Origin of the sequence: Pseudomonas sp. R2-7-07 (assembly GCF_003852355.1) — a bacterium.
Classification (GTDB): domain Bacteria; phylum Pseudomonadota; class Gammaproteobacteria; order Pseudomonadales; family Pseudomonadaceae; genus Aquipseudomonas.
The window spans coordinates 1,727,020-1,783,748 of the sequence record NZ_CP027759.1 but is presented as its reverse complement, the minus strand read 5'-3'; the positions used below and the strand labels follow the sequence as shown (position 1 = coordinate 1,783,748).

At 61.3% G+C, this 56,729-nt stretch carries 53 protein-coding genes and 1 pseudogene (2 of these 54 only partly in view); 24 read left to right on the top strand and 30 right to left on the bottom strand.

Annotated elements, in window-relative coordinates; all coding sequences use genetic code 11:
* The 5 genes from topA to C4J86_RS08110 form a co-directional block, all read right to left on the bottom strand.
* A protein-coding gene (topA, locus tag C4J86_RS08130) for a type I DNA topoisomerase (protein WP_124366269.1) crosses the window boundary here: on the bottom strand, positions 1-1,435 show its 5' portion. It extends 1,187 nt beyond the left edge of the window; only the first 1,435 of its 2,622 coding nucleotides appear in the window; its start codon is at positions 1,433-1,435; its stop codon lies off the left edge, out of view.
* A gap of 114 nt (positions 1,436-1,549) precedes the next feature.
* Positions 1,550-1,786 carry a DUF1653 domain-containing protein gene (locus C4J86_RS08125; protein ID WP_124361794.1) on the bottom strand — a complete coding sequence of 79 codons (237 nt, stop codon included), beginning with the start codon at positions 1,784-1,786 and terminating at the stop codon, positions 1,550-1,552.
* Between the two features lie 95 nt (positions 1,787-1,881).
* Positions 1,882-3,057 carry an acetyl-CoA C-acyltransferase FadA gene (gene fadA / locus C4J86_RS08120; protein WP_124361793.1) on the bottom strand — a complete coding sequence of 392 codons (1,176 nt, stop codon included), beginning with the start codon at positions 3,055-3,057 and terminating at the stop codon, positions 1,882-1,884.
* Between the two features lie 29 nt (positions 3,058-3,086).
* Complete coding sequence (gene fadB, locus C4J86_RS08115) at positions 3,087-5,234, bottom strand: fatty acid oxidation complex subunit alpha FadB (RefSeq protein ID WP_124370032.1); 2,148 nt, start codon at positions 5,232-5,234, stop codon at positions 3,087-3,089.
* 472 nt (positions 5,235-5,706) lie between these two features.
* The gene (locus C4J86_RS08110) at positions 5,707-6,144 is read right to left on the bottom strand and encodes a hypothetical protein (RefSeq protein WP_124370031.1); all 438 of its coding nucleotides are present in this window, start codon (positions 6,142-6,144) and stop codon (positions 5,707-5,709) included.
* Positions 6,145-6,249: 105 nt separating this feature from the next.
* Between C4J86_RS08110 and C4J86_RS08105 the strand changes: the two genes are divergently transcribed.
* A complete protein-coding gene (locus tag C4J86_RS08105) occupies positions 6,250-6,690 on the top strand; it encodes a universal stress protein (protein ID WP_104502144.1) in 441 nt (146 codons plus the stop codon).
* 179 nt (positions 6,691-6,869) lie between these two features.
* On the opposite strand, the gene C4J86_RS08100 is transcribed toward C4J86_RS08105, so the two are convergent.
* Positions 6,870-8,789, bottom strand: a complete 1,920-nt coding sequence (locus tag C4J86_RS08100; RefSeq protein WP_124366265.1) for an ATP-binding cassette domain-containing protein — start codon at positions 8,787-8,789, stop codon at positions 6,870-6,872.
* Positions 8,790-9,002: 213 nt separating this feature from the next.
* Between C4J86_RS08100 and C4J86_RS08095 the strand changes: the two genes are divergently transcribed.
* Positions 9,003-10,931, top strand: coding sequence for a transglycosylase SLT domain-containing protein (locus C4J86_RS08095; protein ID WP_124370030.1), 1,929 nt, complete (start codon positions 9,003-9,005; stop codon positions 10,929-10,931).
* Between the two features lie 78 nt (positions 10,932-11,009).
* Here the strand turns inward: C4J86_RS08095 and C4J86_RS08090 are convergent.
* Positions 11,010-11,765: pseudogene (locus C4J86_RS08090) on the bottom strand (Fic family protein); the annotation flags it as partial.
* A gap of 63 nt (positions 11,766-11,828) precedes the next feature.
* Entirely contained in the window at positions 11,829-13,595 is a 1,767-nt protein-coding gene (locus C4J86_RS08085; RefSeq protein ID WP_124370028.1) for an ABC transporter transmembrane domain-containing protein, read from the bottom strand.
* A 245-nt stretch (positions 13,596-13,840) separates the two neighbouring features.
* Between C4J86_RS08085 and C4J86_RS26825 the strand changes: the two genes are divergently transcribed.
* Positions 13,841-14,014, top strand: coding sequence for a PA1571 family protein (locus C4J86_RS26825; protein ID WP_164485237.1), 174 nt, complete (start codon positions 13,841-13,843; stop codon positions 14,012-14,014).
* A gap of 54 nt (positions 14,015-14,068) precedes the next feature.
* Here C4J86_RS26825 and pdxB read toward each other — a convergent pair whose 3' ends face one another.
* Positions 14,069-15,211 carry a 4-phosphoerythronate dehydrogenase PdxB gene (gene pdxB / locus C4J86_RS08080; RefSeq protein WP_124370027.1) on the bottom strand — a complete coding sequence of 381 codons (1,143 nt, stop codon included), beginning with the start codon at positions 15,209-15,211 and terminating at the stop codon, positions 14,069-14,071.
* Between the two features lie 258 nt (positions 15,212-15,469).
* Between pdxB and C4J86_RS08075 the strand changes: the two genes are divergently transcribed.
* Entirely contained in the window at positions 15,470-16,873 is a 1,404-nt protein-coding gene (locus tag C4J86_RS08075; protein WP_124370026.1) for an MATE family efflux transporter, read from the top strand.
* A gap of 107 nt (positions 16,874-16,980) precedes the next feature.
* Here C4J86_RS08075 and tusA read toward each other — a convergent pair whose 3' ends face one another.
* A complete protein-coding gene (gene tusA / locus C4J86_RS08070) occupies positions 16,981-17,226 on the bottom strand; it encodes a sulfurtransferase TusA (RefSeq protein ID WP_124370025.1) in 246 nt (81 codons plus the stop codon).
* Between the two features lie 21 nt (positions 17,227-17,247).
* A complete protein-coding gene (gene rlmM, locus C4J86_RS08065) occupies positions 17,248-18,324 on the bottom strand; it encodes a 23S rRNA (cytidine(2498)-2'-O)-methyltransferase RlmM (RefSeq protein ID WP_124366258.1) in 1,077 nt (358 codons plus the stop codon).
* A 191-nt stretch (positions 18,325-18,515) separates the two neighbouring features.
* On the opposite strand from rlmM, the gene acnA reads away from it, so the two are divergent.
* Entirely contained in the window at positions 18,516-21,257 is a 2,742-nt protein-coding gene (gene acnA / locus C4J86_RS08060) for an aconitate hydratase AcnA (protein WP_124370024.1), read from the top strand.
* Between the two features lie 125 nt (positions 21,258-21,382).
* Here the strand turns inward: acnA and C4J86_RS08055 are convergent, their stop codons facing one another.
* Both C4J86_RS08055 and cysK read right to left on the bottom strand, forming a co-directional pair.
* Entirely contained in the window at positions 21,383-22,318 is a 936-nt protein-coding gene (locus tag C4J86_RS08055) for an aspartyl/asparaginyl beta-hydroxylase domain-containing protein (RefSeq protein WP_124370023.1), read from the bottom strand.
* A 248-nt stretch (positions 22,319-22,566) separates the two neighbouring features.
* Entirely contained in the window at positions 22,567-23,541 is a 975-nt protein-coding gene (cysK, locus tag C4J86_RS08050) for a cysteine synthase A (RefSeq protein ID WP_124361781.1), read from the bottom strand.
* 126 nt (positions 23,542-23,667) lie between these two features.
* Here cysK and C4J86_RS08045 point away from each other — a divergent pair, with 126 nt between their 5' ends.
* From C4J86_RS08045 to C4J86_RS08035, 3 genes are all read left to right on the top strand, one after another.
* Positions 23,668-24,744 (top strand): DUF748 domain-containing protein, encoded by a 1,077-nt coding sequence (locus C4J86_RS08045; RefSeq protein ID WP_124366254.1) that lies wholly within the window; start codon positions 23,668-23,670, stop codon positions 24,742-24,744.
* Between the two features lie 98 nt (positions 24,745-24,842).
* Entirely contained in the window at positions 24,843-25,688 is an 846-nt protein-coding gene (locus tag C4J86_RS08040; RefSeq protein WP_003189627.1) for a MoxR family ATPase, read from the top strand.
* Entirely contained in the window at positions 25,688-26,866 is a 1,179-nt protein-coding gene (locus C4J86_RS08035; RefSeq protein ID WP_032892863.1) for a VWA domain-containing protein, read from the top strand. Before C4J86_RS08040 ends, C4J86_RS08035 begins: the two co-directional genes overlap by 1 nt.
* A gap of 126 nt (positions 26,867-26,992) precedes the next feature.
* Here C4J86_RS08035 and C4J86_RS08030 read toward each other — a convergent pair whose 3' ends face one another.
* From C4J86_RS08030 to C4J86_RS08020, 3 genes are read right to left on the bottom strand one after another with little or no spacing between them, the layout of a single operon-like run.
* Positions 26,993-27,901 carry a biotin-dependent carboxyltransferase family protein gene (locus C4J86_RS08030; RefSeq protein ID WP_124370022.1) on the bottom strand — a complete coding sequence of 303 codons (909 nt, stop codon included), beginning with the start codon at positions 27,899-27,901 and terminating at the stop codon, positions 26,993-26,995.
* Positions 27,898-28,602, bottom strand: coding sequence for a 5-oxoprolinase subunit PxpB (pxpB, locus tag C4J86_RS08025; RefSeq protein WP_124370021.1), 705 nt, complete (start codon positions 28,600-28,602; stop codon positions 27,898-27,900). The genes C4J86_RS08030 and pxpB overlap by 4 nt, the downstream gene beginning before the upstream one ends.
* Positions 28,599-29,339 carry a 5-oxoprolinase subunit PxpA gene (locus C4J86_RS08020; RefSeq protein ID WP_124370020.1) on the bottom strand — a complete coding sequence of 247 codons (741 nt, stop codon included), beginning with the start codon at positions 29,337-29,339 and terminating at the stop codon, positions 28,599-28,601. Before C4J86_RS08020 ends, pxpB begins: the two co-directional genes overlap by 4 nt.
* Positions 29,340-29,516: 177 nt before the next feature.
* On the opposite strand from C4J86_RS08020, the gene C4J86_RS08015 reads away from it, so the two are divergent.
* Positions 29,517-30,431: a LysR family transcriptional regulator gene (locus C4J86_RS08015; protein WP_124370019.1), complete on the top strand. Its 915-nt coding sequence runs from the start codon at positions 29,517-29,519 to the stop codon at positions 30,429-30,431.
* A 107-nt stretch (positions 30,432-30,538) separates the two neighbouring features.
* Here the strand turns inward: C4J86_RS08015 and C4J86_RS08010 are convergent, their stop codons facing one another.
* From C4J86_RS08010 to C4J86_RS08000, 3 genes are read right to left on the bottom strand one after another with little or no spacing between them, the layout of a single operon-like run.
* Entirely contained in the window at positions 30,539-31,081 is a 543-nt protein-coding gene (locus C4J86_RS08010) for a DUF2937 family protein (protein WP_005786113.1), read from the bottom strand.
* 10 nt (positions 31,082-31,091) lie between these two features.
* Entirely contained in the window at positions 31,092-31,868 is a 777-nt protein-coding gene (locus tag C4J86_RS08005; RefSeq protein ID WP_124361774.1) for a class II glutamine amidotransferase, read from the bottom strand.
* A 30-nt stretch (positions 31,869-31,898) separates the two neighbouring features.
* Entirely contained in the window at positions 31,899-32,426 is a 528-nt protein-coding gene (locus tag C4J86_RS08000; RefSeq protein WP_124366250.1) for an MFS transporter, read from the bottom strand.
* Positions 32,427-32,450: 24 nt separating this feature from the next.
* On the opposite strand from C4J86_RS08000, the gene C4J86_RS07995 reads away from it, so the two are divergent.
* A complete protein-coding gene (locus C4J86_RS07995) occupies positions 32,451-34,493 on the top strand; it encodes a S9 family peptidase (RefSeq protein WP_124370018.1) in 2,043 nt (680 codons plus the stop codon).
* 68 nt (positions 34,494-34,561) lie between these two features.
* The gene (locus C4J86_RS07990; protein WP_124361771.1) at positions 34,562-35,035 is read left to right on the top strand and encodes a cyclic nucleotide-binding domain-containing protein; all 474 of its coding nucleotides are present in this window, start codon (positions 34,562-34,564) and stop codon (positions 35,033-35,035) included.
* Here the strand turns inward: C4J86_RS07990 and C4J86_RS07985 are convergent.
* Positions 35,032-35,310, bottom strand: a complete 279-nt coding sequence (locus tag C4J86_RS07985; protein ID WP_124370017.1) for a hypothetical protein — start codon at positions 35,308-35,310, stop codon at positions 35,032-35,034. The two genes, C4J86_RS07990 and C4J86_RS07985, sit on opposite strands and share 4 nt — an antisense overlap.
* Positions 35,311-35,388: 78 nt before the next feature.
* Between C4J86_RS07985 and C4J86_RS07980 the strand changes: the two genes are divergently transcribed.
* The 4 genes from C4J86_RS07980 (at position 35,389) to C4J86_RS07965 (ending at position 37,562) form a co-directional block, all read left to right on the top strand.
* Positions 35,389-36,075, top strand: a complete 687-nt coding sequence (locus C4J86_RS07980; RefSeq protein WP_124370016.1) for a spermidine synthase — start codon at positions 35,389-35,391, stop codon at positions 36,073-36,075.
* Positions 36,076-36,134: 59 nt separating this feature from the next.
* Positions 36,135-36,509 carry a YajD family HNH nuclease gene (locus C4J86_RS07975; RefSeq protein ID WP_003210675.1) on the top strand — a complete coding sequence of 125 codons (375 nt, stop codon included), beginning with the start codon at positions 36,135-36,137 and terminating at the stop codon, positions 36,507-36,509.
* A 167-nt stretch (positions 36,510-36,676) separates the two neighbouring features.
* Positions 36,677-37,144 carry an RNA methyltransferase gene (locus C4J86_RS07970; RefSeq protein ID WP_053136646.1) on the top strand — a complete coding sequence of 156 codons (468 nt, stop codon included), beginning with the start codon at positions 36,677-36,679 and terminating at the stop codon, positions 37,142-37,144.
* A gap of 67 nt (positions 37,145-37,211) precedes the next feature.
* Positions 37,212-37,562, top strand: coding sequence for a DUF2892 domain-containing protein (locus C4J86_RS07965; protein WP_124366245.1), 351 nt, complete (start codon positions 37,212-37,214; stop codon positions 37,560-37,562).
* Between the two features lie 144 nt (positions 37,563-37,706).
* On the opposite strand, the gene C4J86_RS07960 is transcribed toward C4J86_RS07965, so the two are convergent.
* Positions 37,707-38,927, bottom strand: coding sequence for a hypothetical protein (locus C4J86_RS07960; protein WP_124370015.1), 1,221 nt, complete (start codon positions 38,925-38,927; stop codon positions 37,707-37,709).
* Positions 38,928-38,940: 13 nt separating this feature from the next.
* Positions 38,941-39,390 carry a YcgN family cysteine cluster protein gene (locus C4J86_RS07955; RefSeq protein ID WP_003172524.1) on the bottom strand — a complete coding sequence of 150 codons (450 nt, stop codon included), beginning with the start codon at positions 39,388-39,390 and terminating at the stop codon, positions 38,941-38,943.
* Positions 39,391-39,543: 153 nt separating this feature from the next.
* On the opposite strand from C4J86_RS07955, the gene C4J86_RS07950 reads away from it, so the two are divergent.
* Complete coding sequence (locus C4J86_RS07950) at positions 39,544-40,128, top strand: nitroreductase family protein (RefSeq protein WP_124370014.1); 585 nt, start codon at positions 39,544-39,546, stop codon at positions 40,126-40,128.
* A gap of 108 nt (positions 40,129-40,236) precedes the next feature.
* Here the strand turns inward: C4J86_RS07950 and C4J86_RS07945 are convergent, their stop codons facing one another.
* From C4J86_RS07945 to C4J86_RS07930, 4 genes are all read right to left on the bottom strand, one after another.
* Positions 40,237-41,169, bottom strand: coding sequence for a D-2-hydroxyacid dehydrogenase (locus tag C4J86_RS07945; RefSeq protein WP_124370013.1), 933 nt, complete (start codon positions 41,167-41,169; stop codon positions 40,237-40,239).
* 108 nt (positions 41,170-41,277) lie between these two features.
* Complete coding sequence (locus C4J86_RS07940; protein ID WP_124361763.1) at positions 41,278-41,571, bottom strand: YcgL domain-containing protein; 294 nt, start codon at positions 41,569-41,571, stop codon at positions 41,278-41,280.
* A complete protein-coding gene (rnd, locus tag C4J86_RS07935) occupies positions 41,568-42,701 on the bottom strand; it encodes a ribonuclease D (RefSeq protein ID WP_124370012.1) in 1,134 nt (377 codons plus the stop codon). Before rnd ends, C4J86_RS07940 begins: the two co-directional genes overlap by 4 nt.
* A 122-nt stretch (positions 42,702-42,823) precedes the next feature.
* A complete protein-coding gene (locus C4J86_RS07930) occupies positions 42,824-43,423 on the bottom strand; it encodes a class I SAM-dependent methyltransferase (RefSeq protein ID WP_124370011.1) in 600 nt (199 codons plus the stop codon).
* A gap of 207 nt (positions 43,424-43,630) precedes the next feature.
* On the opposite strand from C4J86_RS07930, the gene C4J86_RS07925 reads away from it, so the two are divergent.
* The 3 genes from C4J86_RS07925 (at position 43,631) to ltrA (ending at position 47,143) form a co-directional block, all read left to right on the top strand.
* Entirely contained in the window at positions 43,631-44,404 is a 774-nt protein-coding gene (locus C4J86_RS07925; RefSeq protein ID WP_124370010.1) for a transporter substrate-binding domain-containing protein, read from the top strand.
* 72 nt (positions 44,405-44,476) lie between these two features.
* A complete protein-coding gene (locus C4J86_RS07920; RefSeq protein WP_124370009.1) occupies positions 44,477-45,316 on the top strand; it encodes a cache domain-containing protein in 840 nt (279 codons plus the stop codon).
* 459 nt (positions 45,317-45,775) lie between these two features.
* Complete coding sequence (gene ltrA / locus C4J86_RS07910; RefSeq protein ID WP_124370008.1) at positions 45,776-47,143, top strand: group II intron reverse transcriptase/maturase; 1,368 nt, start codon at positions 45,776-45,778, stop codon at positions 47,141-47,143.
* Positions 47,144-47,907: 764 nt separating this feature from the next.
* Here the strand turns inward: ltrA and C4J86_RS07895 are convergent.
* Positions 47,908-49,422: an MDR family MFS transporter gene (locus tag C4J86_RS07895; RefSeq protein WP_124370007.1), complete on the bottom strand. Its 1,515-nt coding sequence runs from the start codon at positions 49,420-49,422 to the stop codon at positions 47,908-47,910.
* A 66-nt stretch (positions 49,423-49,488) separates the two neighbouring features.
* Positions 49,489-50,673 (bottom strand): 4-hydroxybenzoate 3-monooxygenase, encoded by a 1,185-nt coding sequence (gene pobA / locus C4J86_RS07890; RefSeq protein WP_177412774.1) that lies wholly within the window; start codon positions 50,671-50,673, stop codon positions 49,489-49,491.
* A 187-nt stretch (positions 50,674-50,860) separates the two neighbouring features.
* Between pobA and C4J86_RS07885 the strand changes: the two genes are divergently transcribed.
* Complete coding sequence (locus C4J86_RS07885; RefSeq protein WP_124361755.1) at positions 50,861-51,739, top strand: helix-turn-helix domain-containing protein; 879 nt, start codon at positions 50,861-50,863, stop codon at positions 51,737-51,739.
* A 28-nt stretch (positions 51,740-51,767) separates the two neighbouring features.
* Here the strand turns inward: C4J86_RS07885 and C4J86_RS26820 are convergent, their stop codons facing one another.
* Positions 51,768-51,944 (bottom strand): hypothetical protein, encoded by a 177-nt coding sequence (locus C4J86_RS26820; RefSeq protein ID WP_164484515.1) that lies wholly within the window; start codon positions 51,942-51,944, stop codon positions 51,768-51,770.
* A gap of 98 nt (positions 51,945-52,042) precedes the next feature.
* Positions 52,043-52,948: a LysR family transcriptional regulator gene (locus C4J86_RS07880; RefSeq protein ID WP_124370005.1), complete on the bottom strand. Its 906-nt coding sequence runs from the start codon at positions 52,946-52,948 to the stop codon at positions 52,043-52,045.
* Between the two features lie 105 nt (positions 52,949-53,053).
* Here C4J86_RS07880 and C4J86_RS07875 point away from each other — a divergent pair, with 105 nt between their 5' ends.
* The 4 genes from C4J86_RS07875 to C4J86_RS07860 all read left to right on the top strand — a co-directional run.
* Positions 53,054-53,920, top strand: a complete 867-nt coding sequence (locus tag C4J86_RS07875; protein WP_124370004.1) for an MBL fold metallo-hydrolase — start codon at positions 53,054-53,056, stop codon at positions 53,918-53,920.
* Positions 53,921-53,954: 34 nt separating this feature from the next.
* Positions 53,955-54,569, top strand: coding sequence for an NAD(P)-dependent oxidoreductase (locus C4J86_RS07870; RefSeq protein WP_124370003.1), 615 nt, complete (start codon positions 53,955-53,957; stop codon positions 54,567-54,569).
* 241 nt (positions 54,570-54,810) lie between these two features.
* Entirely contained in the window at positions 54,811-56,217 is a 1,407-nt protein-coding gene (locus C4J86_RS07865; RefSeq protein WP_124370002.1) for a saccharopine dehydrogenase C-terminal domain-containing protein, read from the top strand.
* A 91-nt stretch (positions 56,218-56,308) separates the two neighbouring features.
* Positions 56,309-56,729, top strand: partial view of a cyanate transporter gene (locus C4J86_RS07860; RefSeq protein WP_124370001.1) — the start only. It continues 767 nt past the right edge of the window; 421 of the gene's 1,188 nt are visible here — the first part of the coding sequence; its start codon is at positions 56,309-56,311; its stop codon lies off the right edge, out of view.

The following is a 56,729-nucleotide window of genomic DNA, read 5'->3' as shown; positions in this document are numbered from 1 at the left end:
TGGTGAAGTGCTGGGACGGGTCGAGCTTGATCAGCTTCAACGTATCGCCCTGGGCCATGTCCGGCAGCACATCGTCGTCGCCAGGCTTGGCGATTTGCGGCATTACACGGGTATAACCGTCGAACTTGAGGATCCGGCCCTTGGCGCGCAGCTCAAAGTCGCCCGCCCCCACGCTGACGGTGGTGGACAGGTATTGCGCCGGCAGCATCTGGCAGGCCAGGAACTGGCGCCAGATCAATTCGTAGAGGCGCTCGGCGTCGCGTTCCATGCCGCTCAGCTTGCTCGGCTCGGTGTTGGCGTCGGAAGGACGAATCGCTTCGTGAGCCTCCTGGGCGCCTTCCTTGCTGCTATAGACGTTTGGCTTCTCCGGCAGGTACTTCTTGCCGAATTCGCTTTCGATATAAGTGCGCGCCATCGCCACCGCGTCTTGCGACAGGTTGGTGGAGTCAGTACGCATGTAAGTGATGTAGCCGGCTTCGTACAGACGCTGGGCCATCATCATGGTTTTCTTCACACCGAAGCCCAGGCGGTTGCTCGCGGCCTGCTGCAGGGTGGAGGTGATGAACGGCGCCGACGGCTTGCTGCTGGTCGGCTTGTCTTCGCGCTTGACGATGCTGTAGCTGGAGGCCTTGAGCTTCTCCAGCGCGGCCATGGCCTGGGCTTCGTTCAGCGGTTTGAAGGCCTCGCCTTTCTCGCGGGCCACTTCAAAGCGCACGTTGTTGCCTTTGGCAGTGCCGAGGTCAGCGTGAACTTCCCAATATTCTTCGGGGTTGAACGCACGAATTTCGCGCTCACGCTCCACCACCAGCTTCACCGCCACCGACTGCACACGGCCGGCGGACAGGCCACGGGCGATTTTTGCCCACAGCAGCGGCGAGACCATGTAGCCCACGACGCGGTCGAGGAAGCGCCGCGCCTGCTGGGCGTTGACGCGGTCGATGTCCAGCTCGCCCGGCTTGGAGAAGGCTTCCTGGATGGCTTTCTTGGTGATTTCGTTGAACACCACGCGCTTGTAGCGGCTGTCATCACCGCCGATGGCTTCGCGCAGGTGCCAGGCAATGGCTTCCCCTTCGCGGTCCAAGTCCGTCGCGAGATAGATGGTGTCGGCATCTTTGGCCAGCCGGCGCAGCTCTTCGATGACCTTTTCCTTGCCCGGAAGGATTTCGTACTTGGCCTTCCAGCCATGATCCGGGTCCACACCCATGCGCGAGACCAGCTGCTTGCGCGCTTTCTCTTTAGGCGTGAGCACCGGGCCTTCGCCCGCGGCCGCCTTGCCGCGCTTGGCGGCAGGCTCCTTGCTGGCGCTAGCCGAACCGCTGGTGGGCAGGTCTCGGATATGGCCGATACTCGACTTCACCACGTACTCGTTGCCCAAGTACTTGTTGATGGTCTTGGCCTTAGCCGGGGATTCCACAATGACCAGCGATTTGCCCATGGATCGGAAAATTCCTGAATTCGAGAAGTGAAAGGCAGTTGGCGCCTGTCGCGGCAACGCTATATATAGTGGCAACAAGGTGAGGTCAAGCGCAGCATTTTGCGCGACCCGCCGTTATTGCCCTTTAAAAAGACTGGGTTCGGCCTGGACCAAAGCAAAGCGCGGGACCTGCTCGCCGTCAACCTCGACGGTCTCCAGGAACATGCTCAATGGGCGCACCCAAAAGCCGTAATCGCCATACAGTGCTTGGTAGAACACCATTTCTTCTTCGGTCTCGGAGTGCTGCGCCACGCTGAAAACGCGGTACTGCGGCCCCTTGTAATGCTGGTAGAGCCCGGGTTCGACTTTCATGCTCTGGCCCTCTTACAAAATTTATTGAAAAAAAATTAAAAATTCCAAAAAACAAAAGCCGGGGCACTGGGCCCCGGCTTCCGTCAACCCAACGCTTAGACGCGTTCGAAGACGGTGGTAATGCCTTGGCCGAGACCAATGCACATGGTTGCAACCCCAAGGTTACCGCCATTTTGCTTCATCACGTTCAGCAATGTGCCGGAGATGCGGGCACCGGAGCAACCGAATGGGTGGCCCAGGGCAATCGCGCCGCCGTGCAGGTTAACCTTCTCATTCATCTTGTCGAGTACTTTCAAATCTTTCAGCACTGGCAGGGCCTGTGCGGCGAAAGCTTCGTTGAGCTCGAAGAAGTCGATATCGGAGATGGTCAGGCCCGCGCGCTTCAAGGCTTTTTGTGTGGCCGGTACTGGACCATAGCCCATGATCGCAGGGTCCACACCCGCCACGGCCATCGAGCGGATCACCGCCAGCGGCTGGATTCCCAGGTCCTGGGCACGTTGCGCCGACATCACGATCATGCACGAAGCACCGTCGGTGATTTGCGACGACGTGCCGGCAGTCACGGTGCCACCCTTGGGATTGAACGCCGGCTTGAGCGCCGCCAGGCTTTCCAGGGTGGTGTCCGGACGAATGGTTTCGTCGTAGTCGAACAGTTTCAGGAAACCGTTCTCGTCGTAGCCGTTCATCGGGATGATTTCATCCTTGAACTTGCCTTCCACGGTCGCCTTGTGGGCGAGCTGGTGGGAGCGCAGGCCGAACGCGTCCTGGGCTTCGCGGGTAATGCCGTGCATCTTGCCGAGCATTTCTGCGGTCAGGCCCATCATGCCCGAGGCTTTCGCCGCATACAGCGACATGTGCGGGTTAGGGTCGACGCCGTGCATCATGCTGACGTGGCCCATGTGCTCCACGCCGCCGACCACGAACACATCACCGTTACCGGTCATGATCGCCTGGGCGGCAGTGTGCAGCGCGCTCATCGACGAACCGCACAGGCGGCTCACGGTCTGGCCGGCCGCGGTGTGGGGGATCTGGGTCATCAAGGAGGCCATGCGCGCGATGTTCCAGCCCTGCTCCAGGGTCTGGTTGACGCAGCCCCAGATCACATCTTCGACTTCGTTAGGGTCAACCTTGACGTTGCGTTCCAGCAGCTTGCTGATCAGGTGCGCCGACATGTCTTCGGCACGGGTGTTGCGGTGCATGCCGCCCTTGGAGCGGCCCATCGGCGTACGACCGAAGTCGACGATCACGACGTCTCTTGGATTCAAGCTCATAAATATTCTCGCTCTAGTCGATTGGGCGCTTAACCGAAGAAGCTCTGGCCATTCTTGGCCATTTCACGCAGCTTCGCGGTCGGGTGGTACAGCGGGCCCAGATCAGCGTATTTGTCAGCCAGGGCAACGAACTCGGCCACACCGATCGAGTCGATGTAACGCAGCGCACCACCACGGAACGGAGGGAAACCAATCCCGTACACCAGGCCCATATCGGCTTCGGCGGCGGTCTCGACGATGCCGTCTTCCAGGCAACGTACGGTTTCCAGGCACAGGGCGATCATCATCCAGTTGATGATGTCCTCATCGGACACCTCACGCTGCTCGTAGATGACAGGTGCGAGTACTTCGTGCACCGACGGGTCGGCCACTTTCTTCTGCTTGCCCTTCTTGTCGGCCTCGTAGGCGTAGAAGCCCTTGCCGTTCTTCTGGCCCAGGCGCTTGGCTTCGTAGAGTGCGTCGATCGCCGAGCGGCGGTCGTCTTTCATACGGTCCGGGAAGCCTTCAGCCATGACGTCGCGACCGTGGTGGCCGGTGTCGATGCCGACCACGTCCATCAGGTACGCAGGGCCCATTGGCCAGCCGAATTTTTCCATGACCTTGTCGATGCGCACGAAGTCCACACCGGCGCTGACCAGTTTGGCGAAACCGCCAAAGTACGGGAACAGCACGCGGTTGACCAAAAAGCCCGGGCAGTCATTGACCACGATCGGGTTCTTGCCCATTTTCTTGGCGTAGGCAACGGTGGTGGCAATGGCCAGCTCGCTGGACTTCTCGCCACGGATCACTTCCACCAGCGGCATCATGTGCACCGGGTTGAAGAAGTGCATGCCGACGAAGTTTTCCGGACGCTTGAGGGCCTTGGCCAGCAAGCTGATGGAAATGGTCGAAGTGTTGGAAGCCAGGATGGTATCGTCTTTGACCTGGGCTTCGACTTCAGCCAATACCGCCTGCTTGACCTTCGGGTTCTCGACAACGGCTTCGACGACCAGGTCGACGTGGCCGAAATCGCCGTAGGACAGCGTAGGACGAATGCCGTTAAGCACTTCAGCCATTTTCGCAGCGGTCATACGACCTTTATCGACGCGGCCCACCAGCAGTTTGGCGGCTTCCGCCAGGCCCTGCTCGATGCCGTGCTCGTTGATGTCTTTCATCAGGATCGGCGTGCCTTTGGACGCCGACTGGTAAGCGATACCGCCGCCCATGATACCGGCGCCCAGTACGGCGGCCTGTTTCACGTCCTTGGCGATTTCGTCGTAGGCCTTGGCCTTTTTCTTCAGTTCCTGATCGTTCAGGAACAAGCCGATCAGGCTCTGTGCAGCCGAGGTTTTCGCCAGTTTGACGAAGCCTGCCGCTTCCACTTCCAGGGCTTTGTCGCGACCGAAGTTCGCGGCCTTCTGGATGGTCTTGATCGCTTCGACCGGTGCCGGGTAATTCGGGCCGGCTTGGCCTGCCACGAAACCTTTGGCGGTTTCGAACGACATCATTTGTTCGATGGCGTTGAGCTTGAGCTTTTCCAGCTTCGGCTGACGCTTGGCCTTGTAGTCGAATTCGCCGCTGATGGCGCCTTTGATCAGGTTCAGCGCGGCTTCGGCCAGTTTGTCCGGGGCAACCACGGCATCGACGGCACCGACTTTCAGCGCGTCTTCAGCACGGTTTTCCTTGCCGGCGGCAATCCATTCGATGGCGTTGTCGGCACCGATCAGGCGCGGCAGGCGCACGGTGCCGCCAAAGCCCGGGTAGATGCCCAGCTTGACTTCAGGCAGACCGATCTTGGCGGTAGCGGACATGACACGAAAGTCTGCCGCGAGGCACATTTCCAGGCCGCCGCCCAGGGCGATACCGTTGATCGCAGCAACGGTGGGTACGTTGAGGTCTTCGAAATCGCTGAAAATCTTGTTGGCTTCGAGGTTGCCAGCCACCAGCTCGGCATCGGGCAGCTTGAAGTTGTCGACGAATTCGGTGATGTCAGCGCCGACGATGAACACGTCCTTGCCGCTGGAGACGATCACGCCCTTGACCGAAGCATCTGCTTTGATGGTGTCTACGGCCTGACGCAGTTCGTTCAGGGTTAGACGGTTGAACTTGTTGACGGACTCACCCTTGAGGTCGAATTTCAATTCGACGATGCCACTTTCAAGAGCCTTAACCGTGATGGCTTTACCTTCGTAAATCATCAACTGATCTCCACGATATGGAAGCTGAACAGTACACACCGGACGCTGGCCTCTGGTTGGACATTGACAGCTGCATCAATGCTCACGCCAATCCGCCAGGCACACCCGCCAGTGCGATAGTCGGGGTTATGTCAGAGTCGCCTGTAGGACAAACGCTCAATTCATACGCCCGTTTGATTTGGGTACGCCACCTTCATCCAATTCCGAGCAATTGTCAATCGCTCCAAAGGCTAGGAAAAATGCGACTTTCCAGTCATTTCAGAACCTCGGCCACCCGCTCGCTACCCGTCAATATTGGAATATTCACAGGATCAATAATAGAAAGTTGTCGGAAAAGGCTGTACGCACTGGGATATGCGGCTAGGCTAGCTGCAACCCAAATGCCTCAAATGAAGTTACCGGCCTGCCTGGCCAACTCCAGCCCGATGATATGTCGGGCTTTTTATTGCCTGTTTTGTAGGAGCGCGCGGCGTCAGGCCAATGCCTTGAGCAGCGCATCAATATCCTTCAACACGCTCGCCTCGCCCTTCTCGCCCCAATACAAGGCGATCATTTGCTTGTCGGCCTCGATCTTGTACACGTTGGCCGGCAGCGTCGAAAAATACGGCAACAACCTTTCATCCACGCAGACCTCGCGCCATTGATTGACCCACACCCCCGGCTCCAACTGCCAGTAACTCCAGAGGGCCGGCGTGCTGCCGCGTCGTGGCCGGCAATACTGCGCGCAGGGACTCGGCGGCTCTTGCTTGAGCCAGTGCGGCCACTCCTGGGGCGCCAGTTGCATGGCCAGCCCGATGCGACGCGCCTCCATGCGCAGGGCCATGCGCCCGCTCTGATGGCGCGACGGGCGCAGCCATGCCAGAGGGCTCAGGACCACCACAAGGATTGACACCACTATCCAGACCGTCATATGTGTACTCCCGAATTTCTAGATGAGCGGATTTGACCTGACGCAACCGCATCCGCTTGAAAGCAGCCATACTGAACTTATTGCAGTCCCCTGGAGGAACGCCCCATGCCCTACACACATATTCTGGTCGCCGTCGACCTGACCGAAGAGTGCGATCCAGTGATCAAGCGCGCGCAGGAATCTGCATTGGCCAATGGCGCCATACTGTCGTTGGTGCATATCGTCGAGCCCATGGCCATGGCCTTTGGCGGTGACGTGCCGATGGACCTTTCCCAGTTGCAGCAACAACAATTTGACCAGGCCAAGGAGCGCCTGGATCGTTTGATTCTCAAATACCCGCACCTGAAAAAGGAAGACTGCCACCTGACATACGGCCAACCGCGCCAGGAAATCCACCACTTGGCAAAGGAAAAGGCTTGCGACTTGATCGTGGTGGGTAGCCATGGTCGTCACGGTTTGGCGTTGTTGCTGGGTTCTACTGCCAATGATGTACTGCACGGTGCACCGTGCGATGTATTGGCGGTGAAGCTGGTAAAAAATACTTAAGTACGCTGGAACCCAATGTGGGAGGGGGCTTGCTCCCGATAGCAGTCTGTCAGTTGATACATCTGGTGACTGATACACCGCTATCGGGAGCAAGCCCCCTCCCACATGTTGATCGCATTTCATATAAAAAAGCCCGGCGCTCATAAGAGCGCCGGGCTTTTTGATTGTGCGACGGTCACTCAGCCATCCAGTTCGGCCCAACGCTCAACCAGCACTTCCAGCTCCTGATTCAGTTTCTCCAGGGAAGCAATAACCTCGGCAGTCTCTGCCGCCGGACGCTGGTAGAAACCCGCGTCAGCCATTTGTGCTTCCACCGCGGCGATCTGTTGTTCCTTGGCGTCGATATCGCCCGGCAACGCTTCCAGCTCGCGCTGCAGCTTGTAGCTGAGTTTTTTCTTCGCAGAGGGTGCAGCTTCCGGTGCCGGAGCAGCAGCGGTCACGGGCGCGACGACTGCGGAGGTCAAGTCGGCCTTGCCGGACTTGCTCTCGGTTACGCCCAGCAGGCGCGGCGAGCCGCCCTGACGCAGCCAGTCCTGATAACCACCGACGTACTCGCGCACCTTGCCTTCGCCTTCGAAGACCAGGGTACTGGTGACCACGTTGTCGAGGAATGCCCGGTCGTGGCTGACCATCAGTACGGTGCCGTTGAAGGTCAGCAAGACCTCTTCCAGCAGTTCGAGGGTTTCCACGTCGAGGTCGTTGGTCGGTTCGTCGAGCACCAGCAGGTTCGCCGGTTTGCTGAACAGCTTGGCCAGCAGCAGGCGCGCACGCTCGCCACCGGACAGGGCTTTCACCGGTGTACGTGCACGTTGCGGGCTGAACAGGAAGTCGCCCAGATAGCTGAGCACGTGGCGGCTCTGGCCGTCGATGTCGATAAAGTCGCGGCCTTCGGCAACGTTGTCGATCACGGTTTTTTCCAGGTCCAACTGGTGGCGCAGCTGATCGAAGTAGGCCACGTCGATGCGCGTGCCCTCTTCCACCGTGCCGTTGGTCGGCTGCAGACCGCCGAGCATCAGCTTGAGCAAGGTGGTCTTGCCGGTACCGTTGGCGCCCAGCAGGCCGATACGGTCACCGCGCGCCAGGACCATGGAGAAGTCCTTGATCAGGAACGGGCCGTCCGGATGATGGAAGCTGACGTTCTCCAGCACCATCACCTGCTTGCCCGACTTGTCGGCGGTATCGAGCTGGATATTGGCCTTGCCGGTGCGTTCACGACGTTCGCTGCGCTCAACCCGCAGCGCTTTCAACGCGCGCACGCGGCCTTCGTTACGGGTGCGGCGCGCCTTGATACCCTGGCGGATCCAGACTTCTTCCTGGGCCAGTTTCTTGTCGAACAGGGCGTTGGCGGTCTCTTCAGCCGAGAGTGCAGCTTCCTTGTGCACCAGGAAGCTGGCGTAGTCGCCGTTCCAGTCGATCAGGCCACCGCGGTCCAGTTCCAGGATGCGCGTAGCCAGGTTCTGCAGGAAGGACCGGTCGTGCGTGATGAACAGCACGGCGCCCTGGAAATCCTTGAGGGCTTCTTCGAGCCAGGCGATAGCGCCGATGTCCAGGTGGTTGGTCGGTTCGTCGAGCAGCAGCAGATCCGGCTCGGACACCAACGCCTGGGCCAGCAGCACGCGACGACGCCAGCCACCGGACAATTGGGCGAGGGTCTTGTCGGCGGGCAATTGCAGGCGGCTCAGGGTGCTGTCCACCAGTTGCTGCAGGCGCCAGCCGTCACGGGCTTCGAGGTCTTGCTGGACGTGCATCAGCTTGTCCAGGTCGGCTTCGGTGACGCAGTTCTGCGCCAGGTGATGGTATTGCGCAAGCAATTCGCCGACGCCGTCCAGGCCTTCGGCAACCACGTCGAACACTGTCCGCTCGTCGGCTACCGGCAATTCCTGCGGCAATTCGCCGATCTTGAGGCCTGGGGCACGCCAGACAGAGCCTTCATCGGGCTTCTGGTCGCCTTTTACCAGCTTCATCATGCTGGACTTGCCGGTGCCGTTGCGGCCGATGATGCACACCCGCTCACCACGGGCGATCTGCCAGGACACCTTGTCCAACAACGGCATAGCGCCGAAAGCAAGGGACACATCGCTGAATTTGAGCAGGGTCATACACTTCTCCAAAAACTGGGCGCGCATTCTACCTGAGTTGAGGGTGGGATGCGGCCAGCATTTTCGCTGCCGACACGTTCTGCAGGACATTTGCCGCGAACTTGAACCAACCGGCCGGCAAAGCTTTCGCCGGCCGCTGGCAAAAGGCTAAGCTAGGGGCAATCAGTGTCGGCGGTGCCGGTGCTAGTCGTGATTTCTCTGCACGGACGTCTCATGCGCAGTCGCCTTTTCAACTTTTTATCCTGCCTGCTTCTCTCCGCCACCGCCGTTCAATCTGCCCAGGCCGTGGACCTCACCACCCAACGTCAATATTACGATGAAGCCAAACGCGCCCTGGCCAAGGGTGACAGCGGCCCGTACATGCAATACAGCCAGGCCCTGGCCGACTACCCGCTGACGCCGTACCTGGCCTATGACGAACTGACCGCGCGTCTTAAAACCGCGAGCAACCAGGAAATCGAACAGTTCCTCGCCAAAAATGGCGACCTGCCCCAGGCCAACTGGATGAAGCTGCGCTGGTTACGCTGGCTGGCCGAACGGGGTGACTGGCAGACCTTTGAAAAGTACTACGATGCCAAGCTCAATTTCGTCGAGCTGGACTGCCTGCATGGCCAGTTCCAACTGACCCACAACCTCAAGGCCGAAGGCTACAAGACCACCGAAAAGTTGTGGATGACCGGTAAAACCCAACCGGCGGCCTGTGATGCGACCTTTGGCCAGTGGGCAGCAGACGGACAGTTGACCGAACAAAAAATCTGGGACCGCGGCAAGCTCGCCGCCGAAGCGCGCAACTACGCGCTGGCCAACAGCCTGGTGAAAACCCTGCCAACGCTCGGCGCACAAGGCCGCCTGATGATCGACGTGGCGCAAAAGCCCGATATGCTCAGCGACCCGTCGCGCTTTCTGCCGGCCACCGAGGCCATGTCTGACGCCGTAGGCCTGGGCCTGCGTCGCCTCGCACGCCAGGACCCGGACAAGGCCATGGCCCTGCTGGACGGCTACGCCAGCAGCATGCACTTCTCCCGTGACGAAAAAGTCTCGATTGCCCGGGAAATCGGCCTGACCCTGGCACGCCGGTACGATCCTCGCGCATTGGATGTGATGACCAAGTACGACCCGGAGCTGCGCGACAACACTGTCTCCGAATGGCGCCTGCGCCTGCTGTTGCGCCTGGCGCGCTGGGAAGATGCGTACCAGTTGACCCGCAAGCTGCCGCAGGATCTGGCCACCACCAACCGCTGGCGCTACTGGCAGGCACGCAGCCTGGAATTGGCCGAACCGAAAAACCCGCAGGCGTTGGTGCTGTATAAAAACGTGGCCAAGGAACGCGACTTCTACGGTTTCCTCGCCGCGGACCGTTCCAAGACCCCTTACCAGTTGAACAACAAGCCGCTGGTGATGAGCCAGGCGCTGGTCAATAAAGTGCGCAATACCCCAGGCGTGCGCCGGGCCCTGGAGTTCTACGCCCGTGGCCAGATCGTCGATGGCCGCCGCGAGTGGTACCACGTCAGCCGTCACTTCAACCGTGACGAGATGGTCGCGCAGGCGAAGCTGGCCTACGACATGAAGTGGTACTTCCCGGCGATCCGCACGATCAGCCAGGCGCAGTATTGGGACGACCTGGACATCCGCTTCCCGATGGCCCACCGCGACACCCTGGTGCGCGAAGCCAAGGTGCGCGGCCTGCATTCAAGCTGGGTGTTCGCGATTACCCGCCAGGAAAGCGCCTTCATGGACGACGCCCGCTCCGGCGTCGGCGCCAGCGGCTTGATGCAGCTGATGCCCGGTACGGCCAAGGAAACCGCGCGCAAGTTCAGCATTCCCCTGGCCTCCCCGGCCCAGGTACTGGACCCGGACAAAAACATCCAGCTCGGCGCCGCCTACCTGAGCCAGGTGCACAGCCAATTCAACGGCAATCGCGTGCTCGCCTCCGCCGCCTACAACGCCGGCCCCGGCCGCGTGCGTCAATGGCTACGCGGTGCGGATCACCTGAGTTTCGACGTGTGGGTGGAAAGCATCCCGTTCGACGAGACCCGTCAGTATGTGCAGAACGTGCTGTCTTATTCGGTGATCTACGGGCAGAAGCTCAACTCACCGCAGCCGTTGGTGGATTGGCATGAGCGGTATTTTGATGATCAGTAAGGGAGGGAGCTTCAAGCGCTAAGTTTGAAGCGACAAGAAAATGCCCGCGCTATGCGGGCATTTTTTATGAAGTTGTTACACCGCCTCGGCCAACGCCAGATTCAGGGCTTGCAACATGAACTCTACAAAAGGTGTCGCTTCTGCCTGCTGATCCGCCGCCGAAAGCGCCGCATAGTAGGCATCCTGCTGATCCCGGATGACTGCTTCCACTGGCAGGTAAGCCAGCACCGGGCGCCACTGGCTGAGTATCAACGTTTGCCAGAGCCGCCCCATGCGGCCATTACCGTCTGCAAATGGGTGGATGAACTCGAACTCATAATGGAATACGCAACTGGCGATCAAAGGGTGCCAATCTGAAACTGACTGCCATTGCAGCAAGTCATCAATGAGGTGCGCCACGCGGCTCGCAGGCGGCGCCATATGCACCAGTTGTTCGCCACGATAAATGCCGACGCCTGATTGGCGAAGCCGTCCGGCATCGTCTATCAGTCCGAACATCAGCAGTTCGTGGGCTTTCAGCAGATCGGCACGATCGCTCGGCGTCCATTGCGGCATCGCCTCATAGGCTGCAAACGCGTTGCGCACTTCCTGGATTTCCCGTGGCAGCCCCAATACCCGCTTCCCCTCCAGGACAGCGGTGACCTGCTCGATGCTGAGCGTATTGTTCTCGATGGCGAGCGAAGCCTGAATGGTGCGAATCCTGTTATCGCGCCTCAACTGAGGCGTCTGGCGGCTATCGTCACCGACTGAGAGCTGGCCGATTTGCTCACTGATATCGGCCACCAGGGCCAGCATCTTTGTCGTCAGCGTCAACGGAGGTTGATAACGGCTCATATCCTCATCCAGATCATTATCGAAAAACCACATGATGCCCTAAGGCGTAGCCATACCGCAGCTTCATTGCACTTCCATACCCTCACTGAACTGCAACGCCGCCAACCGCGCATACAGCGGATTGCTCGCAATCAACTGCTGATGCGTGCCCACGGCTACCAGCTTGCCCTGGTCCATCACCGCGATCCGGTCGGCGTTTTTCACCGTGGCCAGGCGGTGCGCAATCACCAGGGTGGTGCGGCCCTGCATCAATTGCGGCAGGGCTTGTTGGATCAGGTGTTCGCTCTGGGCATCGAGGGCGCTGGTGGCTTCGTCCAGCAGCAGGATGGGTGCGTCTACCAGCAACGCGCGGGCGATGGCCAGGCGTTGCCGCTGCCCCCCGGAGAGGCCCAGGCCACCGTCGCCGAGGTGGGTCTGGTAGCCATCGGGCATTTGCAGGATGAAGTCATGGGCATGGGCGATGCGGGCTGCGGCTTCGACCTGCTCGCGGGTGGCCGTCGGGTTACCGTAGCGGATGTTGTCTTCGATGCTGCCAAAAAACAGCGCCGGGCTTTGGGATACCAGCGCGAAGTGGCGGCGCAGGTCCAGCGGGTCGAGTGCGGTCAGCGGCTGCCCTTCGAGCAGGATGCGGCCCTGCTGGGGGTCGTAGAAGCGCAGCAGCAAGTCGAAGAGCGTCGATTTGCCTGCGCCGGAAGGCCCCACCAAGGCGAGGGTTTCGCCAGGGTTGACGCTCAGGTTCAGGCCGTCGATGGCGTAGCTGTCTGGCCGTGACGGGTAGGAAAAGCGCAGATCTTGCAGCTCCATGCGCCCGCTGACCCGTTCCGGCAGCCGTACGCCACCGCTGGCCGGCGCCTGGATGTCGTTGCTCGACTGCAACAGTTCGCCAATCCGCTCCGCCGCACCGGCGGCCCGCTGCAGCTCGCCAAGCACTTCACTCAAGGTGCCGACAGCGCTGCCGACGATCAGGCTGTAAAACACGAACGCCGCCAGCTCACCGCCGGAAATGCGCCCGCTGATCACGTCCATCCCGCCGACCCACAACATCACGCCCACGGCACCGAGCACCAGCATGATCACCAGGGTAATCAGCCAGGAACGTTGCAGGATGCGTTTGCGGGCGGTGGTGAACGCCTCTTCAACGGTCAGGGCGAAACGCTGCTCGTCCTGGGCCTGATGGTTATAGGCCTGCACGGTCTTGATCTGGCCCAGGGTCTCGGACACATAGCTGCCGACATCGGCGATGCGGTCCTGGCTCTGCCGCGACAGGCTGCGCACACGCCGGCCAAAGATCAGGATCGGCGCCAGCACCAGTGGCAACGCCACCACGACAATGCTGGTGAGCTTGGGGTTGGTGATGAACAACAACACGATACCGCCGATGACCATCAGGGCATTGCGCAGGAACAGCGACAGCGATGAGCCGATCACCGATTGCAGCAGCGTGGTGTCGGTGGTCAGGCGTGACTGGATTTCCGAGCTGCGGTTGTTCTCGTAAAAGCCCGGATGCAGATAGATCAGGTGGTTGAACACCTGCCGGCGAATATCCGCCACCACCCGCTCGCCGATCCACGACACCAGGTAAAAGCGCGTGAACGTGCCCACCGCCAGGCCCACTACCAGCACCATGAACAGCGCGATGGACTGGTTGAGCAGGTGCGGTGACTGGGTCATGAAACCCTGGTCGACCAGCAGGCGGATACCCTGCCCCATGGACAAGGTGATGCCAGCGGTAACGATCAGCGCCAGCAGGGCACCCAGCGCCTGCCAGCGGTAGGGCGCAATGAAGCGGCTGGCCAGGCGAATCGCGCGGCGTTGTCGGACTGAGAACATTTAGGGCTTCACCAATGAGGAGACTATTGATCAACATTGGGGGAACTTGGGCAAATAGCAATGAGTCAGGTTAATTATGCCCGCCGATGGAAGCCGCTAGAGGCTATCGGTCTAAGACTGATCTGGAAATATGTGCCGGTTTCTGGTGGACTGGGTGTTCGAACCGATGGTCGTGTATGGAGTTGTAATAGCTCGGTCACGCGGGGGAATTAAAGTAGGTACACAACCTGATGAGGAGACAGGCCATGACCTTGCAAAACAGCAGCGATGCCAAAATCGAAGTGATCCGCCAACCGCAGGAGCTGCCTTGCTCGTACATCGATGCCAAGGGCCGCGAAGTGCAGATTACCGAAGAAATGATCCAGCAAGCCTGCAGCGAACTGGAACAGCGCCTGGTCAAGCCTGCACAGCAAGGCTGAAGCGCCGACGCTCTTGCAAACCCGGCCCAGGTGGCCGGGTTTTTTATTGGGTGTTTAAACGCAGACCGCGCCCAGTGCGGTCACGATGTTCGACAACACGGCCGACTCACCGTTGATGCGCACCTTCAAGCCGTCAATCTCACGACGCTCCGGGTAATGCTTGCGCAACAGGTCGAATGCCTTGCGCTGCTCTTCTACCGTTCCTACCAGGCTGCGACGCAAATCCGCATCGTCCCGGCGTGGGTCGTACACACTGCGGCACAAGGTCGCCAGCGCCCAGGCCGGGTCGGTCGACGCGTTCAAGTGCACCTCGGCCAGCCACGGTTGCGGCAGCAGGTCGCGCAAATGAATGCTCGGTTCCTGGCCCAGGTGCGCACAGAACGCCTGGTAGATCTGCGCCGTGCCGCGCTGCTTGCCGTCGAGGCTGTAGCCGGCGATATGCGGCGTAGCCAGCACGCACAGGTCAGCCAGGTCGGCATCCACTTGCGGCTCGCCTTCCCACACGTCCAGCACGGCTTGCAGGTCTTCGCGCTCCAGCAACACATCGCGCAGCGCGGCGTTGTCCACCACCGCGCCCCGGCTGGCGTTGATCAGCCAGGTGCCGGGCTTGAGCTGCGCAAGGCGCTGGCGATCGAACAGATGCCAGGTGGAACCATTGCCGGACTTGGTCAGCGGCGTGTGCAGGCTGATGACATCGCACTGCTCGATGATCTGCTGCAGGCTCACGTAATCGCCGTCTTCGGCGATCTGCCGTGGCGGATCACACACCAGCACGTTCCAGCCCAGGCCCTTGAGCACCTGGACCAGCCGCCCGCCGACCTCGCCGGCGCCAACGATGCCGTAGGTGCGCCGGCTGAGGTCGGCGCCTTCGATTTCAGCCAGGGTCTGCAAGCTGCCCAGCACATAATCCACCACGCCCCGGGCATTACAGCCGGGTGCGCTGGACCACTGGATACCGGCCTGCCTGAAGTAATCGAGGTCCAGATGATCGGTGCCGATGGTGCAGGTGCCGACAAACCCCACCTTCGTGCCCTCGAGCAAGGTCCGGTTGACGTTGGTCACCGAACGTACCAGCAGCACATCGGCCTGCTCGACCGTGGCGCGGTCAATGGAACGGCCGGGCACGCGGCGAATCTCGCCAAACCCCTGGAAGAATGCATCGAGCAGCGGAATATTTTCGTCGGCAACAATCAGCATGGCAGGCTCCTTTGGCGGATCAGCAGTGTACAGCCTTGTGAGGATCCCATGTGGGAGGGGGCTTGCTCCCGATGGCGGTGGGTCAGTTGATGCATCTGTGATGAACCACCGCTATCGGGAGCAAGCCCCCTCCCACAGGGGTTACAAGGTGCCTGCGAGACCGCATTACAAATCAGCAACACAGGTTTTTTCCTGACCGTTGCGTCAAAGCGTAGAATCCGCCGTCCTTGCGACTGCCTTTTTATTGGACACCTGTACGTGAACACTGCCACCGCTACCCTCACCCGCCCCGCCCGTATCAGCCGGGAAGTGCGCGACCTGCTGACGCTGGCGCTGCCGATCATCATCGGCCAACTGGCAACCACCGCGATGAGCTTTGTCGATGCGGTGATGGCCGGACGTGTCAGCCCCCAGGATCTGGCGGCGGTTGGCCTGGGTAACTCGATCTGGATCCCGGTCTACCTGTTGATGACCGGCACCCTGCTGGCCACCACGCCGAAAGTCGCGCAGCGCTACGGCGCAGGCAAGTACAACGAAATCGGGCCATTGGTGCGCCAGTCACTGTGGCTGGCCGTGGTGGTCGGCATCGCGGGTGCGCTGCTGCTGCTGTGCGCCGAGCCGGTGTTGCATGCGATGAAGGTCGAGCCGGCCCTGATCGAGCCGTCCATGGGCTACCTGCATGGCATCGCCGCCGGCATGCCGGCCATTGCGCTGTATTACGTGTTTCGCTGCTTCAGCGACGGCATGGGCCGTACGCGGCCGAGCATGGTCATGGGCTTGTGCGGGTTGGCACTGAACATTCCGCTGAACTACATCTTCATCTACGGCCATCTCGGCCTGCCGGCCATGGGCGGCGTAGGCTGCGGCTGGGCCACGGCGATTGCGATGTGGGTGATGATGCTCGGCCTGGCCGGGTGGACCCGCTGGGGCCCGGCCTATCAAAGCAGCGAATTGTTCAAGCGCTTCGACTGGCCACAATGGGCGGTGATCAAGCGTGTATTAGGGATCGGCCTGCCGATTGGCGTGGCGATCTTTGCCGAGTCGAGCATCTTCGCGGTGATCGCCCTGCTGCTGGGCAGCCTGGGGGCTACCGTGGTGTCCGGCCATCAGATCGCGCTGAATGTCAGTTCCCTGGTGTTCATGATCCCCTACTCCCTGAGCATGGCCGTCACCGTGCGCGTCGGCCAGGCCCTGGGCCGTGGCGAACCGCGTGAAGCCCGCTTCGCCGCCGGCGTTGGCATGGGCACCGCATTGGCCTATGCCTGCCTGTCCTGCAGCCTGATGCTGGTATTTCGCGAGCAGATTGCGGCGATCTACACCCCCGACCCGGTGGTCATCCATCTGGCATCGATGCTGATCGTGTTCTCGGCGTTGTTCCAGTTCTCCGACTCGATCCAGGTGACCGCTGCCGGCGCGCTGCGCGGCTATCAGGACACCCGGGTCACCATGCTGCTGACCCTGTTCGCCTACTGGGGCGTGGGCTTGCCGGTCGGTTACGCCCTGGGGCTGACCGACTGGTTGGGCGAACCCAGCGGCCCAAGCGGCTTGTGGCAAGGCCTGATCGTCGGCCTGAGCTGCGCGGCAGGCATGTTGCTGGTGCGCCTGGCGCGCAGTGCACGCCGACGCATCCACGCCGACAAGGCGCTCACGCGCGCCCTGTAGGAGCGAGCTTGCTCGCGAAAAACGCTAACGATAACGCAGCGCTTCTGGTTTAACGCGGCGCTCTCAGGTTTTTCGCGAGCAAGCTCGCTCCTACAAGGGTTCGGCGGTCAATCGGCTTTCTTGCGGATCCAGTAAAGGTACGTGCCGGCGTCTTCCTGTTGACTGACAAGTTCATGGTCGAGGAACACGCAAAATTTGGGAATATCGCGGCGGGTCGACGGGTCGGTCGCGATCACCTTGAGCAGGCCGCCCGCAGGCAGGTCGCGGATGTGCTGGTGCAGCATCATCACCGGCTCCGGGCAATTGAGGCCGGTGGCGTCGAGGGTGCCATCGACGGGTAAATCAACGCTCATAGTTCACTCCTGACAGTGAGATCAGTGCTTTCTCGATTTCTTGACGTCCACCAGCCGGCGCAGATGGCAGGTGACTTCTTCGCGGTCGTGGTACAGCTGCTTGCAGCCGATCTCCACCCGAATGCCGCGTGCCTTGAAGCCGTCTTCGATGCGCTCCAGCAAACGCTTCACTTCGGCATACCGCTGCTTCATCGGCAGCTTGAGGTTGACCACCGCCTCGCGGCAATACCCCTCGCCGATCCAGGTTTCCAGCAATGCCGCGTTGCGCGCCGGCTTCTCGACAATATCGCAGACCATCCAGTCCACCGGCTGCTTGGGCACGAAGGTAAAGCCATCGGCCATCAAATGCTGCACCAGGCCGGTGTCCATCAGGCTTTCAGCCATGGGGCCGTTGTCGATGGCGGTCACCAGCATGCCCCGGTTGACCAACTGCCACGTCCAGCCACCGGGGGCCGCGCCGAGGTCGACACCGGTCATGTCGCCATGCAGGCGCTCGTCCCACTGCTCGCGAGGAATAAAGTGGTGCCACGCCTCTTCCAGCTTCAAGGTCGAGCGGCTTGGGGCTTCACGCGGGAACTTCAAACGCGGGATACCCATCGGCCACATCGCTGAATTGTTCGATTCGGCCAGGCCCATGAACACTTCGCGGCCGCTCTTGAACGTCAGCAGCAGGCGCGGCTTGCTCGGGTCGTCCACCAGCCTGCCGGCGTTGAGCAAGGCTTTGCGCAGGTGAACCTCGAATTTCTTGCAGAAGTTCGACAGTTCCTTACCGTCGTTGGTATCGACCATCTCCAGCCACAGGCTGCCGCACACCGGGAATTCACGCAGGTGGGCGAGGATCACGCTGATGCGATCGGTTTCCGGCAGGTCGATGAATACCCCGCGCGCCCATTGCCTGGGGAAGATCAGCTCGGCGAAGCGCTGGCCGTGCATCAGGCGTTGCGCGCCGTCTTCTTCAGTGCAGACAAATTCGGCGCAAGCGCTGCCGGTCTTGGCCTTGGCATAGCCGGAAACGTTCAGGCGCGCGGCATGTTCCGCGATCTCGGAACAGACCTCGCCTTCAAAACCCGGGCGGCAGTGCATAAAAAGGGTGTTCAATTGAATCTCCTGGCAACGGGATTGCTCTATCGCAATACCTGTCATGAAAACGCGCGCATGATAGCCGAGTTCGGAACCTTGGACTTAAGCATAGAGTCCAGTTATTAGCCTGCTAATGAAAATCGCGCTAAGTTGAACGCTCTGTTCGTCCCGTCAGGTCCGTGGCCGTGCGGATCAAAAGGAGTCATGTAATGTCATCCCTTGATAGCCTGAGAACCCTTAAAACCCTGCAAATAGACAGCAAGACCTACCACTACTTCAGCCTGCCCGAAGCCGCCAAGAGCCTGGGTGACCTGGACAAGCTGCCGATGTCGCTCAAAGTGCTGCTGGAAAACCTGCTGCGCTGGGAAGACGCCAAGACCGTCACCGGCACCGACCTCAAGGCCATCGCCGCCTGGCTCAAGGAACGCCGGTCCGACCGTGAGATCCAGTACCGCCCCGCCCGCGTGCTGATGCAGGACTTCACCGGCGTGCCCGCCGTGGTCGACCTGGCCGCCATGCGCGCCGCTGTGGCCAAGGCCGGGGGCGACCCGCAGCGCATCAACCCGCTGTCGCCGGTCGACCTGGTGATCGACCACTCGGTGATGGTCGACAAATTCGGCAACGCCGACGCCTTTGAGCAAAACGTCGACATCGAAATGCAGCGCAACGGCGAACGTTACGCCTTCCTGCGCTGGGGCCAGAGCGCCTTTGACAACTTCAGCGTGGTGCCGCCGGGCACCGGCATCTGCCACCAGGTCAACCTGGAATACCTCGGCCGCACCGTGTGGACCAAAGATGAAGACGGCCGCACCTACGCTTTCCCCGATACCCTGGTGGGCACCGATTCCCACACCACCATGATCAACGGCCTCGGCGTGCTCGGCTGGGGCGTGGGCGGGATCGAAGCGGAAGCGGCGATGCTCGGCCAGCCGGTGTCGATGCTGATCCCGGAAGTGATCGGCTTCAAGCTCACCGGCAAATTGAAAGAAGGCATCACCGCCACCGACCTGGTGCTGACGGTGACCCAGATGCTGCGCAAAAAAGGCGTGGTCGGTAAGTTCGTCGAATTCTATGGCGACGGCCTGGCCGATCTGCCCCTGGCCGACCGCGCCACCATTGCCAACATGGCGCCTGAATACGGCGCTACCTGCGGCTTTTTCCCGGTCGATGAGGTGACGCTGGACTACCTGCGCCTGTCCGGTCGCCCGGTGGAAACGGTCAAGCTGGTCGAGGCCTACACCAAGGCCCAGGGCCTGTGGCGCAACGCCGGCCAGGAGCCGATCTTCACCGACACCCTGGCCCTGGACATGGGCAGCGTCGAAGCCAGCCTCGCCGGGCCGAAACGCCCGCAGGACCGTGTCGCCCTGCCCAATGTCGGCCAGGCGTTCAGTGATTTCCTCGACCTGCAATTCAAACCCACCAGCAAGGAAGAAGGCCGTCTGGAAAGCGAAGGCGGTGGCGGCGTCGCCGTGGGCAATGCAGACCTGGTGGGCGAAGCCGATTACGAATACGAAGGCAACACCTATCGCCTGAAAAACGGTGCCGTGGTCATCGCGGCCATCACCTCCTGCACCAACACCTCCAACCCCAGCGTGATGATGGCGGCCGGGCTGGTGGCGAAGAAGGCCGTGGAAAAAGGCCTGACGCGCAAGCCATGGGTCAAGACCTCCCTGGCGCCGGGTTCGAAAGTGGTTACCGACTATTACAAGGCGGCCGGCCTCACCCACTACCTGGACACGCTCGGTTTCGACCTGGTGGGCTACGGCTGCACAACCTGCATCGGCAATTCCGGGCCGCTGCCCGAGCCGATCGAAAAAGCCATCCAGCAAGCCGACCTCACCGTCGCCTCGGTGTTGTCCGGCAACCGCAACTTCGAAGGCCGCGTGCACCCACTGGTGAAAACCAACTGGCTGGCCTCGCCGCCCTTGGTGGTGGCTTACGCGTTGGCGGGTACGGTGCGTATCGACATCAGCAGCGAGCCCCTGGGTAACGACCAGCAGGGCAATCCGGTGTACCTCAAGGACATCTGGCCCAGCAGCCAGGAAATCGCCGACGCGGTGGCTCAGGTCAGCACGGGCATGTTCCACAAGGAATACGCCGAGGTATTTGCCGGCGACGCACAATGGCAAGCGATTGAGGTGCCGCAGGCGGCGACTTATGTGTGGCAGAAGGATTCCACCTATATCCAGCATCCGCCGTTCTTCGACGATATCGCCGGGCCGCTGCCGGTGATCGAAGACATCAAGGGCGCCAACGTGCTGGCCCTGCTCGGCGACTCGGTGACCACCGACCACATCTCCCCTGCCGGCAACATCAAGACCGACAGCCCGGCCGGCCACTACCTGCGTGAGCAAGGCGTGGAACCACGGGACTTCAACTCCTACGGCTCACGCCGAGGCAACCATGAAGTGATGATGCGCGGCACCTTTGCCAATATCCGGATCCGCAATGAAATGCTCGGCGGTGAAGAAGGTGGCAATACGCTATATATCCCGACCGGCGAGAGAATGGCGATCTACGATGCTGCGATGAAATACCAGGCATCGGGCACACCGTTAGTGGTGATCGCCGGCCAGGAGTACGGCACCGGCTCGAGCCGCGATTGGGCGGCCAAGGGCACCAACCTGCTGGGCGTCAAGGCGGTGATCGCGGAAAGCTTCGAGCGAATCCACCGCTCCAACCTGGTGGGCATGGGCGTGCTGCCGTTGCAGTTCAAGCTGGACCAGAACCGCAAGTCGCTCAAGCTCACCGGCAAGGAGAAGATCGATATCCTCGGGCTGACGAATGCCGAGATCGAACCCCGGATGAACCTGACGTTGGTGATTACCCGGGAAGATGGCCGCAGCGAGAAGATCGAGGTGCTGTGCCGGATCGATACGCTTAACGAAGTGGAATACTTCAAGTCGGGTGGGATCTTGCACTATGTGCTGCGCCAGTTGATCGCTTCCTGAGCAACACTGCAAAACCAATGTGGGAGGGGGCTTGCTCCCGATGGCAGTGGGTCAGCTAAAGATAAGCTGACTGATACACCGCCATCGGGAGCAAGCCCCCTCCCACATTTTTGACCGCGCTCCGATCAGAACAACCACTTCCACAGCAATACCAGCACAACCACCGCCAACACCGGCCGCGCAATGCGGTAGGCCTTGGGATGCTTGCGCTTCCACTGCTTGACCTGGCCGCTGAACTTGTCGCTGAAGGTCTTGCTCCAGGCATACGCCTGGTTGATCCCACCCACGCGCTCGTCGTCGAGGTTCTGCGGCGCGGTGGCACGCCCCAGCTGCTTGCTGACCCAGCGGTTGACGCGGGTCATCAGGCGGTTGCTCAGCGGGCGTTCGATGTCGCAGAACAGGATCACACGGGTTTGATCGGTTTCGTTCTTGACCCAGTGCACATAGGTTTCGTCGAACATCACGTCTTCACCGTCGCGCCAGGCATAGACCTGGCCGTCGACGAAGATGCGGCAGTCGTCGGAATTCGGCGTGGACAGCCCCAGGTGATAGCGCAGGGAGCCGGCGAACGGGTCGCGGTGCGGGTTCAGGTGGCTGCCGCCCGGTAACAGCGCAAACATCGCGCCCTTGACGTTGGGGATACTGCTGACCAGCGCCACGGTTTTCGGGCACAGGGCCTCGGCCGATGGCAAGGGTTTGTCGTACCACTTGAGGTAGAAGCGCTTCCAGCCTTTCTTGAAGAACGAGCCGAAACCGGCATCGTTGTTCTTTTCGGCGGCGCGGATGTAGCCCTCGTCGAACAGGTGCATGGCCTCTTCGCGGATCACTTCCCAGTTGTCCTTGAGCACGTCCAGTTCCGGGAACTTGCTGCGGTCCAGGTAGGGCTTGGACGGTACTGCGGAAAACAGGTACATCAAGGCGTTATATGGGGCGAACAGCGCCGAATGGTTGACGAACTGGCGCAGCATCGGCAAACGGGCCTTGCCGCGCAGGTGCACATACAGCGTGCTGCCGATAAACAGCAGCAACACCGACAGTTTGGCGGCCAAAGAAAAGGTCATGCAGCAACTCCTGGAAATAAGCGCCTGGCCAACAGCAGACGTAACAGCCGGCCATGATAAACATTTGGGCCATTATGCAGAAGGCCTTGGCCAATCGGCTGACCTGAATCAACACCACGTCGCCCTCTAGTGTAGGAGCGAGCTTGCTCGCGAAAAACCTGAGAGCGCCGCGCTAAACCAGCAAACCCGCGTTATCGTTGGCGATTTCGCGAGCAAGAACTAGGCGTCCCCCTCGCTCCTACAAAGACTTAAGCCTGGTTTTCCTGCTCGGTAAACAGATCGCTGAACAACATGCTCGACAGGTAGCGCTCACCGGAGTCCGGCAGGATCACCACGATGGTCTTGCCCTGCATTTCCGGTTTTTCGGCCAAGCGCACCGCTGCCGCCATGGCCGCGCCACAGGAGATGCCGCACAAAATGCCTTCTTCCTGCATCAAGCGCAGGGCCATGGCCTTGGATTCTTCGTCGGTGACCAACTCCACGCGGTCGACCATCGACAGGTCGAGGTTTTTCGGCACAAAACCGGCGCCGATGCCCTGGATCTTATGCGGGCTGGGCTTGATCTCTTCGCCGGCCAACGCCTGGGTGATCACTGGCGACACGAGCGGCTCCACCGCCACTGACAGAATCGGCTTGCCCGCCGTGTGCTTGATATAGCGCGACACACCGGTGAGGGTGCCGCCCGTGCCCACGCCCGCCACCAGCACATCGACGGCGCCATCGGTGTCGTTCCAGATTTCCGGGCCGGTGGTTTTCTCGTGGATGGCAGGGTTTGCCGGGTTTTCAAACTGGCCGGGCATAAAGTAGGTGCCTGGGTCGGCGGCGACAATTTCTGCGGCTTTTTCAATCGCGCCTTTCATGCCCTTGGCCGGTTCGGTCAGCACCAGCTCGGCGCCGAGGGCCTTGAGCACTTTACGGCGCTCGATGCTCATGGACGCGGGCATGGTCAGCAGCAGTTTGTAGCCGCGTGCCGCCGCCACGAACGCCAGGCCGATCCCGGTATTGCCGGAGGTGGGCTCGACAATGGTCATGCCCGGCTTGAGTTTGCCGCTGCTTTCCGCGTCCCAGATCATGTTGGCGCCAATGCGGCACTTCACCGAGTAGCCTGGGTTGCGCCCCTCGATCTTGGCCAGGATGGTGACCCCGCGCGGTGCGATGCGGTTGATCTGCACCAGGGGCGTATTACCGATGGAGTGCGCGTTGTCTGCAAAGATGCGGCTCATGACGGATCCTATTTGGCAATGTCCAGAAAGGTCCCAAGGGTATGCCTCGTGCCACTAGGCGTCCAGTCGGAGGAACGTTGCGCCCCTTGCAACAGTCCATCACCTACGAGCAAGGAGGACTGCCCCATGAAACGTCGTTACAGCTGGCCGCTCTGGACCCTCGCCGGGCTGGTGCTGGTACTGGTTGCCGTGCACATCGCGCTGCCTTATCTGGTGCGCAACTACTTGAATGAAAGGCTCGCCAATATGGGCGACTACCGTGGCGAAATTGCCGATGTGGACCTGGCTTTATGGCGCGGCGCCTACCGGATCAATGGTCTGCAGATCGTCAAGGTCGACGGCAAGGTGCCAGTGCCGTTCATCAAGGCGCCGCTGATCGAGTTCGCAGTGAGCTGGCATTCGCTGTGGTACGACCATGCGGTGGTGGCCGAAGGGCATTTCGTACGGCCGGAGGTCAATTTCGTCGACGGTGGCGCCAACAAGCAGGCCTCCCAGACCGGTAAAGGCACCGACTGGCAGGAACAACTGCGCAAGCTGCTGCCGATCACCCTCAATGAAGTGCGCATCGAAGACGGCAAGATCTCGTTTCACAACTTCAGCTCCACGCCCAAGGTCAACCTCAATGCCACCGGGGTCAACGCCAGTTTCTACAACCTGACCAACGTGGTGGACGTCAAAGGCAAGCGCGATGCGCGTTTCGAGGGCAAGGCGCTGTTGCAAGGCCAGGCGCCCCTGGAGGCCAACGCCACCTTTGACCCGCTGAGCGATTTCGAAGAGTTCGAATTTCGCTTGCGCGCCCGCGACCTGCAGCTCAAGCGCATGAATGACTTTGCCTCGGCCTATGGCAAGTTCGACTTCAAGGCCGGCACCGGCGACGTGGTGATCGAAGCCCAGGCCGAAAAAGGCCAACTGAGCGGTTATATCAAGCCGCTGCTGCGCGATGTCGAGGTATTTGACTGGCAGCAGGACGTGGAAAACAAAGACAAGAACATCTTCCGCTCGATCTGGGAGGCTGTGGTCGGCGCCAGCGAGACGGTGTTGAAGAACCAGCGCAAAAACCAGTTCGCCACCCGCGTGGAGCTGAGCGGCAGCGTGCATCAACAAAACGTCAGTGCGTTTTCCGCGGTGATCGCGATTCTGCGCAACGGCTTCATCCAGGCGTTCAACGCGCGCTATGAACAACCCAAGCCAACGGCGGAGTGAGCCTGACCGGCCATTCAGAGACTGAATAGCCCGTCTGCGTTCACAGTCGCCGGGGCTGCGCGGTATAGTCGGGCATTGATGAATTCGAGGAATGACCGATGAAGTTCGAAGGCACCCAGGCCTATGTGGCTACCGATGACCTGAAACTGGCCGTCAACGCCGCCATCACCCTGGAGCGTCCGCTGCTGGTCAAGGGCGAACCGGGCACCGGCAAGACCATGCTTGCCGAGCAACTGGCCGAGTCCTTCGGCGCCAGATTGATCACCTGGCACATCAAGTCCACCACCAAGGCCCACCAGGGCCTCTACGAGTACGACGCGGTCAGCCGCCTGCGCGACTCGCAACTGGGTGTGGACAAGGTGCACGACGTGCGCAACTACCTGAAAAAGGGCAAGCTCTGGGAAGCCTTCGAATCCGAGGAGCGGGTGATCCTGCTGATCGACGAAATCGACAAGGCCGACATCGAGTTCCCCAACGACCTGTTGCAAGAGCTCGACAAGATGGAGTTCTACGTCTACGAAATCGACGAGACCATCAAGGCCAAGAAACGCCCGATCATCATCATTACCTCCAACAACGAAAAAGAGCTGCCGGACGCGTTCCTGCGCCGCTGCTTCTTCCATTACATCGCCTTCCCCGACCGCACTACCCTGCAAAAAATCGTCGACGTGCACTACCCGGACATCAAGAAAGACCTGGTCAGCGAAGCGCTGGACGTGTTCTTCGACGTGCGCAAGGTGCCCGGTTTGAAGAAAAAACCTTCCACCTCCGAGCTGGTGGACTGGCTCAAGCTGCTGATGGCCGACAATATCGGCGAAGCCGTGCTGCGCGAGCGCGACCCGACCAAGGCCATCCCGCCGCTGGCAGGCGCCTTGGTGAAGAACGAGCAGGACGTACAATTGCTGGAGCGTCTGGCGTTCATGAGCCGTCGCGGTAATCGCTGATGCTGCTCAACCTGTTCAATGAAATGCGGGCCGCCAAGGTGCCGGTGTCGGTGCGTGAGCTGCTCGACCTGATCAACGCGCTGAAACAACGCGTGACCTTCGCCGACATGGACGAGTTCTACTACCTGGCGCGGGCGATCCTGGTCAAGGATGAACGGCATTTCGACAAGTTCGACCGGGCTTTCGGCGCCTACTTCAATGGCCTGGAAAAGCTCGACGATCACTTGCAGGCGCTGATCCCCGAAGAATGGCTGCGCAAGGAGTTCGAGCGCTCGCTGAGCGATGAAGAGCGCGCGCAGATCCAGTCCCTCGGCGGCCTGGACAAGCTGATCGAAGAATTCAAGAAACGCCTGGAAGAACAGAAAGAACGCCACGCCGGCGGCAACAAGTGGATCGGCACCGGCGGCACCAGCCCCTTTGGTTCCGGCGGCTACAACCCGGAAGGCATTCGCGTCGGCGATGCGGGCAAGCGCCAGGGCAAGGCGGTGAAGGTGTGGGACCAGCGCGAGTACAAAAACCTCGACGATCAGGTGGAACTCGGCACGCGCAACATCAAGATCGCCCTGCGCCGCCTGCGCAAGTTTGCCCGCCAGGGCGCGGCGGAGGAGCTGGACATCGACGGCACCATCGACCACACCGCACGCGACGCCGGGCTGTTGAATATCCAGATGCGCCCCGAACGGCGCAACACCATCAAGCTGTTGCTGCTGTTCGATATCGGCGGCTCGATGGACGCCCATGTGAAGATCTGCGAAGAGCTGTTCTCTGCCTGCAAGACCGAGTTCAAGCACCTGGAGTACTTCTACTTTCATAACTTCGTGTACGAGTCGGTCTGGAAGAATAACCAGCGCCGCACCTCGGAGCGCACCTCCACCCAGGACCTGCTGCACAAGTACGGCGCGGACTACAAAGTGATCTTTATCGGCGATGCGTCCATGGCGCCCTATGAAATCACCCAGGCCGGCGGCAGCGTCGAACACTGGAACGAGGAGCCTGGGTATGTATGGATGCAGCGCTTTATGGCCAAGTACAAGAAGCTGATCTGGATAAACCCGTATCCCAAGGATACCTGGGGCTATACGGCGTCGACGGGGATCGTGCGCGAGTTGGTGGAGGACCAGATGTACCCGCTGACGTTGCGCGGGTTGGAAGAAGGTATGCGTTTTTTGTCCAAATAACCCACATTCAACACACATCCAATGTGGGAGGGGGCTTGCCCCCGATTGCAGTGTGTCAGTCTATACATCTGTGACTGAGCCACCGCTATCGGGAGCAAGCCCCCTCCCACATTTTGGACTGCAGTGTTACTGAAATCGGCGCAAGTATTCGAGGTGCTGGCGATGCGCCACTTCCTGCACCACCGGTGCCAAGCGCACCTTCTCCCCCGGCAGGCACTGCGCCAGCCTTGCCAGCGCCAATGGCGTGAGCGCCCCCAATCTTGGGTATCCACCAATGGTCTGCCGATCATTGAGCAACACAATCGGCTGCCCATCCGGCGGCACCTGGATCGCGCCCAAGGGAATGCCTTCAGAAATCAACGACGGCCCCTGATAGTGCAGCGGCGTGCCGAGCAAGCGCATGCCCATGCGGTCCGCGCGGCTGTCCAGCGCCCATTCGGTGTTGAACGCGTCGAATAAACTCTGCCCGCTGAACCGGCCTATTTGGGCGCCGACGATTACGTCCAGTGAGGCACCGGATTGCAAATCCGGGTTGGCCAGCACCTTCATCGCCCCGCCCGTGCCGGAATAAGCCAAGCGCCCGCCTTCGACCAATGCCTTGCCCAAACCGTCGACGCCGCCCAGTTCCTCACGCACCACCGTTGCACAGCTGCCCAGCACCTGCGGCGCATCGAACCCGCACGGCGCCGCCAGGTAAGCCCGCGCGCCCTTGAACGGCTGGGTAAAGCGCAAGCGCTGGCCTTTTTGCAGGATAAAACTGCGCCCCGGGCTGATGGCGCGCTCGTCGATAAAAGCGCCAAGGTCTGCACCGGCCAAGGCCAGCAGGCAGTAGTCCTCGGCCTGCACGGTAAAGCCGCCCAGGGTGATTTCCACCACGGGCGCATCCAGCGCGTTGCCCAGCAGCCAATTGGCCCACGACATCGACACCCAATCCAGCGCGCCGCCCTGGGTCACGCCCAGGTGGCGCACGCCGAAACGTCCGGCATCCTGCAACAGGCACAGCGGCGTGCTGGCTTCGATCAACAAGCGGCTCATGCCTGTGCCTCCAAGGGCGTGTCATCGCCGCCCAGGTTGACGAACTCCGCGTGGCTGACCGCCTCGAAGCGCACCGTGTCGCCCGGCTGCATCAGGCTGTAGCCGTCGCGCTCGCGGTCAAACAGCTTGGCCGGGGTGCGCCCGATCAGGTTCCAGCCACCGGGGGACACCACCGGATAGGCGGCGGTTTGCCGCTCGGCGATACCCACGCTGCCGGCCGTCACGCGTTTGCGCGGGGTGCTGAGGCGCGGTGTGGCGAGGACTTCATCCACCAGCCCCATAAAGGCAAAACCGGGGGCGAAACCGAGGGCGAACACTTGATAAAGGTGAGTGCTGTGGCGACGAATCACTTCAGCCACCGCAAGCCCGCTGCGCTGGGCTATCAGCGTCAGTTCCGGGCCGACGCTCAGGTCGTACCACACCGGCAGCACATGGCAGCGGCCGCCGCCCTGGGCTTGAGGCTGCAGGTCGGTCAGCGCCTGGTCGATCAACGCCCGCGCCTCGGCCGGGGCCAGCGTGGCGAGGTCGTAATGCACCATCAAGGTGGTGTAGGACGGCACCAGGTCGACCAAGGCACCGCCGAACCCGCTGCGCAACCGCTGGGTGGCGGCGAGCATCCACGGCATGTTGGCTTCGGCAATCACATCGAACAGCCGCACCATCAGGCAGTCAATGGCCACCACTTCAATCCGTGGCTTCATGCTGGTTTCAACGCCTCGCGGATACGCTGCACCGCGGCCACCGAGCTGGCGTTATCACCGTGGACGCACAACGTGTGGGCCTGCAAGACCAAGGCGCTGCCATCGCTGGCGCTCAGGGCCTCACCTCGGGAAATAGTCACCGCCTGATTGACGATGGTCTCGGTGTCGTGGTGCACCGCGCCCGGCAACTGGCGGGAAACCAAGTGGCCCCTGCTGTCATAGGCGCGGTCGGCGAAGGCTTCGAACCACAGGGTCACGCCGTATTCATCGCCCACGGCCTGGGCGGCGCTGTTGTCACGCGTGGCCAGCAACATCAGCGGCAGGTCGCCGTAAGCGGCCACGGCCTGGATTACCGCGCGCAACTGTGCGGGGTTGGCCATCATGTCGTTGTACATCGCGCCATGGGGTTTCACGTAACTGACGCGCCCCCCTTGCGCCCGGCAGATCCCATCCAGCGCACCGATCTGGTAGTGCAGCAGGTCCTGGATTTCCTGGGGCGTGTAGTTCATGGAGCGCCGGCCGAAGCCTTGCAGGTCCTGATAGGCCGGGTGTGCGCCCACTTGCACGGCGTGCTTGAGCGCCAGGCTGACGGTCTTGCGCATGATGCTCGGGTCGCCGGCATGGAAGCCGCAGGCCACGTTGGCGCAGTCGATGAACGGCATGACTTCAGCGTCCAGACCCATCGTCCAGTTGCCAAAGCTTTCGCCGATGTCGCAATTCAATAGCAGGCGGCTCACGGGGTCGCTCCTGTAGGCTTTGTTTTTTTGTAGTGTGGGATCTTTTACCAACATCTCGCAACGATGTTGTCCTGAACCCCAACGACGCTTATCGTGGAACGACTCGATTTTTGGCGCTGGCCCGGTGCGGCGTCCAACTAATAAAAACCGATCCAAGCATAAGAAAAAGTTGATCCCATGAATTTGAAGTTCCTCGAAACCTTCGTCTGGGTGGCCAAGCTCAAGAGTTTCCGCCTGACCGCCGAAAAGCTGTTCACCACCCAGGCGTCGATTTCCAGCCGCATTGCCGTGCTCGAAAGCGAGTTGGGGGTGAAGCTGTTCCTGCGCGATTCGCGTGGCGTGAGCCTGACCCCGGAAGGTTTGAAGGTGCTCGATTATGCCGAGCAGATGATGGTGACCATGCAGGGCTTGAAGCAGTCCCTGGAAACCACCAGCAGCAAGGTCGGACGGATTCGGATCGGCGCGATGGACACCGTCATCCACACCTGGCTCAGCCCGTTGGTCGCTGAGTTGATGAGCCTGTTCCCGCGGGTAGAAATCGAATTGGTCGCCGATACCGCATTGAACTTAAGCGATCAGCTGCAAAAAGGCTTCCTGGACCTGATCCTGCAAACTGACCTGCTGCGCCTGGAAAGCGTGCGCAGCCTGGAACTGGGCAGCCACCCCATGGCGTGGATCGTCGCCAGCCAGTCGATCTATAACCGCGACTACGCTTCCCTCGCCGAATTGGCCCAGGAACGTATCATCACCTACTCGAAAAACTCCTGCCCCCATCAGGATGTGTTGAGCTTGATGCAGGCCAACGGCGTGGCCGCGCCACGGATGAATTGCGTCAACTCGGTATCGGCCATCACCCGTTTACTGCGCGATGGCTTTGGCATTGGCGCACTGCCGCCGGTGCTGGTCAGCGAAGAGCTGGCACGGGGGGAATTGGTGATGCTGCCGATGGCGCAGAAGTTGCCAAACCTGCAGGTGGTGGTGTCGTGGCGGGTCGGGGTGGAATTGGTGGAGGAGATTGTGGGGTTGTGCCAGAAGGTCGTCGCCCGCTATGCCGAGGAAGTCGGCGAAGAGCGGATGGTGCTTAGCCCCTGAATGAACCGGATCAAAATGTGGGAGGGGGCTTGCTCCCGATAGCGATGTGTCAGTCAGCATATGTTTGGCTGACCCACCGCTATCGGGAGCAAGCCCCCTCCCACATTTCAGAGGCCCTTCAGGTCCCGCTCTTCAATCGGCCGGCTCTGGCGCAGGCGTCGGCCGCCCAGCACCACCCAATCGATCAGTCGATACAGGCATTCGATACCGAACGACAACAGCATCGCCCCGCCCAGGCCCCAGCCCATGGCTTCGGGCGTGAGCAATATCTGGTAGCTGTAGCCATTCCAGGTTTCCAGGCGAATATCCGGATCGGCGGCCACCGCCACTTGCAGGGCGCGGATGTACCAGGGGCCTTGCATGGCCTGGAATTGCTTGTCCAACTCGAGCTGCCGGTCGAGCATCGCGCCCAGGCTGCTCGCGTCGCTCTGGAACACCGGATCGTCACTGGCACGGTAATGCGCCACCAAAGCTTGCATGTCACCGTTGAAGAACTGCTGCGCAGTGGACTCGAACCCGCGCAGGCCTGTCTGGGCCTCGATCAGGTGGGCTTCGACGCGCTTGGCGTAATCGTTGATGAAGCCCGGCACTTGCACACCGACCAACAAGCCAATGGCAAACAGCACCAACCGCAGATAACTGAGCAACATGGTCGATTCCTTATTCGGTAACGCCCTGGCTGACGCATTCACCGCGTCGCCATAGGCTCCATTGGCCCGGTTCGTAGCGGGTCCAGTTTTCGTTGTCGGTCAGAGGTTCGGTGGCGATCACCGTTACCACGTCATTGGGGGTGGTTTCGGCCTGAAAATCGACAATCACGTCGACATCTTTCAAGCGGGCCGGGCCAAACGGGGCGCGCCGGGTGATCTGCGCCAGCTTGGTCGAACAGTAGCAAAACAGCCAGTCGCCATCGCTGAGCAGGCAGTTGAACACGCCCTTGCTGCGGTATTCGGCACAGGCGGCGATCAGGTCCGGCAGCATGTGCTCGATGTCCACCGGCTCCGGGAAGGCTTCGCGCACGCGGTTGAGCAGGTCGCAGAACGCCGCTTCGCTGTCGGTGTCGCCGACCGGTCGGTAAAAGGTGGCGCGGGGGGTGAAGTCGGCCAGTTGGCCATTGTGCGCAAAACACCAGTTGCGGCCCCACAGTTCGCGCACGAACGGGTGGGTATTGGCCAGGCTCACCTTGCCCACATTGGCCTGGCGGATATGGCCGATCACCACTTCGCTCTTGATCGGATAACGCTGCACCAGCAACGCGACTTCCGACTCGCTGCTCGCGGCCGGGTCCTGGAACAGGCGCAGGCCACGGCCTTCGTAGAAGGCGATGCCCCAACCGTCGCGGTGCGGGCCGGTACGCCCGCCCCGCTGCATCAACCCGGTGAAACTGAACACGATATCGGTGGGGACGTTGGCACTCATGCCCAATAATTCACACATGCCAGGGCTCTCGCTGCAGGGCGGACAACGTTAAAGGCGCGGTTCGACCCGCATGCCACCGACGGGCGCCGGGCGATGGAACGGTTCGTCTTCTTCCGGCTCGGCGGCCAACGCGGCATCCGTGGCGGCCTTGCGCTCGCGGCGGGCGTTGGCGGCGCGCTCGAGGGGCCAGCGGATCAGCACGAACACGATGTACAGCCCGAACACGATCATGGTGTACATGAACAGGTCGGAGATGGCGCGCCAGGCGTTATTGCCGACCTTGAGCACCAGGTCCAGGGCGGTGATCGCCACGGCCGGCGCGAACTGGGTCTTGATCGGGTCGACGATGGTGGGGCTGAGCAACAGCACCGCCATCAGTAACTGCAACGGCTCACGCAGCCAGCGCCACATCCAGCGGGTCATGCGCCACCACACTAACAGGCAGCCCAAAGCGGCGAAGGCGTAAAGGCCCCAAGCGGTCAGATAGTCGTTCTCGGTCATGGTGTCCATGGCAAGGCTGGCAAAGAGGCGGCTATGATAACGGCTTTTGCGTGTCGCGGCTGCAATGCCGGCCACCGTCCGCCCGATAGAGAATTATCCATGCCTATTTCGACCGCACCGATTGCCCGCAAGGCCCCAGGCCCAGACCCGTACGCCTGGCTGCAGGAGCGTGACAGCCGCGACGTCCTCGATTACCTCAAGGCCGAAAACGCCTGGCAAGAGGCGCAGCTCGCCGACCAGCAGGCGTTGCGCGTGAGCCTGTTCGAAGAGATCAAGGGCCGTATCCTGGAAACCGACTTGTCCCTGCCCTCCCCCTGGGGCCCGTATCTGTACTACACCCGCACCACCGCCGGTGACGAATACGCGCGCCACTACCGCTGCCGCCGCCCGGCCGCTGACAGCAACCAGGTGGATGAGCGCAGCGAAGAGCTGCTGCTGGACCCGAACGTGCTGGCCAATGGCGGGTTTTTCTCCCTCGGCGCGTTCAGCATCAGCCCAGACCATCAGCGCCTGGCCTACAGCCTCGACACCAGCGGTGAAGAGATCTACACCCTGTTCGTGAAGGAATTGGCCACCGACAAGGTCAGCGAACTGGCGTTCGACAACTGCGACGGCAGCATGACCTGGGCCAACGACAGCCTCACGCTGTTCTTTGGCGAACTGGACGACACCCATCGCCCGCACAAACTCTACCGCTACCGCCTGGACGGCACGGCAGCGCAGGAAGTGTTCCACGAACCCGACGGACGTTTCTTCCTGCATTGCTACCGCTCCAGCTCCGAGCGCCAGTTGCTGCTGGCCCTGGGCAGCAAGACCACCAGCGAAATCTGGGCACTGGACGCAGACCAGCCGCACCTGGGTTTCACCTGCCTGGCGCCACGGGTGGAAGACCATGAATACGATGTCGACCACGGCCAGCTGAACGGCCAGTGGACCTGGTTTATCCGCAGCAACCGCGACGGCATCAATTACGCGCTGTTCGTCGCCGCCGACACCGGCACGGTGCCCACCGAAGCCGACTGGCAGAACCTGATCCCCCACAGCGACGAGGTGATGCTGGACGGCATCAGCCTGAATGCCAGCGCCATGACCTTGAGCCTGCGCATCGGTGGCCTGCCGGTGATCGAAGTGCACCCCGAGGGCGTGCCGGCCTATCGCGTGGAACTGCCTGACGCGGCTTACAGCCTCTACGTACAGGACAGCCTGGAATTTATCAGCGACAAGGTCCGCCTGCGCTATGAAGCCCTGAACCGCCCGGCCCAGGTGCGCCAGTTGGAACTGGCCAGCGGCGCTCAACAGGTGCTCAAGCAAACCCCGGTACTCGGCGTATTCAATGCCGACGACTACGTCAGCCAGCGCCTGTGGGCCACGTCCGCCGACGGCACCCAGGTGCCGATCAGCCTGGTGGTCAAGCGTGACCAGCTCGGCAAGCCGACGCCGTTGTACCTGTATGGCTACGGCGCGTACGGCCAAAGCCTCGACCCGTGGTTCTCCCATGCACGCCTGAGCCTGCTCGACCGTGGCGTGGCGTTTGCCATCGCGCATGTGCGCGGCGGCGGCGAACTGGGTGAAGCCTGGTATCGCAACGGCAAGCAGGAACACAAGCAGAACACGTTCAGCGATTTCATCGCCTGCGCCGAACACCTCATCGCCCAGGGCCTGACTACCGCCAGGCAACTGGCGATCAGCGGCGGCAGCGCCGGCGGCCTGTTGATCGGTGCCGTGCTCAACCAGCGCCCGGAACTGTTCCAGGCGGCGATCGCCGAAGTGCCGTTTGTCGATGTGCTCAACACCATGCTCGACCCGGACCTGCCGCTGACCGTCACCGAATACGACGAATGGGGCAACCCGCAGGAGCCCGAGGTGTATGCGCGCATCAAGGCGTATGCGCCTTACGAAAACGTGCGGGCCCAGGCCTACCCGCACCTGCTGGTGATCGCCGGTTACAACGACAGCCGCGTGCAGTACTGGGAAGCGGCCAAGTGGGTGGCCAAATTGCGCGACACCAAGACCGACGACAACCTGCTGCTGCTCAAGACCGAGCTGGGTGCCGGTCACGGTGGCATGAGCGGCCGTTACCAGGGATTACGTGACGTAGCGCTCGAATACGCGTTTGTCTTCAAGGCGCTGGAACTGATTTAGGAACTTAGCCAGGCGGTCCTGTCTGAACACAGGACCGCCTACCGAATTGATGGACCAAGATCGCAGTTATGTCAGAACCCACCCTGCTCAACCAAGAAATCCGCGACATGTTGATGGACTGCGGCCTGTTCGACCCGCTGCTACCGGAAGATTTTCATATCGCCGCGGGCTACTTCAATATCAGCAGCATTGCCCAGGATGAGGTGATTTTCCTCGAGGGCGATGCCGGCACCTTCATGTGCATCCTCCACAGCGGCCAGGTGGCGGTGCAGAAAACCAACCACGCGGGCCAACGCCTGACCATCGCCACCCTGCGCAGCGGCCGGGCCTTTGGCGAAATGGCGGTGCTCGACGGCGAACGGCGCTCGGCCAGCTGCATGGCGGCCACCGACTGTGTGCTGCTGAACCTGGGCAAGGACGCCCTGGAGAAAATGCTCAACGAAGCGCCCAGGGTGGCGGCCAAGATCATCCGCGCGATTGCCATCGCCCTGTCCAAGCGTTTGCGCATGGCTGACGGGCAATTACTGGCGCAACAGTTTTAACCGCCAGGCGTCTTCGGCTTGCTGTCGTTCTGCTGCAGGCCCGGCACGGTCTGGTCCTTGGGCGGCGCCGGCAGCACGATGGGTGCCAGGGGCGGCGAGCCGTTGGTCTTGGGCGCGACGGGCGGCGTGACCTGCGGGTACAACGTGGGCGTTGGCGTGCCCGGCGCGCCGGGGGTGGGTGCGGGGGCGACCGGTACGGTTTGCGACTCCTGCGCCTGCACCGCACCCAATGTGAGCGCGCCAAGCACAATGACCGTTAGAATGCTGCACTTCATCGATGGCTCCATGGCCTGACCGGAATGTCGTAAGGCTACTCCCAACCGCGCAAGAATGCCCTTCCCAATGAGATTTCCATGAAACGTTTCGTTCTGCTGGACACCACTCCGATCCCCGACAACGGCGGTGCCTTGTGCCTGTTCGAATACGGCGAGGATTTTGTCATCAAGATTCAGGGCGGTGACGGTGGCCAGTTGATGAACACGCGCATGCACGGTTCCGAAGACGCCCTGGCGGAAATTCCCTGCCGCAAGGTCGCGGGGCGCCCAGGCTCTCGGGTGCTGATCGGCGGCCTGGGCATGGGGTTCACCCTCGCCTCGGCGCTCAAGCACTTGGGCAAGAGCGCCGAAGTGGTGGTGGCGGAATTGGTCCCGGGGGTGATGGAGTGGAACCGTGGGCCGCTGGGCGAAAAGTCCGGCCGCCCCTTGCTTGACCCGCGCACGGTAATCCGCCTGGAAGACGTGGCCAAGGTGTTGCAGGCCGAGCCCCAGGGCTTTGATGCGATCATGCTCGACGTCGATAATGGCCCTGAAGGCCTCACGCAGAAGGCCAACAGTTGGCTGTATTCCGCCGGCGGCCTGGCCGCCTGCGCCAAAGCGCTGCGCCCCAAGGGCGTGCTGGCGGTGTGGTCGGCCAGCGCCGACAAACTGTTCAGCGACAAACTGCGCAAGGCCGGTTTCAAGGCCGAGGAAGTGCAGGTGTTTGCCCACGGCAACAAGGGCACGCGGCATACCATCTGGATTGCGGAAAAGCTCAAGGGCTAATTGCGCTGTGATTAGCTAGAATCAACCTGTCCGTGACCACCCAATAGCCAGGAGCCATGATGAGCTCGACCAATCCGCCCTCCCACACCGCCAAGCTGGACCGCATCCTCGCCGACGCCCAGCGCGACCGGGAAATGGGCTACCGCGACAAAGCCCTGAAAATGTACCCCCACGTGTGCGGCCGCTGCGCTCGTGAGTTCGCCGGCAAGCGCCTGAGCGAACTGACCGTGCACCACCGCAACCACAACCATGACGACAACCCCCAGGACGGCTCCAACTGGGAACTGCTCTGCCTGTACTGCCACGACAACGAGCATTCGCGCTATACCGACCAGCAGTATTTCGGCGAAGGCTCCACCAGCAGCCCGACGATTGCCAAGGCCACGCACAACCCGTTTGCGGCGTTGGCGGGGTTGATGAAGAAGGACGACTGAGGATTTTGTTGGTTGTTCCGGCCTCATCGGGAGCAAGCCCCCTCCCACATTATGATTTGTGAATACAGTCAAATGTGGGAGGGGGCTTGCTCCCGATAGCGATCGCCCCAGCACCACGATGCCCCAAAGCCGTATAATCGCGGTTTTTCTCCAAGGCACCCTTCCCCGTGGGCAATAAACGCTACAGCTGCATCGGTCTGTACAACCCCAAATCCCCTGAAAACGTCGGTTCGGTGATGCGCGCCGCCGGCTGCTACGGCGTGGCTTCGGTGTTCTATACCGGCGTGCGTTACGAGCGCGCGCGGGACTTCATCACCGACACCAAGAAGGTTCACCACGACATTCCGCTGATCGGCATCGATGACCTGAAGAAGATCCTGCCCCTGGGCTGCATCCCCGTCGCCGTGGAACTGGTGGAAGGCGCCCGCCCGCTGCCCGAATACACCCACCCCGACCGCGCGCTGTATATCTTCGGCCCGGAAGACGGCTCGCTGGATAAAGACATTCGCGACTGGTGCGAGGACGTCGTCTACATTCCGACCACCGGCTGCATGAACCTTGCCGCCACCGTCAACGTGGTGCTCTACGACCGCCTGGCCAAGGGCAACAACACCCGCTCGGGCCCCAAGTACTGAAATATCGGGAACATCCGGCCCTCGAGAACAGTCAGCTACTTACACTTGCCTTTGTAGGAGACAGACCATGAGCGACAGCAAAACCCTGCGACCTTTCATCGAACACCAGCAACCTGAAGCCCCGCGTACACAGAACGTGCACGGCTGGGAGCGCATCGGCTCGGTGGCCGGTGGCGTGATGATGGTAGGCAAAGGCCTGCGCCGTGGCGGGCTCTTCGGGCTGATCCAGGTGGCGATTGGTGGCGTGGCGCTGGCTCGGGGTTTCACCGGGCACAGTTCGCTCAAGGACAAGCTGGAGCAAGGCCGCCAGGAAATGAACAGCGTACGCACGAAGATCGAGCGCGCTGGCGCGGAGCTGCAGAACTTGAAGACCAAGGCTGAAGTGGCAGCTGAGAAAGCCACGAAAACCGTGGGGTGACCCAGGTCTTCGGCCTATAGAGATTCAAATGTGGGAGGGGGCTTGCTCCCGATAGCAGGGTGTCAGTCACCGCATACAGTGACTGAACCACAGCAATCGGGAGCAAGCCCCCTCCCACATTTTGCTTTGTGCATGGCTTGAAGATCAGCGCAGCAGCTTGCTGTCGAGCACGGCGGATGAACCATCGATGATGCGCTCAGCCAGTTGCACAAACTCTTTTGTGGTAACGCTACCGGCCCGCATTACCGCCTGCGCCAGGTCATCGAGCGACCGTTTGTTATGGGTTTTCACGCGGATCTCTCGGTCCAGCTCCTGCAACACCACCACGGCCCGTGACACCGTCGCGCCGCTGACGTGCTCGCCACGCAGGCGCGCCACGTCCTTGCCCTCGTTCGCCAGGCGCACCTGTATCGCCTGATACCGTTCATCGGTGATGCCCCCGGCGCGGCGCACCAGCTCAATGGCGTAATAGCCGGCCAGGCCTTCGCTGATCCAGTCACTGCTGTCGTGGTCATTGAAGCGGGCGATGGCCTGCACCACTTCGCGGATCAACGGGCTGCTGCCGTCTTCGCTGACCAGCGGCGTGCGGCTGTTGAGGTAGATCGAGTCACGCGCCGAAACTGCGCCACGGCGCATCGGATCGCTGGCGCCCACCACCAGCAATTTGGCCGGGTGGCGCGGGAACGCGGCTTCCACCTGCGGCCACACGAAGGTCAGCAGCGTCAGCACATCCATACGCCGCATGCCCTGGCCCTTGGGCGAGGTCACGGTGACCTCGGTTTCCCCCAGGCGCATGCGGCGGCTGCCCAGGTTACCGGCGAGCATCCAGCCGGTGGGGCGGTCGAACAGGCGGGATACGTTGTCGATGCGAAACCGGTTCTTGCCGATACGCGGCCAGGCGGTCTCGACGCTTTTCCAACCCGCCGGCAGTTCGAACATCAGCCGCGCGACCAGCTCCACCCCGTCCTGCTGGTCCAGCCGTGCGGCGGGCACCAGGTCATCGCCACGAAACAGCGCCCAGCCTGGCGTCATCCGCGTTTCATAGCTGCCCGGCTTGCGCGCGTGGGTGAGGCGTACGCGGTAGGTCAGGCTGGCCTTGTCGGCGCCGGGTTGCCAATGACCGCGATGACCAGTGACTTTCCATTGCCCATCGGCCTTGAAGTCGCTGTAGTCACCGTCCTGGCCCAGGTCAAAATCCAGGCTGCGCACGGCGGAACCCTGGGACAGGCTCACGCGCACCTCGGCCTGATCGCTCTGGGGCAGGAGTTTGACGTGGTAATCCAGGTCGACTTTCTTCGCGCACCACGCCGGCATGCTCAGTGCCAGCAACAGCGCAGAGGTCGCCAGCTTGAATCCCACCCTCATACACATTCCTCGTTCAACCTGCGCGGAAGATCAGGTAATCCTCCCAGTCGTCCTCTGGCACGCTGCCTTCGCTGAGCATGCGCCCGGACTGGGAAATGCGTTCGTGGTGCACGGCGTCGCGGTCGCCACAGACCAGGTGGTGCCACAGTGGCAAATCCTTGCGCTCGCTGACCAGGCGGTAGCCGCAGGTGGGCGGCAGCCATTTGAACTGGTCGGCCTGGCCGGGTGTGAGCTGGATGCAGTCGGGCACCGACGCGCGACGGTTGGGATAGTCGGTGCACTGGCAGGTTTTCAGGTCGAGCAGTTTGCAGGCGATGCGCGTGTAATAGACGCTGTTGTCGTCTTCATCCTCAAGCTTTTGCAGGCAGCACAGGCCACAGCCGTCGCACAACGACTCCCATTCCTCCTGGTCGAGGTGTTCGAGGGTTTTGCGTATCCAGAAAGGTTCGACTTTGGCGGCCATGGCTCTGCGTCAGTATCGGTAGGTGAAAAGGCCGCCAGTCTAGTGCCCAAGCCCCCTGGGGCCAAGCGCTGTCGACTGGCGGTGTAACAACACTTGTCAGTCTAGTAGCGGCGCAGTAGTTTTGAGCGCCGAATTGACGATCAGGAACTGCTCATGACCCGTGTCGCCGACTACCCGATCCATCCCCAATTCATCGACCGCTGGTCGCCGCGCGCCTTTACCGCCGAAAGCATTCCCCAGGAAACCCTGCTTAGCTTCTTCGAAGCGGCGCGCTGGGCCCCTTCGGCGTACAACTCGCAGCCATGGCGTTTTCTTTATGCCCGTCGTGACACGCCGGATTGGCCGCGTTTCCTGGGCCTGCTGAATGAATTCAACCAGGGCTGGGCGCAGCATGCGTCGGCGCTGGTGATCATCGCCTCGAAAACCGACTTCATCGCCCCCGGTGCCAAGGAAGAAACCCCGGCCTTGTGGCACACCTTCGACACGGGCGCCGCCTGGGGTCACCTGGCCCTGCAAGCCAGCCTGAGCGGCTGGCACACCCACGGCATGGCGGGCTTCGATCAGGAGCTGACCCGCAAAGAGCTGAAGATTCCAGAAGGGTATGCACTGCATGCCGCCGTGGCCATCGGCAAGCTGGGGGATAAGTCGACCCTGCCGGAGTACCTGCAAGGGCGTGAGGCGCCGAGCCCGCGCAAGCCGCTGAGCGAGCTGGTCTCGGAAGGCGACTTCAGTCTCTGAAATGTGGGAGGGGACTTGCCCTCGATGGCGGAGTGTCAGCCGGCTAATGTACTGACTGGCCCACCGCTATCGGGGGCAAGCCCCCTCCCACATTTGTACTGCTGTGGTTCAGTAACCGCGCTCGAAACTCACCTCGCCGCGCAGCTCTTGCTTGGCTTGATAGGCACGCACGTTCTGCACGAACAGCTCCACCATCATCGACGGCGAAGTCGGCGCCGAGCTGTGCCCGGTCAACAATAAGCCCCACGCCGTCCAGAACGGGTGGCGCTGCGGCAGCGGTTCCTGGCGGCACACGTCGATCACGGCACCGGCCAGGTGCCCTTCTTTCAGGGCTTCGACCAGATCGGCATCGACCACCGCCACGCCGCGCCCGACGTTGATAAACAGCCCGGTCGGCTTGAATTGCTTGAACAGGGCCGCGTCGTACAGGTCATGGGTTTCGGGGGTGTTGGGCAGCAGGTTGATCACATAATCCACCTCGCCCACCAGCCGGCCCAATTGTTCGAGCCCGGCGACTTCAATAAATGGCGCCTGCTCGCGGGCCTGGCTGGCGATGCCATACAGCTTGACGCCGAACGGCAGCAGGAACTGCGCCACGCTCTGGCCAATATCGCCGGTTCCGACGACCAGCACCTTGCGCCCCGCCAGGCTCTGGCCCAAGCGGTTGTCCCACTTGCGCTCGACCTGGCTGACCAGCCGCGCCAGCACTTCACGTTCGTGACCGAGCATATAGGTCAGGACGAATTCGGCCATGACCTGGCCAAAGATACCGACCGCACGGGTCAGGCGATAATCACGCGGCAGGCCTTCAGCCAGCAGCGGCGTGATGCCGGCCCAGGTCGATTGCAGCCATTGCGGGTGATGCCCCTGGCGCAACAGCGTTGCCAGCAGGTCCGGCTGGCCCAGCCACACCGGGCAATCGGCAGCCAGGCGCGAGAGTTCGGCCGAGTCGCCGCTGGTCAGCACCTCGAGGTCGGGCGCGGCTTCGCGAAGCAATTGGGCGTAGAGCGGGTGATCCTGTTCAGCAATCAGAACACGCATTGTTCAAACCTTTCAAAAACAGTACAGACGGCCGCCCGCATCCTTACGGCCAGCGCCAACTCAATACGATTGCGTTGAAGAATGTGCCCGGCACCGGGCACCCACCGATCACATCGGGTCGTTGCGTCGCAGCAACTCTTCGGGCAAGTGTTCGATGTACTCGTCCTCGGCCGGCGGCATTTGCAGGTGGTAGCCCTGCTTGTCGAGGTTCTCCAGGACCACGACGATGTCTTCGCGCGACAGCTTGCGCTGCGGTGTCAACACCATGTCGAACGCGTGATGCGGCTTGCCGAAGGCCACCATCAACGGCTCCGGCACCCGCTCCAGGGCGTCACTTTTGAGGACGTAAAGGTACATGCCGTCTTTTTTCAAGCTGCGATAAATGGAGCAGATACGTTTCAAGGCTGTTCTCCGGCAGTGGCCAGGCTGTCGAGCAGCGCCTGGCCCATCAACTCGCGGCGCCAGCCACGCAGCGAGTCTGGCAATTGGTAAGGCCCATCGGGGTAGCCACTTTTAACCAGGGCTTCGAGGGTTTTCTTGCGCAGCATCAGCTCCGGGGCCATGTCCAGGCGTTCAGCTTCAGCCTGGCCCAGGGCGCGCAGTTGCTTGATCAGCGCAGCGGCGTCGACCGGCAGCGGTTCAGGCACGGCAGGCGGCCATTGGTCCATGGGCACGCTGCCCGCACGCTTGATCAGGTCGAGCAGGAACTGGCCGTCCTGACGCACGGTGCGCGGGTGCATGTCTTCGATCTTGCCCAGGGCGGCGAGGTTATCCGGCTGGGATTTGGCCAGGGGCCATAACGAGTGTTCACGGATGATGCGGTTGCGCGGCAGGTCACGGGCACGGGCCTGCTGTTCGCGCCAGGCGCACAGTTCACGCAGTACGGCGAGTTGGGCGCGCGACAGCTTCCACGCCAGCTTGGCGTCGCGGTACACCTCGTACGGGTCGACTTCGCGACGCAGGTTGGCCACCAGTTCGGCACCGTCTTCCAGCACCCAGGCGTACTTGTCATCCGACAGACGCGGGCGCAGGCGGATATACACCTCGGCCAGGTGCACGGCGTCTTCGGCGGCGTAGCTCACCTGGGTGTCGGACAATGGCCGCTGCAGCCAGTCCGAGCGCGTCTCGCCCTTGGGCAGGTCGATATCGAGCACCGCTTGCACCAGGCGCGAGTAACCCATGGAGAAACCCAGGTTCAGGTAAGCCGCAGCCAATTGGGTGTCGAACAACGGCGCCGGCAGGCTGCCGGTCAGGCGCAACAGCACTTCCAGGTCTTCGCTGCAGGCGTGTACCACCTTGATCACGCCTGGGTTTTCCAGCAAGGCGGCCAAGGGTTGCCAGTTGTCGATGGTCAGCGGATCGATCAGGTAAGCGCGCACGCCATCGCCGATCTGGATCAGCCCGGCAATGGGATAGAAGGTGTCGACCCGCATGAATTCGGTGTCGAGGGCGACGAATGGCAACTGCTGCCATTCGGCGCAATGCTGGCCGAGGCTATCGTTGTCGCAGATCCAGTGAATATCGATGGCCACACGGCTCTCCCTTGAAGAATGGCGCGCAGTATATATCGCGAAAGGGGCTTGCGAGCATCCGCAGTGCACAGGCAACCATGAAAACTCAGACAGGAGATGACGAATAATCCGACAGGCGGGAGTTATCCCCTCTTACGCAGGACGTAGACACACCAGAGCTTGGAGCCCGGCAGGAACTCCCGGTGATTCAAAACCTTGAAGCCCGCCTGGCGGAACTCCTCCTCAACCGGCGTACGCGCGTCCACGGACACAATCACGGTATCGCGACTGACCCGGTGAAATTCGCGCAGCAACACCAGGCGCACCTCGGTGCTGGGCACATGGCGAAACAACTCCAGGCAGAAGATGCAATCCACCGCATTCGCTGAGAGGCCGATGGAAAACGCCGAGCCGGGGAATGTCTTGACGCGTTTGAGCAGCGCCGCCGGATGGTGGGTGCGGGCATGGTCGAGCATTTGCTCGGAATTGTCCGACGCCAGGATCACCCGATTGACGTGCTCGCCCAGCACCGGCCAGAACCGCCCGGAGCCGCAGGCCAGGTCCAGGATCAACCCCGGCTCCCCGGCGACCTTCAACGCATGGCGCACCAACCGCGCATCGCGCCATGCGGCCAGGCGCTGCAACAGCCCAGGCGGACGAGTATCACCGCAGACCCTGGCATGCTCACGGTCATGGCGCTCGGTGAATTCGGTCTCGATGGAGGATGGAGGCTGTGACGACATCGCGGGCTCATGTGGCTATAACGGAAGTAGAACGACCTTGGTCCGCAGCTTAACCACTGCAACGTGAAAAAAAGGTCGAAAGCCCTCCGGGTCTTCCGTTGATGATTCGGGACGCCATTGCCATTGGGCTAAACCGCCGACACACCTTGTCCCCCTGCCCCGCGCTGTCAATAATGACCACCCGACCTGCCCCAAGGATTCGACCGCATGAAAGCACCTCTAGCCCTGTGTGTACTGGCGAGCATGGCAACCACCGCCCTGGCCGATGCCAGCCCGTCGCGCCTGGACGAGGTCATCGAGCGTGGCACGCTGACGGTGTGCACCACCGGCGACTACATGCCCTACACCTCGCTGCGTGCCGATGGCCGCTACCAAGGCATTGATATCGCCATGGCTGAATCCCTGGCCAAGAGCCTCAACGCGACGATCACCTGGGTGCCCACCACCTGGAAAACCCTGATGCCGGATTTTCTGGCGCAACGCTGCGACATTGCCGTGGGCGGTATTTCGGTGTCGTTGGAGCGCCAGAAAAAAGCCTTCTTCAGCCAGCCGCTGGGCGTCGACGGCAAGATCCCGCTGGTGCGCTGCGCCGACGTACAGCGTTACCAAAGCGTCGAACAGATCAACCAGCCCCAAGTGCGGGTGATCGAGCCGGCGGGCGGCACCAACGAAGTGTTTGCCCGCACCCACCTGGCCCAGGCGCAGATACGCCTGCACGACAACGTGACGATTTTTGACGAACTGCTGGCGGGCAAGGCCGACGTGATGATCACCGACGCCAGCGAAGCGCGATACCAGCAGAAACAAAAACCGGGGCTGTGCGCGGTCAACCCCGAGCGGCAGATGCAGTACAGCCAGAAAGCCTTCCTGCTGCCGCGCGATGATGTGGCCTGGAAAAGCTACGTCGACCAATGGTTGCACCTGAGCGTGGCGACCGGGGTGTATGACGGCATTGTCAGTCAGTGGCTGGCGGCGCCTTGATCAGCTTGCGCCACGATTCCCTCGCCGACCGTCTACGCTCTTGTCATTCCAACAAAATCGAGGGATGGATAAATGAACACACTGTTGCGATTCACCTGGCTGTTGCTGTTGTGCTGTAGCCAGGTGCACGCCGCCACGGCCCAGGATGCGGAGGCCCAGGCGGCCAAGGCGCTGCTGGAAAAAGCCCTGGCGTACTACCAGAGCAACGGTGACCAGGCATTGGCCGCTTTCAGCCGCCAAGGTGAGTTCATCGACCAGGACCGCTACGTATTCGTGGTCGATACCAAAGGCGTGCTGCTGGCTAGTGGCGGCCCCTCTTCGGCCCTGATCGGTCGAGACGTGTCCGAGGTACTTGGGCCTGATCTGCAGGCTTCGTTCAAGCAAGCTATCAGCGCACCCGAAGGCCAGGGTATCCAGCAGGCCGATTACCGCTGGCAGAACTGGAATGACGGCAAGGTCGAGCACAAGCATGTGTTTTACCAGCGCGTGGGCGAGCGCATCCTGGCGGTCGGCTATTACCTGCCACGGGCTACGCCGGAACAGGCACGGGCGCTGCGCAACAAGGCGGTGAACGCGCTGGTGAAGGATGAAGCGGGGACGCTCAAGGCGATCAACTCATTGCAGGGTGGTTTTCTGCAGGACGATCTCTACGTGTTCGTGGTGGACCTGGATACGCGGCGCTATGTGGCGCATGGCACCAACCTGCGCTTGATCAATACGGATTTTGCCAAGGTCAAGGACCCGGATGGGAAGCCTGTGGGTGAGCCGATTCTTCAACTTATGACTGAGCAGGATCAGGGGGAGTACAAATATCGGTGGAAGAATCCGGTGACGGGGAAGGTTGAGAATAAGCATGCTTATTTGCGTAAGGCGGGGCGGTTTATGGTGGCGGTGGGGTATTACAGTCCCTGATCGGGAGGGTGGGGTTGACTGAGTACATATCCGTTATTTAGGTAACGGCGGCTTAGGGTTCCGCCCTTACGGCGGGTCACTTGTGCGCCCGGCATGGGCGCCATCTTGGAGGTGAAAGTCCTCTCGTAAGCTGGCCACAGCGAACGAAGCGAAGCGCAACTGCAGAAGGGTGACCGACTGTGGGGAGGAAGCGTGGAGCATAAACCTCGAGCCGAGGTACACGAATCGCATCTGAGGCGGATTCGGTCAGGGCGAGCAGCCAAGTGCCTGCGAAGCTCTTGTGGCCTAAAGGCCGGATACGTAAATGCGGCGGTTGTGAGGTGAAGGATGGCGTTCTTACCCGGGGAGATCTCGCCTCATGCCTGAAAGGGCGACGGTGTGAGCCGGAGCGAGAAGTCAGCAGAGGTCGTAGTAGCTGCTTGGCAGTGAAGGACCAAACGAGAAGAAAAGCGGTTTGACATGACGATACAGCAGGCCATGCAACAGATGCCCGGGCAACCGGGGCGGGAAGCGACGGCGAAGGGTGAATCTCCAAGCTGCGCGTCCAGCGTTGAAGCTGGCTGTCCGCGACATGATCCAAACCCCACAGGAGAGGGGCTGCTACAAGCAGCCCTTAGCAAAGAAAACTTACTGCTTGCCCTCAAACGGGTGCGTTCTAACAAAGGTGTTGCGGGTGTGGACGGTCTGACGATCGACGAAACCGTGCAACACCTGAAAACGGCATGGCCGGGAATACGCAGCCAGTTACTGGCAGGTGAATACCGGCCTGCTCCCGTGCGCAGGGTCCTGATCCCGAAACCGGATGGTGGCGAGCGCAAGCTTGGCATCCCGACGGTCACGGACAGACTCATTCAGCAGGCACTATTGCAGGTTCTCCAGCCGTTGCTGGATCCTGGTTTCAGTGAACACAGCTACGGCTTTCGTCCGGGGCGCAGCGCTCACCAGGCCGTTCTGGCGGCGCAGCAATATATCCATTCGGGGCGTCAGGTTGTGGTGGATGTCGATATCGAGCAGTTTTTCGATTGCGTCAACCATGACCTGCTGATCGCCCGACTGAGCAGGAGGGTGACTGATCGGGGCGTACTGTGCCTGATCCGGGCCTACCTGAACTGCGGGACGTTGATCGGAAAAGACGTAGTGATCAACAGGCAGGGGACGCCGCAAGGCGGCCCGCTTTCACCGCTGTTGGCGAATGTGGTGCTGGATGAAGTGGACAAGGAACTGGAACGAAGAGGTCATTGCTTCGTCAGGTATGCGGACGATGCCAATGTTTATGTACGCAGCCCCAAAGCCGGCCTGCGGGTGATGGCAGTGCTCCAACGCCTCTACGGTCGCCTTGGGTTGCGCATGAACGAAGGCAAGAGCGCAGTTGCCAGTGTGTTCGGTCGAAAATTCCTTGGGTACGGCTTCTGGCTGACACCCGACGGAAAGATCAGGCGCTGGGCAACAAACAAGGCACTCCAGGCTTTCAAACAACGCATCCGGGAATTGACTTCGCGTAACGGCGGTCGAAGCCTGGAGCAGGTCATTGGAAGATTGAGGCCGTACCTACTGGGCTGGAAGGCGTATTTCTGCCTGTCGCAAACCATAGCGATGTGGAAACGGCTGGATGGATGGATACGTCGAAGACTCAGGGCAATCCAGCTCAAGCAGTGGAAGACCGGCAGGACGACCTATCGTGAGCTGTGCAGGATGGGGGCGACCCCGGATCTAGCTGCGCAAATAGCGGTGGATAGCCACAGGATCTGGCACAACAGCGCCGGGCTGATTCATAGCGTTCTGACGGTCGCGTGGTTTGATCGGCTGGGGCTTCCCCGCCTCAGTTAACCTGAACTTCTCGAACCGCCCGGTGCGGACCCGCATGCCGGGTGGTGTGGCAGGGGAGCGGCCAGATGGCCGCCCCCTATGCCGATTGGAAAAGCCCCAAAGTAACCAAAGGGCTCTTGCCCCACCACTCGGCACCTCGCTCACGCTCGGTGTGCCCGTAATCCGACAGGGATTTGGGGGGCCGCCGCCACGCGCCATCCATGGCGCGGGGCGGCTAAACCGGCGTCCTGCCGGTTTACCCCCCAAATCCCTATCGAATTCCGGCCAGCGTGGTTTAACGGGGCGCTTAGATCAAAAGCAAAAGCAAAAGCAAAGCGAGGCGGCCTTCGAGCCGACCTAATCATTGAAGCGTGCGCGGTGTGGCTTCTACTTCCTCAGACGCTGACGAAGTCAGCAATCTTTTGATCTTGCTCTTGCTCTTGCTCTTGCTCTTGCTTTGGATCTTGATCTCAGTCGCCCCGTTAAACCACGCTGGCCGAACGCAGGCTTGAATCCGTGGGTAACCCGGCAGGACGCCGGGTTAGCCGCCCTGCGCCATGGATGGCGCATGGCGGCGGCCCACGGATTCAAGCCGGAGTGAGGGCACACCGAGCCTAAGCGAGGTGCCGAGTGGTGGGGCGAGGACCTTTTGGTTACTTTTGGGTCCTTCCAAAAGTGACCCGCTGTAAGAGCGGAACCATAAGCCGCCGTTACCTAAATAACGGATATGTACTCAGTCACCCCCAACGACCTGGTCGGCCCAGAGGCCGCCACGCCCCAAGCCCTCAGCGCTTATCCCCAAGCCCCCGCAACACCCGATCCGGCATCACCACCGCCGCCGCCAACCCCAACAACGACACCCCCGCACTCACCATCAACAAACGCCGAAACGTCACCGCCAACTCCCCCCGCAACGCATCCCGCGCCGCCCCAGGCGCAGCGTTAAGCCCATCAAGCAGCACATTCCCAGAGCCCCCCTCGCCCACCAACGCACCACTGGCCAAATGAACAAAACTCCCATCCTGCAACAACGCCAGCAGCAACGCCGACATACACGCCACCCCCACCGCCCCACCCAGGGAGCGGAACAGGTTGGTCGTACTGGTCGCCACGCCAATATCACGCTGCTCCACCGAATTCTGCGTCCCCACCAACGAAGTCGGAAACTGCATCCCCGCAGCAATCCCGCACAACAGCATGAACAATGACGTCAGCCCGACTGCCTCAGGCGCACTGTAGGCCATGCCGAAAATCGCCAGGGGACTTAACACCGCGCCACTGAGGATCATCGGTTTATAGCGGCCCGTCACCGACGTCATGCGCCCGGCGAAATAGGCGCCCATCGGCAACCCCATCGCCAGGGGCAGCAGGTGCAGGGCCGCGCTGTCGGCACCGGCGCCGGTCACGGTCTGGTAACGCAGCGGCATCAGCACCGTCAGGGAAATCGCCTGGAAGCTGGTGATGAAAATCGTGCACCAGCACAACACCGCGCTGCGGTTGACGAACAGGTGCATGGGCAACAACGGCTCCGGCGCGCGGCGTTCATGCCATACGAACACGCTCAACGCCAACAGCGCACAGGCCAGCAGCCCGAGCACTTGATCGTCACGCCAGGCATGGCCCTGGCCGATTTGCGTGATACCAAGCAACAAAGCGGTCAAACCGATGATCATCAGCACGGTGCCGAGGTAATCGATGATCGGTTTGCGTTGTGGCACCGGCAACCCCACGAGGGTGCGATGGGCCACGTACCAGGCGACTGCGCCCAACGGCAGGTTGATCAGGAACACCCAGCGCCAGGACAGGTATTGGGTCATATAACCGCCCAACACCGGCCCGGCGACGCTGGCCACTGCATACATGCTGCTGAAGTAGCCCTGGTAACGCCCGCGCTCGCGGGGTGGGATGATGTCGCCGATGATCGCCTGGCTTACCGAGACCATCCCGCCGGCACCGATGCCCTGGAGAACCCGCGCCAGCACCAGTTGCTCCATGCTTTGCGCCAAGCCACAGAACAGCGAGGCGACGGTGAACAGCCCCATGCCGATCAACATCATCGGCCGCCGCCCATACAGGTCGCCGAGTTTGCCGTAGATCGGCACCGCCACCGTCATCGCCACCATGTAGCCGGAGATCACCCAGGCCAGCAGGTTGACGTCATGAAATTGCGCGGAAATGGCCGGCATCGACACGGCGACGATGGTCTGGTCCAGCGCACCGAGAAAGATCGCCAGCATCAGCGCGGCGAGGATGCTACGCACGGCGGGAACGGTTGGAGCGGGCTGATTGAGAGGGGTCACGGCAGAACCTTCGAGCAGGGCCCGCAGGCAACGGCAGCCAGCGGGAATGCCGAATACGATAGCAGGCTATTCGATAGCTTCGTAAGGAAGCCCGACGTAATTTTCCGCGATGGTCTTGCGCCCCGCCTCGGAGTTAATGAAGTAATCCAGCTCGCTCTCGGCAATGCGCTGGCTGAAGCCGTCCGCCTCGGGAAATTGATGCAGCATCGAGGTCATCCACCAGGAAAACCGTTCGGCCTTCCACACCCGCCGCAGGCAGATGGCGGAGTACCGCTCGAGCAACTCCACGCGCCCTTCGCGATAGACCTTGAGCAAGATCCGAAACAAGGTGTTCACATCACTGGCCGCCAGGTTCAAGCCCTTGGCGCCGGTGGGCGGCACGATGTGCGCGGCGTCGCCGAGCAGGAACAGGCGCCCGTACTGCATCGGCTCCACCACGAAGCTGCGCAGCGGCGCGATGCTTTTTTCAAGTGACGGCCCGGTGACCAGCCGTTCAGCCAGGTCGGCGGGCAGGCGGGTTTTCAGCTCATCCCAGAAGCGCTGGTCCGACCAGTCGGCCAAGGGCTCCTGCGCGGGCACTTGCAAGTAGTAACGGCTGCGGGTCGGCGAACGCATGCTGCACAGCGCAAAGCCACGGGAATGCTTGGCGTACACCAGCTCCGGGTGCACCGGCGGCGTATCGGCAAGCATGCCCAGCCAGCCGAACGGATAGACGCGCTCGAACACCTGCAGCGCCTCGGGCGGAATCGACTGACGGGCCACGCCGTGAAAGCCATCACAACCGGCGATGTAATCGCACTCCAGGCGAAAGGCCTGGCCCTGATGCTCGAAGGTCAGCCAGGGACGTTCAGTTTTCAGGTCATGGGGTTGTACGTTCGAGGCTTCATACAATGTCGTGGCGCCGGCTGCTGCACGGGCGGCCATGAGGTCACGGGTGACTTCGGTCTGGCCGTAGATCATCACCGACTGGCCGCCGGTCAGGGTCTTGAGGTCGATGTGGGTGAGTCGGCCATCGCGCGCCACGGCGAAACCGTCATGCACCAGGCCCTCGGCGTCCATACGTCGGCTGACACCGGCCTCGCGCAGCAGGTCGACCATGCCTTGCTCCAGCACCCCGGCGCGGATGCGGCCTTGCACGTAATCGGCGGTTTGGCGCTCTAGGATCAGGGTCTGGATGCCAGCATTGTGCAGCAACTGGCCGAGCAGCAGTCCGGACGGACCGGCGCCAATAATGGCGACTTGGGTTTTCAGCGTTTTCATTATTCTTATGGCCTGCAGGCTTCACTCGAACCGAACGAGTGAAAGAGTTGTCAGTGGACGTGTGGCTGACATTTTTCACTTGAGCGAGCAGCATAAGAAGGTGAAAACTGTTTCAAAGCCTGCGCTTTTTGCCAATCGGGGCGATTACCGACCACTTCCTGAGTATCGGATTGAAACCATGACCAACACCGCGATTCCGGTCTTCAAGCTTTACGGGGAAAGCCAACAGTGGCCGACCCCCGATTTGTTGCACTGCGAAACCATTTCCCGGCGCAGTCGGGAATACCAGTGGGAAATCCAACCCCACCGGCACGCGGACCTCTGCCAGCTGCTGTACGTGCACAAAGGCCAGGCACACCTGGAAATCGAAGGCCAGCGCACCACGCTCAACGAAGCGAGCCTGCAGGTACTGCCGCCGCTGTGTGTGCACGGTTTTCGTTTTTCCGAAGATGTCGAAGGTTACGTGGTGACCCTGTCGGCGCCCCTGGTCAGCCACTTGCAGGCGCAACTGGGCAGCACGGTCGATGGCCTGCACGCCCTGGGCAACTACCCGGCGGGCAAGGACAGTGATTACCTCAACAACCTGTTCACCCGTTTGCAGGACGAGTACGCCGACGATCAACCGGCACGCGACATGATGATGCACGCCCTGGTCAGCGTGCTGCTGGTGTGGGTCAGCCGCCAGGCGATCCAGCGCCGCCACCCCAGGGTGCCACGCAGCCGTGAATATTTCCGGCGCTTCACCCAGTTGGTCGAACAGCATTACCGCGAACACCCCAAGATTGAAGACCTGGCCCACAAGTTGGGCATCTCGGTCTCACACTTGAATGGGACGTGTCGGGAGTTGGGCGGGCAGCCAGCCTTGCAGATCATGCATGACCGCCAATTGCTGGAGGCCAAGCGCCTGCTGACGTACACCAGCATGACCATCAATGAAATGTCGGAAGTGCTGGGGTTTTCCGACCCGACCAACTTCTCACGCTTGTTCCGGCGCAGGGTCGGATTCTCACCCAAAGCGTTTCGCGAGCAGCTGAAGGCCGATAGCCCGCAGCATTAAACATCGGCGGCTTGCAGCGCGTCCGGCATCAACGCAAGGCACTGAAACTGCCGCTGCGGGGCACACACATATCCTGATGGCAACTGATCGCAAAGGTGGGCTGCATGCGCGTCTGTTCCACGCGATACGCGGCCGTCCCGTAAAGCGCGGTAGCCAATGCGCACAGGCTGAAAATCATCAGGTACTTTCTGGTTTTAATACTCATGACACACCTCTGAACAGATCTATACGGTGCTGTTTAAAGCATAGGTCAGTCCGGGCAAGTTGCCATGATTGCAGGCCATTCAGCCCGTTTATGTCGCCTCAGAGACCGACATCCCAAGCAGGCGCCTCGGGAAACCGCAGCACCAGAAAATCCAGCAGGCTGCGCAACGCCGAGGGCATGTGCTTGCGCGAGGCGTACACCGCATAGATATTCATCTGCCGTGGCTCGGCCCCCGGCAGCAAGCGCACCAGTTCACCGCTGCGGATCAGGTCGCCGGCCTGATAGCTGGGAAGCATCGCCACCCCTGCCCCCGCCAGCGTGACACGCAATAATGTGCTGGCCTCGTTGGCGGTGATATTGCCGTGTACGGGCACCGACACATGCTCGCCGTTTTCCTCGAAATGCCACAGGTTCTTGCCGAAGTAGGAGTGGGTCAGGCAGTTGTGCCGGGCCAGGTCTTCGACTTTCTGCGGCGCCGGATGCACCTGCAGATAAGCCGGCGTGGCGCATACCACCGAGCGGCATACGGTCAGGCGCCGGGCGATCAGGTTCGGGTCCAGGTCGTTGCTGGTGCGAATCGCTAGGTCGATGCGCTCATCCACCAGGTTCACCGTGCGATCCAGCATTTGCAGATCGACCGTCACCAACGGGTAGCGTTTGACGTATTCGGCAATGGCCGCGCCCAACTGCGCCTGGCCGAACGAGGTGCTGACACTCAGGCGCAGCAGGCCCCGCGGGGTCTCATCGGGCTCGCTGACGGCGGCCTGCATATCAGCGCACAGTTCCAGCAATTGCCGACAACGCGGCAGGGTTTCACTGCCGGCGGCCGTGAGGCTGAGCTTGCGCGTGGTGCGGTGCAGCAAGCGCGCGCCGACCCAATCTTCCAGTTCGGCCAGATAGCGCGAGACAACTGGGCGCGACAGGTCCAGATGATCGGCGGCGGCAGATTGACTGCCCAGGTCCACCACGCTGACAAACACGCGCATTGCTTGAAGACGATCCATGATTTGCCCGATTTCAGAAACAAACTATGTCCCAGCATCGCATTTTTTGTGATGTTTTATGCAACTAAGCTCTGTGCACCCCTTACCGATGGCAGGAGCTGCCCGATGTTCTCGACCTTCAAACGCTTAACTCTGGCGACAGCCGCCCTGGCCTTCAGCGCCCACGCACTGGCGGCAGAGTTGAAACTCGAGGTGTACAACCCCGGCGAAGCCGCGATTTTCCCGGTCAGCTCGGTGCTGGTCAGCGGTGCCAAGGACGCGATCCTGGTGGACGCACAATTCGGCAAGGGCCAGGCCGAGCAACTGGTGCAGAACATCCGCGCCAGCGGCAAACACCTGACCACCATCTACATCAGCCACGGCGACCCGGACTACTACTTCGGCCTCGACACGCTCACCGCCGCATTCCCTGAGGCGAAAGTGCTGGCGCCCCAACCGGTGGTCGACCATATCAACGCCACCGTCGCCGCCAAGCTGGCGTTCTGGGGCCCGAAAATGGGCGCCGACAAACCGGCCAAGACCGTCGTGCCACAGGTGCTCGAAGGCCACAGCCTGACGCTGGAGGGACAGGAGTTGGAAGTCATCGGACTGGACGGCCCGCAGCCGGATCGCAGTTTTGTGTGGATTCCGTCGATCAAGGCCGTGGTCGGCGGCGTGGTGGTCGCGCAAAACATTCACCTGTGGATGGCTGACACCCAGACCCCGCAGTCCCACAAGGATTGGCTGGCCACCTTGCAACGTATTGCAGACTTGAAGCCGACCACCGTGATTCCGGGCCATTACCTGGGCACGCCATCACCGGCCTCGGTCACGTTCACCGCCGACTACGTCAAGGCCTTCGACAGCGAAACCGCCAAGGCCAAGGATTCCGCCGCCCTGATCGCGGCGATGAAAAAGCGTTACCCGACCCTCGCCGACGAAAGCTCGCTGGAATTGAGCGCCAAAGTCGCCAAGGGCGAAATGAAGTGGTGAATGGTTTTAAACCCTGACCTGACTGGAGAACGTCATGAGCAAGATCGCAATCATTGGTGCCACCGGCCGTGCCGGTAGCCAACTGCTGGAAGAAGCGCTGCGCCGTGGGCATACCGTCACCGCCATCGCGCGCAATACCGACAAACTGGCCGCACGCCCAGGCGTCACGGCCAAACGCGTCGATGCCCTGGACGCCGATGCCCTGCAACAGGCCGTGAGCGGCAGCGATGTGGTGATCAGTGCGGCGCACTTCGCCACCTTGCCTGCCAGCGCCGTGATCGGCCCGGTCAAGAAGGCCGGGGTCAAACGCCTGTTGGTGGTAGGTGGCGCCGGTTCGCTGCTGCTGCCGGACGGCAGCCGGGTGATCGACAGCCCGGGCTTCCCGGCTGAATACAAAACTGAAGCCAGTGCGGGGGCCGAGTTCCTGGAAACGCTGCGCCAGGAAAAGGAGCTGGATTGGACCTTCCTGTCGCCGTCGGCCCTGTTCGATGGAACCGAGCGCACCGGTAAATTCCGCCTGGGCCAGGATGATCTGCTGGTCAACACTGATGGGACAAGCTCGATCAGTTTTGCCGACTACGCCATTGCCATGCTCGATGAAGTGGAAACCCCCAAACACTCGCGCAAACGCTTCACCGTTGGCTACTGACACCCGCCAATTAAGCGAAAGTAGTCCATTGTAAGAGCGAGGCGCCCGCCTCGCTCTTACAATGGCATTAGGGCAAGCCACCTCCCGCATGTGTGCAGCCAATCCATCAGCGGCTGTGGATGCAGGAGACTATTTTGAGCTGTGGATCACTTCAACTACCCTGTTAATTCTGCCAGTAGACGCCTGGGTACAACGCCGTAATATTCAAGCCATGCACCGTGTTGATGCACAAGGAGGCTGCATGGCTAAGTTATCGATATTTTCCGGCAATCTCGTGGTGATTGGCTTTGGCTCGATCGCCAAAGCCACGTTGCCGCTGTTGCTACAACAAGAAACGCTGATCCTGCGAACCATCACTGTGATTGCGCCCGTGCTTGAGCAAACTTCATGGTTTGAAGCCAACAACATCATCTTTATCCAAGCGCACCTGGACGAAGACAACTACGAAGCCCTGCTTGACCGATATGTCGACCGCGGCGACTTCCTGCTCAATTTATCCGTGGACGTCAGCTCCATCGCCCTGATGACTTACGCCGCCCATGCAGGCGCGCTGTACCTCGACACCTGTATCGAACCCTGGGCTGGCGGTTATATCGACCCGGCACTGTCCAGCGCCCAACGCACCAACTACGCCTTGCGCCAGCAAATGCTCACGCTGCGCAACAAGCTCGGCAAGGGGCCTACGGCGGTGGTCGCCCATGGCGCCAACCCGGGCTTGATTTCACACTTGCTCAAGGCCGGCCTGATGCGGTTGGCTGACGAGTTGAAGCACCCGGCGCCCCTCGCTGACGGCCAAGTGCAATGGGCGCGCCTGGCGATGCAGATGGGGGTCAAGGTGGTGCATATCGCCGAGCACGATACGCAACGCTCCACCCAGCCCAGACAAGCCGGAGAGTTCATCAATACCTGGTCGGTCGACGGTTTTATCAGCGAGGCCGGGCAGCCAGCAGAGTTGGCGTGGGGCACCCATGAACGACACTGGCGCAAAGACGCACGACGCCATCGTACCGGGGCGAAAAACGCGATCTATCTGGATCACCCCAGCGCCACCGTGCCCGTCAGAACCTGGACACCCGTGGCGGGCAGCTGCCTGGGCCTGCTGATTACCCACCATGAAACCTGCTCATTGGCCGATTACCTGACGCTACGCGAACACGACGAGGTGATTTATCGCCCCACGCTGCACTATGCCTACCGCTGCTGCGACGACGCACTGTTGTCGATCAACGAGTTGATCGGTAACGACTGGGCGCCTCCGCGCAGCAAACGGGTGATGGGGAGTGAAGTTGCCGACGGCGGGATCGATGCGCTCGGGGTATTGCTCATGGGACATGCCTTGAATGCCTATTGGTTTGGCTCGATGCTGTCGGTTGACCAGGCGCGGGTTCTAGTGCCGTTCAATACGGCCACCAGCCTGCAGGTCGCCGCAGGGGTGTTCGCAGGAATGGTCTGGGCGGTGCGCAATCCTGACCGGGGTATCGTCGAGGCCGAGGATATGGACCATACGCCTATCCTCGACACGGCCGCCCCCTACCTCGGGCGTGTGGTTGCGCAGCGAACCGACTGGCGGCCGACCCATACGAGCGCACAGGACAAACGCGACGACATTCAATACCCGTGGCAATTTGCGCAATTCGCTGGGGCATAAAGCATTTTTTCAATAGCCCCAACGACTTTCTCATTTGCCTGCCCTCGCCCACCCGTGGCCTGATTCGCCCTGGTTCATTCAAGGCAGGCCCATGGAAAACGTTCAGGCAAAACCCACCACCGCCGTGTGGCTGATGATCAGTGTGGTGCTGGTCGCCCTCAACCTGCGCCCGTCGATGGCGGCCGTGGGGCCTTTGTTGTCGTCGATTCGCGCTGAGGTGCCGCTGAATTTCAGCAGCGCGGCCTTGCTGACCATGTTGCCGGTGATGGGCATGGGCCTGGCGATGTTCTTTGGCATGGGCCTGGCCAGGCGCTTTGGCGAACACCGCAGCATCGTGGTGTCGCTGCTGGTGATCGGCGTGGCGACAGTGTCGCGGCTGTGGCTGGATTCAGCGCTGGAGCTGATTGTCAGCGCCATTGCCGCAGGCATCGGGATCGCGCTGATCCAGGCATTGATGCCGGCGCTGATCAAGTCGCGCTTCAACGCTGACGTTTCGTTGTTCATGGGCCTAT

Coding starts and splice junctions, on each gene's coding strand:
- C4J86_RS08045 (WP_124366254.1), top strand. CDS start 23,668: ATGAAACGTCGTTACAGCTGGCCGCTCTGGACCCTCGCCGGGCTGGTG.
- C4J86_RS07880 (WP_124370005.1), bottom strand. CDS start 52,948: ATGGATCGTCTTCAAGCAATGCGCGTGTTTGTCAGCGTGGTGGACCTG.
- C4J86_RS07995 (WP_124370018.1), top strand. CDS start 32,451: ATGCCTATTTCGACCGCACCGATTGCCCGCAAGGCCCCAGGCCCAGAC.
- fadB (WP_124370032.1), bottom strand. CDS start 5,234: ATGATTTACGAAGGTAAAGCCATCACGGTTAAGGCTCTTGAAAGTGGC.
- C4J86_RS07870 (WP_124370003.1), top strand. CDS start 53,955: ATGAGCAAGATCGCAATCATTGGTGCCACCGGCCGTGCCGGTAGCCAA.
- pxpB (WP_124370021.1), bottom strand. CDS start 28,602: ATGAAGCCACGGATTGAAGTGGTGGCCATTGACTGCCTGATGGTGCGG.
- C4J86_RS07925 (WP_124370010.1), top strand. CDS start 43,631: ATGAAAGCACCTCTAGCCCTGTGTGTACTGGCGAGCATGGCAACCACC.
- C4J86_RS07885 (WP_124361755.1), top strand. CDS start 50,861: ATGACCAACACCGCGATTCCGGTCTTCAAGCTTTACGGGGAAAGCCAA.
- C4J86_RS08085 (WP_124370028.1), bottom strand. CDS start 13,595: ATGTTCTCAGTCCGACAACGCCGCGCGATTCGCCTGGCCAGCCGCTTC.
- C4J86_RS07930 (WP_124370011.1), bottom strand. CDS start 43,423: ATGTCGTCACAGCCTCCATCCTCCATCGAGACCGAATTCACCGAGCGC.
- C4J86_RS08125 (WP_124361794.1), bottom strand. CDS start 1,786: ATGAAAGTCGAACCCGGGCTCTACCAGCATTACAAGGGGCCGCAGTAC.
- acnA (WP_124370024.1), top strand. CDS start 18,516: ATGTCATCCCTTGATAGCCTGAGAACCCTTAAAACCCTGCAAATAGAC.
- C4J86_RS07920 (WP_124370009.1), top strand. CDS start 44,477: ATGAACACACTGTTGCGATTCACCTGGCTGTTGCTGTTGTGCTGTAGC.
- C4J86_RS07975 (WP_003210675.1), top strand. CDS start 36,135: ATGAGCTCGACCAATCCGCCCTCCCACACCGCCAAGCTGGACCGCATC.
- C4J86_RS07985 (WP_124370017.1), bottom strand. CDS start 35,310: ATGAAGTGCAGCATTCTAACGGTCATTGTGCTTGGCGCGCTCACATTG.
- C4J86_RS07955 (WP_003172524.1), bottom strand. CDS start 39,390: ATGGCCGCCAAAGTCGAACCTTTCTGGATACGCAAAACCCTCGAACAC.
- C4J86_RS08030 (WP_124370022.1), bottom strand. CDS start 27,901: ATGAGCCGCTTGTTGATCGAAGCCAGCACGCCGCTGTGCCTGTTGCAG.
- fadA (WP_124361793.1), bottom strand. CDS start 3,057: ATGAGCTTGAATCCAAGAGACGTCGTGATCGTCGACTTCGGTCGTACG.
- C4J86_RS26825 (WP_164485237.1), top strand. CDS start 13,841: ATGACCTTGCAAAACAGCAGCGATGCCAAAATCGAAGTGATCCGCCAA.
- tusA (WP_124370025.1), bottom strand. CDS start 17,226: ATGAGCGTTGATTTACCCGTCGATGGCACCCTCGACGCCACCGGCCTC.
- C4J86_RS07980 (WP_124370016.1), top strand. CDS start 35,389: ATGAAACGTTTCGTTCTGCTGGACACCACTCCGATCCCCGACAACGGC.
- C4J86_RS08110 (WP_124370031.1), bottom strand. CDS start 6,144: ATGACGGTCTGGATAGTGGTGTCAATCCTTGTGGTGGTCCTGAGCCCT.
- C4J86_RS08105 (WP_104502144.1), top strand. CDS start 6,250: ATGCCCTACACACATATTCTGGTCGCCGTCGACCTGACCGAAGAGTGC.
- C4J86_RS08040 (WP_003189627.1), top strand. CDS start 24,843: ATGAAGTTCGAAGGCACCCAGGCCTATGTGGCTACCGATGACCTGAAA.
- C4J86_RS07865 (WP_124370002.1), top strand. CDS start 54,811: ATGGCTAAGTTATCGATATTTTCCGGCAATCTCGTGGTGATTGGCTTT.
- pdxB (WP_124370027.1), bottom strand. CDS start 15,211: ATGCTGATTGTTGCCGACGAAAATATTCCGCTGCTCGATGCATTCTTC.
- cysK (WP_124361781.1), bottom strand. CDS start 23,541: ATGAGCCGCATCTTTGCAGACAACGCGCACTCCATCGGTAATACGCCC.
- C4J86_RS07990 (WP_124361771.1), top strand. CDS start 34,562: ATGTCAGAACCCACCCTGCTCAACCAAGAAATCCGCGACATGTTGATG.
- C4J86_RS08005 (WP_124361774.1), bottom strand. CDS start 31,868: ATGTGTGAATTATTGGGCATGAGTGCCAACGTCCCCACCGATATCGTG.
- C4J86_RS08035 (WP_032892863.1), top strand. CDS start 25,688: ATGCTGCTCAACCTGTTCAATGAAATGCGGGCCGCCAAGGTGCCGGTG.
- C4J86_RS08100 (WP_124366265.1), bottom strand. CDS start 8,789: ATGACCCTGCTCAAATTCAGCGATGTGTCCCTTGCTTTCGGCGCTATG.
- C4J86_RS08015 (WP_124370019.1), top strand. CDS start 29,517: ATGAATTTGAAGTTCCTCGAAACCTTCGTCTGGGTGGCCAAGCTCAAG.
- C4J86_RS08010 (WP_005786113.1), bottom strand. CDS start 31,081: ATGTTGCTCAGTTATCTGCGGTTGGTGCTGTTTGCCATTGGCTTGTTG.
- C4J86_RS08095 (WP_124370030.1), top strand. CDS start 9,003: ATGCGCAGTCGCCTTTTCAACTTTTTATCCTGCCTGCTTCTCTCCGCC.
- C4J86_RS07950 (WP_124370014.1), top strand. CDS start 39,544: ATGACCCGTGTCGCCGACTACCCGATCCATCCCCAATTCATCGACCGC.
- C4J86_RS07960 (WP_124370015.1), bottom strand. CDS start 38,927: ATGAGGGTGGGATTCAAGCTGGCGACCTCTGCGCTGTTGCTGGCACTG.
- C4J86_RS07965 (WP_124366245.1), top strand. CDS start 37,212: ATGAGCGACAGCAAAACCCTGCGACCTTTCATCGAACACCAGCAACCT.
- C4J86_RS07875 (WP_124370004.1), top strand. CDS start 53,054: ATGTTCTCGACCTTCAAACGCTTAACTCTGGCGACAGCCGCCCTGGCC.
- ltrA (WP_124370008.1), top strand. CDS start 45,776: ATGACGATACAGCAGGCCATGCAACAGATGCCCGGGCAACCGGGGCGG.
- C4J86_RS26820 (WP_164484515.1), bottom strand. CDS start 51,944: ATGAGTATTAAAACCAGAAAGTACCTGATGATTTTCAGCCTGTGCGCA.
- C4J86_RS08055 (WP_124370023.1), bottom strand. CDS start 22,318: ATGACCTTTTCTTTGGCCGCCAAACTGTCGGTGTTGCTGCTGTTTATC.
- C4J86_RS07945 (WP_124370013.1), bottom strand. CDS start 41,169: ATGCGTGTTCTGATTGCTGAACAGGATCACCCGCTCTACGCCCAATTG.